Source organism: Rubrivivax benzoatilyticus JA2 = ATCC BAA-35 (genome assembly GCF_000190375.1).
Lineage (GTDB): Bacteria > Pseudomonadota > Gammaproteobacteria > Burkholderiales > Burkholderiaceae_C > Rubrivivax > Rubrivivax benzoatilyticus.
This window is the reverse complement of record NZ_AEWG01000144.1, coordinates 1-42,525: the sequence shown is the minus strand read 5'-3', so window position 1 is coordinate 42,525 and position 42,525 is coordinate 1. Positions and strand designations below refer to the sequence as shown.

Sequence of the window (42,525 nt, the reverse complement as noted above, 5' to 3'; positions counted from 1 at the left end):
GTCGTCGTCGACCACGACGACGGTCCGGTGGCCATCGGCCGCTGCGCCGCCTGGGCCGAACGCTGGGGCGCGCGCTGCGTGCCGGCCCACCAGATCCAAGGAGAACGACGATGAGCGCCACCACCGAACTGCTGGTCTGCCACACCTGCCGCCCGCCGGGCGCGCCGCGTGACGGTGTCGCCGCCGGCCAGCAACTGCTGGATGCCGTGCAGGCGCTGGCCGCCCAGACACCGGATGCGCCGCGTGTGCGCGCCGTCGCCTGCCTGTCGGCCTGCGGCCGCGGCTGCAGTGCCGCGCTGCAGGCGCCGGGCAAGACCAGCTACGTCTTCGGCGACCTGCAGGCCGACGCCGCCAGCGCCGCCGACCTGCTGGCCGCCGCGGCGCGCCACCAGGCGTTGCCCGACGGGCAGATCCCGTGGCGCGAGCGTCCGGAGTCGCTGCGCCGGGGCACGCTGGCGCGGCTGCCGCCGCCGGCCTGAGCTGCAGGCCGCGGGCCGGCGCTGCGTGATCCGGGATCGATGCCGGCCCGGCTCAAGAAGAAAGGGGCACCGAGGTGCCCCTTTGCCTTCTGCTGCGCCGTTCAGCTCTTGCGGCGGCGCGCCGAGAAGCCCGCGGCGCCCAGCGCCGCCAGCGCCAGCGCCAGCGTCGTCGGCTCCGGCACGTCGTTGGGGTCGACGACGTCGAGGTTGGCGTCGAACCAGATGTACTTGTTGTTCAGCGCCCGGAACAGGCCGGCCTGCGTCGAGCCCTGCAGCACCTCGGCGTTGCCCTGGCCGTCGCCGAAGCCCACCGCCGCGACCTGGCTGGTGTCGGTGACTTCCCAGAGCATCTGCTCGTAGAAGAAGCCGATCTTGCCTTCGCCGACGGGGACCGCGAACGCGTCCGAGCGCAGCACGAGCTGGAACGAGTTCAGCAGGTCGTCTCTGCCGGCGAAGCGGCCGACGTTGTCCCAGGTGACCACCAGCTCGTTGGCCGAGAGCTTGTAGTGCACGACGCCGGAGTTCTCGCCGCGCGTGTCGACGTCGCCGAAGTACGGCGAGATCACCGGCGCGTTGGCCCCGGTCGGCCCGCTCGGGACGTAGGCCGAGATGCCGCCGCCGAAGCTGACGTTGCCGTTGTTGTTGATGTACAGGCTGTTGTACGTCGTGCCGAAGAAGCTGAAGTCGAAGCCCAGGTTCAGCTGCATGAAGCCGTCGTCGTTGCGGCCGTCGGCCTGGCCGACGTTGGCCGCGCTGCCGCCGCCGGTGGTGACGATGTTGGCGCCGAGGGCATCGGTGTAGTAGCCGCCCGGGGTGTAGACGCCCGGCGAGGCGTTCAGCGCCGACTGCGGGATCGTGACGGTCGCGGCACCGGCGGACGCCATCGCCAGACCTGCCGCTGCCGCGAGCGCCAGGGTTCGGAGACTCGTGTTCATCTTGACCTTTCTCAGGTGTGGTGTGGTCCAGATCCGGCTCGTGCCGGGCAATCCGGGCGTCTGCAAAGTGCGGGCCAGTGTCACAACCCTTTGTCAGTCAATGAGTTATGAGCGGGCGTGTGGCCAACGCGGAACTTCTGTAAGGCCGGCCGACAGCCCGCGTGGGCGCTCCGATCGCGGGCGGAATGCCAGCGAATTCACTCTTTTCCCCGCGGTCGGCGCCGGGCGGCCTCAAGAAGATCGGGGGCGATGCCGAACTTGAACGCAGTTTCCGTCGCGCGCTGGCGCGGCTCGACCCGCATTGCAGGAGCCCGCGTTGAATCCCTTCTCGTCATTCCGCTCGAAGATCGTCGGCCTGATCGTGCTCGCCGTCGCCGGCATGGGCCTGCTGTCGGCGCTGTCGTTCTGGCAGCTGCGCAACCAGTTGATCGAGGGGCGGCGGGGCGAGCTGGTGGCGGCGGTGCAGTCGGCCTACACCATCGTCGACGCCTACCGGGCCAAGGCCGAGGCCGGCAAGATGAGCGTCGACGAAGCCCAGAAGGCGGCCGTCGACGCGCTGCGCGACTCGCGTTTCGGCCCCGACGGCAAGGACTACTTCTACATCTGGACGCTGGACTCGGTGAACGTGCTCGTGCCGAGCAAGCCGGAATGGGCCGGCCAGCGCATGGTCGGCAAGGTGCTCGACGCCAACGGCGTCGACGTCATCGGCGCGATGATCGCCAGCCTCAAGGCCAGCCCCGGCGGCAGGACCTTCGTCGAGGTGATGTTCCCCAAGCCAGGCGAGACCGTGCCGCAGGCCAAGCTGCAGTACGTGCAGCGTGTGCCGGGCTGGGACTGGATGGTCGGCTCGGGGCTGTACATGGACGGCATCGCGGCGCAGGTGCGTGCCGCGGCGCTGAAGGCGCTGGCGCTGGCCGGCTCGCTGATCCTGCTGCTCGGTGCTGCGGGCTTCTGGATCGCGCGTGTCGTGCTGCGCCAGATCGGCGGCGAGCCCGAACAGGCGATGGCGGCGATGAAGGCCGTCGCCGCCGGCGACCTGACGGTGGCCGTGCACGCCGCCCATCCGGACAGCCTGCTGGCCGAGCTCGACGCCACCGTCAAGTCGCTGCGCTCGACGATCGCCAGCGTGCGCGGTTCGATCGACAGCATCTCCACGGCCTCCTCGCAGATCGCCGTCGGCAGCGCCGACCTGTCGGCGCGCACCGAGCAGACCGCGTCCAACCTGCAGCAGACGGCCTCGGCGATGGAGGAGCTGACCGGCACGGTGCAGAGCACCGCCCAGTCGGCGCGTCAGGCGCACGACCTGTCCGAGCAGGCGGCGTCGTCGGCGGTCAGCGGCAGCCAGGCCGTCGGCAAGGTCGTCGAGACGATGGGCGCGATCAACGACAGCTCGCGCCGCATCACCGAGATCATCAATGTCATCGACGGCATCGCCTTCCAGACCAACATCCTGGCGCTGAACGCCGCCGTCGAGGCGGCGCGCGCCGGCGAGCAGGGGCGCGGTTTCGCGGTCGTGGCCGGCGAGGTGCGCACGCTGGCGCAGCGCAGCGCCCAGGCGGCCAAGGAGATCAAGTCGCTGATCCAGGAGTCGGTCGAACGGGTCGACGCCGGCAGCGCGCTGGTGACCAGCGCCGGCGACGCGATGGCCGCGCTGGAGCAGAGCGTGGCGCGCGTGTCGACGACGATCTCCGAGATCACCGGCGCCGCGCACGAGCAGTCCACCGGCATCGGCGAGGTCAACAAGGCGGTCGCCGAACTCGACCGCGCGACGCAGCAGAATGCCGCGCTCGTCGAGGAGTCCGGCGCCGCCGCCGAGAGCCTGAAGGAACAGGCGCGCCGCCTGCGCGAGGCGGTCGAGGTCTTCCGGATCTGAGCGGGCGCCCGGCCGTCAGCGCTTGACGGCCAGCGCCTGACCGGCGACGACCAGGGTCACACGCGCACAGCTCGCGGCCACCGCCTGGTGCAACTGGCCCAAGGCGTCGAGCCAGCGCCGTGTCGCGGCGTCGGCCGGCACCGGGCCCAGGCCGGTCTCGTTGCTGACCAGCACCACCGGGCCGGGCGCGGCGCGCAGCGCCGTGCACAGCTCGCGGCAGGCGGCGTCGAAACCGGCGTCGTCCAGCGCCGGCGCGTCCAGGCCGACGATCGCCGGCCACAGCGCATTCGTCAGCCACAGCGTCAGGCAGTCGACGACCAGCAGCCGCTGCGGCGCCGACTGCGCGGCGATCACCGCCGCGATGGCCAGCGGCTCCTCGATGCAGCCGGCGCGCGCCAGCGTCGCGGCGCGGTCGGCGCGGTGGCGCTCGATGCGCCTGCGCATCTCGTCGTCGCTGACGGTGGCGGTGGCGACGATGACGGCCTCGTGGCCCGGCGTGGCCAGCCAGTCTGCGGCCAGTTGCTCGGCGCGGCGCGTCTTGCCGCTGCGCTGGCCGCCGAGGATCAGTTCGTGTCCGGGATGCAAGGTTCTGGCGTCGGGCAAGGGCCGGCGATCATACGAGCCCCTTGTCAGGCAAGGCGGCGCGGCGCTGGTTAGCATGACGTTCCACGACGGAGCCCGCGCGATGCAGCCCAAGGACACGACGACCAACGAAGCCTACAAGGGCTTCACGAACAGCGACTGCCCGTTCTACCCCTGCCACCCGGGTGTCAAGCGCGAGTTCAACTGCCTGTTCTGCTACTGCCCGCTGAGCGCGCTGGAGTGCCCCGGCAACTACCAGGTCTTCGTCAGCGCCAATGGCGTCAAGCGCAAGGACTGCTCGGCCTGCACGCTGCCGCACGACGGCTACCGCCAGTCCTGGAACTTCATCCAGAAGTGGCTGGAGCGCCCGGTGCACTGGCGCGGCCTGCCGCAGACGCGGCGCTACCCGCAGCAGCCCGAAGACGCGCTGCCCGACGAGACGACCGGCGCCTGATTCAGCGCGCCAGCGCCAGCAGCGTGTCCAGATCGAGGTCGGCTTCGAGCTGGGCCGCGTAGGCGTCGAGCAGGGCCTCGACACGGGCGTCGTAGTCGACGCCGCCGGTGACGCCCAAGGCCGCCAGCCAGCGCCGGCGCCAGCCGTCGGCGGCGAACAGGCCGTGCAGATAGCTGCCGGCGACCCGGCCGTCGGCTGACATCGCGCCTTCGGCGCGGCCGTCCAGCCGCAGCCAGGGGCGTGACAGCGCCGCGCCCTCGCTGCGGCCCATGTGCATCTCGTAGCCGCGCACGCGCTCGCCGCTGGCGGTGTCCAGCGCGTCGACGTCGAGCAGGCGCTTGGCCGGCGTGATCGTCGTCTCCAGGTCCAGCAGCCCCAGCCCGGGCGTCGAGCCGGGTTCGCCTTCCAGGCCCTCGGGGTCGTGCACCACGTGGCCCAGCATCTGCAAGCCGGCGCACAGGCCGACGACGTGGCCGCCGTGGCGCACGTGGGCGTGCAGGTCGTGCGTCCAGCCCTGGGCGTGCACGAAGGCGAGGTCGGCGCGTGTCGACTTGGAGCCGGCGATGACGACGACCTGCGCCTCGCGCGGGATCGGCTCGCCCGGCTGCACCCAGCGCAGCGTGACGCCGGGCTCGGCGGCCAGCGGGTCCAGGTCGTCGGCGTTGGCCAGGCGCGGCGTGCGCAGCACGGCGACGACGAGGCCGCCGCCGCCGCGGCGGCGGGCCGCGGCGTCCAGCGCCAGCGAATCTTCCTGCGGCAGCCGCGCGGCACCGTCGAACCAGCGCACCAGGCCACGCACCGGCCAGCCGGTGGCAGCCTCGATCTGTGCCGCGGCCGGCGCGAACACCGCCGGGTCGCCGCGGAACTTGTTGACCAGCACGCCGGCCACGCGCGCCCGTTCGCTCGCCGACCACAGCGTGTGGTGCCCGATCGCTGCAGCCGTGACGCCGCCGCGCGACTCGTCACCGAGCAGCAGCACCGGCAGGTCGGCGGCTTCGGCGAGACCCATGTTGCTGATGTCCTGCGGGCGCAGATAAGCCTCGGCGCCGCAACCGGCGCCTTCGATCAGCACCAGGTCGGCCCGCTGCGACAGCCGCTCCAGGCTGTCGAGCACCGCCGGCAGCAGCCGCGGTTTCAGCGCCTGATAGCCCGCCGCCGGCCAGCGCCCGAGCACGCGCCCGCGCAGCACGACCTGGGCGTCGACGTCGCTGTCGGGTTTGAGCAGCACCGGGTTCTGGTGCACCGACCGCGGCACGCCGGCGGCACGCGCCTGCAGCGCCTGGGCGCGGCCGATCTCGCCGCTGCCGCCGCCTTCGGCCTCGCCGGCGACGGCGGCGTTGTTGCTCATGTTCTGCGCCTTGAACGGCTGCACCACCAGGCCGCGGCGTGCATAGGCGCGCGCCAGCCCGGCGACCAGCAGGCTCTTGCCGACGTCCGAGCCGGTGCCCTGCACCATCAGCCGGCGCGCGCGCCGCGGCACGGCCGGCGCCGGGTCGAACGGCAGCGGCGCGGTCATCGCGCCAGCGCCAGCAGCGCGTCGAGGTCCAGCGCGCGTTCGACGTGATCGGCCAGCGCGTTGAGCGTCGCTTCGACCTGGGCCTCGTAGTCCAGCGCCGAACGCTGCGCGCCGATGCGTTCGAGGAAGTGGCGGCGGAAAGCGTCGGCGGCGAACAGGCCGTGCACGTAGCTGCCCATCACGCGGCCGTCGGCCGACACCGCGCCTTCGGGCGTCGCGCTGCCGGCGCCGTCGTCCAGCTGCAGCCAGGGCCGCGCCAGGCCGTCGCCGGCGGTGCGGCCCATGTGCATCTCGTAGCCGCGCACGCGGCAGCCGCTGGCGCGGTCCAGGCGGTCGACCTCGACGAGGCGCTTGTCGGGCGTGATGACGGTCTCGACGTCGAGCAGGCCCAGGCCGGGCGTCTCGCCGGGCGCGCCTTCGAGGCCGTCGGGGTCGCGCACGACGCGGCCCAGCATCTGGAAGCCGGCGCACAGGCCGACGACCCGCCCGCCGCGGCGCACGTGGGCCAGGATGTCGGTGGCCCAGCCTTCGCGGTGCAGCGTCTCGAGGTCGGCCCGCGTGGTCTTCGAGCCGGGCAGCAGCACGAGGTCGGTGTCGGCCGGCAGCGCTTCGCCGGGGCGCAGCCAGTGCAAGGCGACGCCGGACTCGGCGGCCAGCGGGTCGAGGTCGTCGAAGTTGGCCGTGCGGCCGAGCTGCGGCACGACGATCTTCACGCCGGCGCTGCCGCCGGGCAGCGCACGCTCCAGCGCCAGCGCGTCCTCGGCCGGCAGGCGCGTCGCGGCGTCGAACCACTCGACTACGCCCAGCAGCGGCCAGCCGGTGTGTTCGCTCATCACGCGGCAGGCCGGTTCGTAGAGCGAGAAGTGGCCGCGGAACTTGTTGACGACGTAGCCGACGATGCGCGCGCGCTCTTCAGGCGTGTGCAGCACGTGGGTGCCGACGACGGCGGCGATGGCGCCGCCGCGGTCGTTGTCGGTGACCAGCACCACCGGCAGGTCGGCGTCCTCGGCCAGGCGCATGTTGGTGATGTCGCAGTGGCGCAGGTAGACCTCGGTGCCGGCGCCGGCGCCTTCGACGATCACGAGATCCGCCTCGGCGGCGACGCGGCGGTAGCTGTCCATCACCGCCGGCATCAGCATCGGCTTGAGGTTGTGATAGTGGCGCGCCGGCCAGTTGCCCAGCGCGCGCCCGCGCAGCACGACCTGAGAGCCGACGCCGAACTGGGGCTTGAGCAGCACCGGGTTGTGGTGGATCGACGGCGGCACGCCGCAGGCGCGCGCCTGCAGCGCCTGGGCGCGGCCGATCTCGCCGCGCGGCAGGCTGCCGTCGGCGTTGGGCGGCAGGTCGGAGTCGGCGCTGACCGCCGCGTTGTTGCTCATGTTCTGCGCCTTGAACGGGCGCACGGCGAGGCCGCGGCGCGCGTAGGCGCGGCACAGGCCGGCGACGAGCAGGCTCTTGCCGACGTCGGACGCGGTGCCCTGCAGCATCAGCGCGCGGCCGCGCCGCGGCACGGCGGCGTCGAGCATCGGAACCTGGAGATCGGGCAGCGGCGGCGGGAGGTCGGGGACGGGCGTCACTTCGGCGGTCGGCGGGGCGCCACGGCGGCGCCGGGCGATTATCCCGGCGACCCGCCGACGTGCGGCGCGGTCGCCCGACCTGCTAGATTCGACCGTTTCCCCGCCCGCCGGGGACCGACTCCCCTCTGTCGCCGCATGTTCAAGAACGCCCTCGTCTACCGCATCGAACACTGGGACGCGCCCGATCTCGCCGAGATCGAGGACCGTCTGGCCGGCGCCCGCTTCCTGCCCTGCGGCGCCACCGACCCCGAGTCCTCGGGCTTCGTCGAGCCGCGCGGCGAGAACCACGGCGCGCTGGCCGAGAGCGTCGGCGGCCAGATCATCCTGAAGCTGCGTGCCGAGACCAAGGCCGTGCCGGGCGGCGTCGTCAAGGACGAACTCGAACGCCGGCTCGACGCCATCGAGCAGGAGACCGGCCGCCGCCCCAAGGGCAAACGCGCCAAGGAGCTGAAGGAGGAGATCGTGCGCGAGCTGCTGCCGCGCGCCTTCCCCAAGCGCTCGGCGACCATGGTCTGGATCGCGCCGAAGGCCGGGCTCGTCGTGCTCGGCGTCACCGGCGCGAAGAAGGCCGACGCCATCGTCACCCGCCTCGTCGAGCTGATGGGCGGGGGCTTTCGCCTCGGGCTGGCGCAGACCCAGCTCGCGCCGGCCACCGCGATGGCCGCCTGGCTTGCCGACAAGGAAGCGCCGGCCGGCTTCACGATCGACCGCGACTGTGAACTGAAGCAGCCCGACAGCGAGAAGGCCGCGGTGCGCTACGCGCGCCACACGCTGGAACTCGACGAGATCGGCGAGCACATCCGCGCCGGCAAGCTGCCGACGCAGCTGGCGCTGACCTGGCAGGGCCGGGTGTCCTTCGTGCTCGCGGAATCGATGGCCATCAAGCGCATCAAGCTGCTCGACGGCGTGCTCGAGCAGGCCGAGGCCCAGGCGCAACGTGAAGGCCGCGACTTCGACGGCGACGTCGCGCTGGTCACCGGCGAGCTGTCGCAACTGATCGCCGACCTGGCCGAGGCGCTGGGCGGCTGGCAGGAGCGCGGCGACGCCGCGCCGGCGCCGCTGCCGGTGCCCGCGGTGGCGCCCGGTGCCCCGGCCGCCGCGACGGCCAGCACGGACGCGCCCTGGGATTGAGCGCCGGCACGATGTTCGGCGCCCCGGTCGCGACGCTGCTGCTGCTCGTCATCGTCGTCGCCAGCGCGGTGGCGCTGAAGTGGCGCGAGGACTGGCTCGAACGCGGGCTGTTCCGCCCGTTCTGGGTGACACGCCGCGGCCAGTGGGGCACGGTCGTCAGCTCGGCCTTCCTGCACGCCGACTGGCCGCACCTGCTGTTCAACACGTTCACCTTCTGGGCGTTCGCGTTCATGCTGGAGCGGCGCATCGGCAGCGGCGCGTTCGCCACGCTGTACGCGGTGGGCATCGTCGCCAGCGCCTTCGGCACCTGGCTGCAGCACCGGCGCGAGCCGGCCTACCGCACGCTCGGCGCCTCGGGCGCCGTGCTGGCGGTGCTGTTCGCCTCGATCCTGTACTTCCCGAGCGGCTCGCTCTACGTCTTCCCGCTGCCGGTGCCGCTGCCCGCGCCGCTGTTCGCGCTGGGCTATCTGGCGTACACGATCTGGGCTTCGCGCCAGGACTTCGGCCGCGTCAACCACGACGCGCACCTGGGCGGCGCGGTCGCCGGGCTGGCCTTCGTCGCGATCACCGACCCGGCGGCACTCGCCGCGGCGGTGTCGACCTGGCTGTCCTGATCAGCGCTCGTACAGCCCCAGCGTGATCGCCTGGGCCGGCACGTTGCGGCCGCGGTCCTCGATCTCGTGCAGGCGGCGCTCGAGGTCGGCGTCGTCTTCGGCCGCCTCCAGGTAGTGTTCGTCGCGTTCGTGCTGCGATTCCAGGTCGGGCAGCAGGGCTTTCAGGATCTCGACAACGCTCATGGCTCCACAGGCCCGCTTTTGGCCGGCCCGCTCCGATGGTCTGGCGGCCAGTTTGACCTCGCTCAGGCCATGCCGGATTGTGATAAATCAGAGCCTCTTCCCGGGCGCAGCGCCGGGACCGTGAGCGTGTCACGCAGCGTGGCATTCTTCGTTCAAGTCCGGCTGGCGGCTGCCGAAATGGTGTCGATACCGCCCGTCGTGCCCGCCACGGCACGGCGCAACCGGCTTTGTCACCCACCGATGTCGCAAACGATCGCCGTCCATGACCTGCGGGTCGGCATGTACGTCCACCTCGATCTGGGGTGGATGTCGCATCCGTTCCCGCTGTCGAGCTTCCGCATCAGCTCGCCCGAGCAGATCGCGACGATCCGCTCGCTCGGCCTGCAGCGGCTGCGCTGGGTGCCCGAGCGCAGCGTGCTGGAGGGCGAGGAGGCGCCGGCCCCCGTGGCCGCCGAGGAGCGTGCCGAGGCGCCGTTCGAGACGCCCGAGCAGCGCGAGGCGCGCCGCCGCCGCGAGGCGCTGGCCGCGCAGCGCGCCGCCGCCCAGCAGTGCGAGCGCCAGTACCTCGAGGCCGGCCGCGCCTGGCGCGACGCGATGGACGCGGTGCCGCAGCGCCCGGAGCAGGCACGCACCGCGACCGAGTCGCTGACCGGCGCGCTGCTCGACAAGATGCTGATCGACGGCGAGATGTGCATCCGCCTGCTGAGCACCGGCGCGGGTGACCGCGCGACGGCGCATGCGCTCAACGTCGCGGTGATCTCGCTGCTGCTCGGCCGCTGCTTCGGCCTGCAGCGCGACGAGATGCTGGATCTGGGCGTCGGCGCGCTGATGCACGACGTCGGCAAGATCGACATCCCCGACCGCCTGCACCACCTCGACGACGGCTTCACCAGCGTCGAGCTCAACGCCTACCGCGACCACGTCGCGCGCGGCGTCGCCCAGGGCCGGCGCATGGCGCTGACCCCGGCGGCGCTGCTGGTGCTGGCCCAGCACCACGAGAACGCCGACGGCTCGGGTTTCCCGATGCGCCTGAGCGTCGAGCGCATGGCCACCGGCGCGCGCATCGTGTCGCTGGTCAACCGCTACGACAACCTGTGCAACCCGGCGCTGCTGGCGCGCGCGCTGACGCCGCACGAGGCCTTGTCGATCCTGTTCGCCCAGTCGCGCACCAAGTACGACCCGGCGATCCTCAACGCCTTCATCAAGATGATGGGCGTGTATCCGGCCGGCTCGGTGGTGCAGCTGACCGACGAGCGCTACGCGATGGTCGTCAGCGTCAACTCCTCGCGCCCGCTGCGGCCGCGGCTGCTGGTGCACGACGCGCGCATCGCCCGCGACGAGGCGCTGTTCCTGGACCTGGAGACCGAGCCCGAGATCGGCATCCGCCGCAGCCTGAGCCCGGCCAAGCTGCCCCGCGAGGCGCTGGAGTACCTCGCGCCGCGTCACCGCCTGACCTACTTCTTCGAGCCCGCGCCGACCGTCTCCGAGGTCGAGGCGCTCGACGCGGAGATCGGGGCGTGAACCTGATCGCTGCCTGGACGCCGCTTCTCGACAGCCTGCCGCTGGCCGGCTGCATCGTCGAGCTCGCCGGGCAGACCGTCGTCGCCGCCAACCCCGAGGCCGGACGGCTGCTGCAGGCCGGGCGCGGCGAACTCGTCGGCCGCCGCGTGACGCACTGGCTGGCGACGCCGGAAGACCTCGCGTACTGGGCCGACATCGCCACCGGGCGCTTCGCGTCGCTGCGCTCCGACAGCCTGCTGTGCACGGCCGGCGGCGGCATGCTGCACGTCGAGCGCCACGTGCAGCCGCTGCCCGGCGGTGCCGCCGGCGTGCCGACGCACGCGCTGGTCACGCTGCGCGACCGCAGCGGCGAGCAGCGCGCCGAAGACGAACGCGAAGCCGTCGTCGCCGAGCTGCAGGCCACGCTGGAGTCCACTGGCGACGGCATCCTGGTCACTGACCTGGACGGCCGCGTGCGTGCCTTCAACCGCCGCTTCGCGCAGATCTGGGGCGTGCCCGACGAGATGCTGGAAGCGCGCGACAGCGCCGGCATCCACGACTGGATGCGCCGCCGCGCGCTCGACGCCGACGGCTACGAGCGCCGGCTGGCCGCGCTGCTGGCCGCACCGCTGCTGTCGTCGACCGAGCGGCTCGAGCTCGTCGAGGGCCAGACCGTGCAGCGCGTGACGCGCCCGCTGTGGGGCCGCGCCGGGCCGCAGGGGCGTGTCTACTCGTTCTCCGACCTCACCGAGCTGGTCAAGGTGCGTGCGCTGTCGGAGGCGCTGTCCTCGCACGACGCGCTGACCCGGCTGCCCAACCGCGCGCTGCTGGCCGAGAAGGTGAGCGACGCGGCCGCGCGCTGGCGCCGCGAGCAGCAGTCGTTCGCGCTGCTGGTCGTCGACCTGGACCATTTCCGCCGCGTCAACGACAGCTTCGGCCAGCAGGTGGCCAACCGCGTGCTCTGCGAGGTCGGCGAGCGCATCGGCGCGGTGCTGCGTTCGCAGGACGTGCTGGCGCGCATCGGCGGCGACAACTTCGCCGTGCTGCTGCAGGACGCCGACCGCGCCAGCGCCCAGAAGGCGGTGCTGCGTGTGCTCAACATCGTCAACGGCCAGCCCTTCGAGGCCGAGGGCACGCCGTTCTCGCTGACCTGCAGCATCGGCATCGCGCTGTGCCCGCAGGACGGCCACGCGCTGGACGACCTGGTGCGCCAGGCCGAGGCCGCGGTGCGCAGCGCCAAGGCGGCCGGCCGTGCCGGCTACCGGTTCGCCGAGCCGGTGCCCGGCGGCGAGGCCCATTCGCACGTGCGCCTGGTGCACGCGATGCGCGAGGCGTTGAAGGAAGGCCACTTCCGCCTGCACTACCAGCCGCAGATCCGCTTCCGCGACGGCGCCGTCTGCGGCGCCGAGGCGCTGCTGCGCTGGCGCGACCCGCAGCTGGGCGAGATCGCGCCGGCGGCCTTCATCCCGGTGGCCGAGGACAGCGGCTTCATCGTCACGCTGGGCAACTGGGTGCTGTCGCAGGCGGTGCGCCAGGCGGCGCTGTGGCACGAGGCCGGGCGTTCGCTGACGGTGGCGATCAACGTCTCGGCGCTGCAGTTCCGCCAGCCGGACTTCGTCTCGCAGGTGGCCGACGTGCTGGCCGTCAGCGGCCTGCCGGCGCACCTGCTGGAGCTGGAGCTGACCGAGTCCATCCTCGTCGACAAGGCCGACGAGGCGCTGGAGCGGCTGCAGGCGCTGGAGCGCCTGGGCGTGCAGCTGTCGCTGGACGACTTCGGCACCGGCTACTCCTGCCTGGGCTCGCTCAAGCGCGTGCCGATCGGGCGGCTGAAGATCGACCGCAGCTTCGTCGCCGGCCTGCCCGACGACGACACCGACGTCGGCCTGGTGCGGGCGATCACGCAGCTGGCCCAGGCGCTGGGCAAGCGTGTCATCGCCGAGGGCGTGGAGAACGAGGCCCAGCGCCGTTTCCTCGCCGAGCTCGGCTGCGACGCCTTCCAGGGCTTTCTCTACGCCCCGGCGATGGACGCCACGGCTTTCGATCGCCACCTTCCGCCGCCGCGCCCGCGGCCGATGCCGACGGCTGGCGGCCGCCACATCCGTCTCGTGCGCTGAGCGGCCGTCCGGCCCTCCGTTCGGCCCGGCGCGGAGCACAATCGGTGCCTCCGTTCAACCGCCAGCCTCGGTACCGCGTCGGATGATCTACAAGTTCAAGAGCCAGGCCACCGGCGACCTGATCATGCTCGGGCCGCACGGTGACCGCGTGCTGCGCCTGCTCGGCCGCGAGCCGGCGGCCCAGGGCATCATCGAGCCGGCGGCAATGCCGGCCGCGATCGCCGCGCTCGAGGCCGCCGCCGCCGAGGACGACGAGGCCCGGCGTGAAGCCGGCGCCGGCGACGAGCTGGAGGCCGCGCGCATCGCGCGCCAGGTCTCGCTGCGCAGCCGCGTCTGGCCGATGATCCAGATGCTGCGGCGCGCGCACGAGGCCGACGAGCCGGTCGTCTGGGGCGTCTGAACCGGCTGGCGTGGTGCGGTGCACCGCAACCAAGAGGAAAGAGCAATGAAACTGTGGAGCGACAGTTGGACCAACGGTGACCGCATTCCGGCGCGTTACGCCGCCGGACGCCTGGACGAGGCGGGCCAGGTCGGCTTCGGCGAGAACCTCAACCCGCACCTGGCCTGGAGCGACCTGCCCGCGCAGGCGCGTTCGCTGGTGCTGATCTGCCACGACTTCGACGTGCCCAGCCGCGGCGACGACGTCAACCAGCCCGACCGCGAGATCCCCGCCGACCTCGATCGTGTGGACTTCTTCCACTGGGTGCTCGTCGACCTGCCGCCGCGGCCGGCGGTGATCGCCGAAGGCGAGTACAGCCGCGGTTTCACCGCCCGCGGCAAACCCGGGCCCGGCCTGCCCAACGGCGCGCGCCAGGGGCTCAACGACTACACCGGCTGGTTCGCCGGCGACGCCCGGTTCGACGGCCGCTACTACGGCTACGACGGCCCGTTCCCCCCGTTCAACGACTCGCTGGTGCACCACTACGTCTTCACGCTGTACGCCGTGACGCTCGAGCGCCTGCCGGTCGACGGCGACTTCACCGGCCCCCAGGTGCGCCGCGCGCTGGCCGGCCACACCTGCGGCGAGGCCACGTTCTCGGGCACCTACACGCTGAACCGGCGCCTGCTGCCGTGACGGCGGGCGGCACCGCCGCCGGGCCCGGCGCATGAACGAGGCGACCCGCCTCGTCGTGCTGCGCCACGGCGAGACCGACTGGAACGTCGGCCAGCGCATCCAGGGCCAGCTCGACATCGGCCTGAACGGTGTCGGCCGCTGGCAGGCCGGCCGCGCTGCCGCGGCGCTGCTCGACGAGGGCCTGCAGGCGATCTACAGCAGCGATCTGGCGCGTGCGGCCGACACCGCGGCGGCGATCAGCCGCGCCACCGGCCTGCCGGTGCACCCGGAGCCCGGCCTGCGCGAGCGCGGCTTCGGCCGCTTCGAGGGCCTCACCTTCGCCGAGATCCAGCAGCGCTGGCCCGAGGATGCGCTGCGCTGGCGCCGGCGCGACCCGGACTGGGGCGCCGAAGGCGGCGAGCGCCTGGCCGATTTCTACGGCCGGGCCGTCGCGGCGGCGCTGGCGATCGCCGCCCGCCATCCGGGCCAGACCGTGGCCCTGGTGGCACACGGCGGCGTGCTCGACTGCCTGTACCGCGCCGCCACGCGCATCGCGCTGGACGCGCCGCGCACCTGGATGCTGGGCAATGCCAGCATCAACCGGCTGCTGCACGCCGACGGCGCGCTGGCGCTGGTGGGCTGGAACGACGCCGGCCACCTCGAGGGTGGCCGGGACGACGTCAGCGCCTGAGCGCAGGCCCTGGCGGGCTCACTGGCGGCGGATCTCCCGCCACGAGTTCTTGGCCGCCGGGATCGGCGGGTTGGAGCCGATCAGCTTGTTCTGCGACTGGCCATCACCGGTCTGGATCAGGCCGCGCATGTCGCCGGTGTCGGTGAGCACCGCACGCACGCCCGACGACGTCGCTACCGACGAGATCTGCGTCGAGACGAAGGCCGCGTGTTCGTAGACCTTGCCGGTCTTGAAGTCCAGCACGTACATCCACGACGAGGCGCTGCAGTCGGTGGCGCCGATGACGTTGGTCGTGAACGCGATCGCGCCGTAGGCGATCGCCGGCTCGGTGTTGGCCTGCTCGCCGGCCGGCAGGTCGAGGTACCAGCCGCGCTGGGTGGTCCAGTCGAGGTCGTTGCCGGAGATGGTGCCGTTGGTGCCGTCGCGCGTGTAGGTGCGCTGGACCAGCGTGCTGCGCGGCGCGGTGATCGTCGCGCCGTCGGCGATCGCGTAGAAGGTCTGGACCGCGGGGCGGCCGAAGTCGTCGACGTCCAGCAGGCGCCCGGTGCCGACGAGCACCACGCGCTGGGTGCCGATGCGCGCGAGCTCGGGCGCTGCCGTCACCGGCTGCGCGTCGCCGTTCGAGCGCAGCAGCGTGGCGACCTTGTGCACCGCGCCGTCGGCGTTCGGCTCCAGCGACAGGTCGAAGCGCCAGACGTTGCCCAGCAGGTCGCCGCTGTAGACGTAGCGCACGGTGTTGTCCTGCTCGAGATAGCCCGACACGTGGGCCAGGCCGGCCTCGGCGTCCGCGCTCCCGGCGGTCGTGACGTACTCCTTGAGCACGCTGCCGTCGGCAGGGTCGAGCACGAACAGGCGGCCGTAGCCGTCGGCGGTGGCGTTGTAGCCCGAGGTCACCAGCACGCGGTAGGTGTCGTCGGCGACCTTGACGATCACCGGCTTGCCCAGTGTCTGGCCGACCTTGCTCGCGTAGCTGGAGGTGCTGGCGCCGGGGAAGCGCCACTTCACCCAGCTCGCGGCGTTGCTCTCGGTGTTGGTGCGCGGCGTGCTGACGTCCAGCGCGTAGTAGGCGCGGCCGGCGGCGCCCATGCCGGCGACGAGCAGCTTCGACGCGCTGCCGGTCTTGCCGATCACCGGCGTGCCGTCCAGGTGGGTGCCGAAGTTGTAGCCGCGCTGCGAGGCCGCGCCGATCGTCGACAGCGCCGCATGCGGCACGAAGGCCCACAGCTCCTGGCCGCGGTCGGTGCCGCTGGCGATGTCGATGGCGTGCAGCATGCCTTCGCTGGAGGCCAGGTAGGCGACGCTGTCGGGGTTGCTGATCACCGGCTCGGCGTTGATCACGGCGCCGATCAGGCTGGTGCGCCGGCGGTAGGTCGTGCCTTCGAGCGAGCGGTCCCCGCGCAGGTAGTTGAACAGCGCCGCGCCGTCGCCGTAGCTGCTGTCCGGGTCGACGAGGCTGCCGACATTGGTGCTGGTGAAGGCGACGCCGCCGCTGCCGCCGTCGGTCGCGATCTGGCGCGTCGTGTAGTTGCGCGCCGCCAGCAGCGTGGCGGCCGACCAGGTCGGCGTGGCGCTGATGTCGCCGGTGGAACGGTCGATCGCGTTGGCCGTCAGGTCGCCGGACCAGCCCGAGGGGTTGTAGGTGCCGAGGTAGGCGAAACCGTCGCCGCGCGTCAGGTTGACGGTGCTGACCGCGACCGCGCTCTGCGCGCCGACCTGGCTGATGATGTCGTCCAGGATGGCCTTGATGCTGGTGGCGGTCTCGGTCGGGCTCGTCGCCAGGAACATCTTGCCGCGGCCGTTGATCGTCGCGTGCCACTGGTCGTCGATCATCGACGGGTTGTCGGCCGTCGGCGTCGTCCAGGTCGGGGCGGTCACGAAGGGGTCTTCGGTGTTCGGCCACAGCGAGCCGCGCACGCCCAGCGAGATCGCGTAGGTGTTGATGTGCAGGTCGGGGTTGCGGTCGGCGTTGGCCTCGGTCGAGGTGCTGGCCGGCACGCGGCCGGCGGTGAGGTCGGTGCGCAGCCGCTTGGTGTACTGGTACAGCGCCAGGTCGGCCAGCGAGCCGGTGGGGATCGTCGTGTACGGCGCCGAGCCGCCGTAGGTGCTCGAGTCGTAGGTCGGCACCGAGATGCTGGTCGTGTTCGAGAAGCCGTCGGTGACGACGAAGGTGTTGTTGCGCTGGCAGGCGTACTGGATGATGCTGGTGTTGGTGTTGTACTCACCGCCGATGTACTTCACCGTCGCGTGCGTCGGCGTGCCCTCGGCCGACATCGCGTTGCCGTAGAACTGGCCCATCACGCGCATCGCGTTGCTGCTGGCCGAGGTGCCGTCGGTGTCGTACATCGTCACCGTGTTGTTGGCGTTGAACGGCACGACGCCCAGCCGCAGCCCGGTCAGGTTCTCGAGCACCTGGCCCATCGAGCCGCCGAGCATCAGCTTGCGCTTGCGGTAGTAGCTGAACCAGTTGGCGAAGTTCTGCATCTCCGCGTCATAGGTCCGCCCGGACGGGAAGGTGTTGCCGCTCTTGATCTCGTACCGCTTCAGCTTGGTCGTGCCGTCGGGACCGGTGATGCAACTCGTGCCGTCGACGGTGCAGTCCTCCGCGTGCCAGAAGGTCGCCGGGTAGTACGGGATCGCCGCCCAGCAGGTCGACCCCGACGGCACCGTCAGCTCGGCGGTCAGCGTGCGCCAGGTCGAGCCGCTGCAGACGTCGCGGTTGCTTCGCTCGGCCGGGACGTACGCGCCCACCGGGACCTTCATGCCGGCCTGCATGTAGAACATGTAGCCGTTGTTGCTGAACTTCGAGTTGCCGCTGTCCCACTGCGTGTTCAGCGCCAGCTTCGGTCCCGTCGAGTACAGCGGATGCGACAGCGCCGCCGACGCGCTGGCGTTCGAGAAGCTCTTCGTCGCCCCCGAGACGTAGGCCGGCGCCCAGGGCTTGTAGGTCGTGTTGCTGTCGTAGTAGATCGGGTTGAAGTGCTTGGAGCGCAGCCAGGCGAACTGCAGCGTCGGCGGCAAGGCCTGGCCGTAGCTGCTGTTGGTGCCGTAGATCTGCCCGCCGCTGGCCGTGCCGACCGGCATCAGGTAGGCGTACGGCACGTAGGAGTTGTTGGTGCTCACCGGCTTGCCGGTGCTCGAGTTCCAGCCGGTGCTGCCGTTCCACCAGAACAGGCCCGAGCTGGTGTCGAGCAGCACCTCCCAGTCCATCGAGCCCGAGTCGTCCATCGCGAAGATGACGTTGGGCTTGGCCAGCACCGAGGTCTTCAGCGGCAGGTCGGCGATGTTCGTCGCCGACGAGGCGGGCCCGGTGAGCAACGCGGCCAGTGCGAACGAGCACGCGCCGATCTGGAATGCGGTCTTCATGGCTCAGCTGCCTTCCCTGGTGACAAGGGCCTGGACGAAGGTCTCGGTGCCCTTCTGGTTCGTCACGCGCACGGTGATGCGGAACTGCTTGGAATGCGGCGGGTCCGGCGGTTCGGGGCCGGCCTTCTGGCTCTTGGGCTGCGGGATCTGCTTGACCAGGCACTGGCGCAACGGATACGTCACGTTGGCCACCGTGCAGGCGCGCTCGGCGACGTACTGCACCGTCATCGTGCCCACCGTGATCGCCGGGATCGCGTTGTTGGACCAGTTGACCGTGCTGGGCAGGCCGTTGTTGTCCTTGGCCAGCTCGACCGGCGAGTACCAAGAGCCCGCCGCGCTGTTCTCGTTGGTCAGCGCGTTGACGGCGGCAAAGGCGGTGTTGACGCCGACCTCGCTGGCCTGCAGCGCCGCTTCGCGGTAGGCGACGTTGCCGCCGGACAGCGTGCCCACCTCGACCATGCGCGCCAGCGCCAGGCCGCCGAGCAGCATCACGGTCAGCAGGATCAGCACCAGCAGCATCGTCACCCCGCGTTCGGCCCGCCGCTTCAGGGTTCGCAGCCTCATCGTCGTCACCACACCAGGTTGCGCAGCGGCACGACCACCAGCTCGCTGCGGTAGCGGTAGCAGCGCCAGTCGTCGGGCGCGGCGACGTCGGGCTCGACCTCGACGGCCGCGTCCAGCGGGTCGCGAGGCTTCTCGGTGCTGGCCTGGCAGGTGCCGGAGGCGTCGGGGCGTTCGCGCTGCAGCGAGCGTGTCACCAGGCCGATGCGCAGCGCCCGGATGCGGTTGACGTCGTCGCCGGAGACGTTGCCCCAGGGGGTGCCGGTGGCGTCCTGCCAGCTCAGGTCGTTGAGCACGTCATTGGTCGAGACGCCGTACTGGACGCGGAAGGACAGCACGTTGCGCAGCAGCGTCGCCGAGGTGCCGGTCAGCGGCTCGGTGCGCACCAGCGTCGTGCCGTTCACGGCAAAGCGGCTCCAGCGCAGCGTGCCGAGCAGCACGACGCGGTCCTTGTCCTCCTCGTCGAAGCTCGGCGTGTTGGAGAACGTGCCCTGGTTGTAGACGCCGGTGGCGCCGAAGTTGATCGTCTGCGGCGTGTCGTCGGTGGCGGCGACGGAGCTCGTCACGGTGCGCACCAGGCAGGGCTGCGACGAGCCGGATGCGGTGCCCGGCACCAGCATCACCAGCTGGCCGTTGGCCACCGGCAGGCGCGACATCGTCTGCGCGCTGGAGGCGTCGGCACTGCCCGACAGCAGCACGTCGGCGCCGCCGTCGATGCTCGTCGCGTAGACGACGTCGAGGCTGTTGTTGGCCCCAGAGGTGCCGATGCGCACCGGCACGAACGACGCGGCGTCGGAGCGCACCGTGCCGCCCAGCGTCAGGTTCATGCGGTGGCAGGAGAACAGCGAGCGGTTCTGGTCGTCGCGCGTGCCGAAGAAGCCCAGGCCGGCCGACGAGGCCTCGTTCTTGATCGCCGAGATCGCCGTCGCCGCGCCGACGCTCACGCCGCCGACGCTGATGCCCTGGCGCTGCGCGGCGCCGAACATCTTGGCGCTGCCGGCGGCGGCCAGGCTGATGATCAGCGCGATGACCATGCCGACCAGCACCTCGATGATCGACAAGCCGCGCTGGGCACGGCGGGCGTGCTCAGACATAGGTGCTGGCCTCCATCCGGCGGGTGCTCTCGTCGTCGTCCTCGGTCTGGGCGCCGTCTTCGCGCTGGCCCTTGGCGGTCCAGGTGATGACGAGCGTCATCCGGCGCGTGCCGGCGTTGTAGCTGACCGAGACCGTGCCGTCGGGCAGCGCCTGGCCGACGCGGGTCTCGAAATCCTCGGCGTAGTCGCTGGCCGAATCGCTGCCGCAGGTGCCGCTGGCCGGCAGCGTGTAGCAGGCGGCGTTGGCCGCGTCGATCATCGCCGTGCCCAGCAGCTCGCTGCCGAGCTGCACCGCGCGCACGCGCTGGTCGGCCTCGGTGCCATAGCTCAGCGAGCGCGCCTGCAGCCGCGTCAGCCCGAGCAGGCCGACCGACAGGATGACCAGCGCGATCAGCGCGTCGAACAGGCCGAAGCCGGCCAGCCGCCGGCGTGCGCGTGTGCGGGGGGCCGTCAGCAGGTTCCGGTGCGGTCGCCGCATAGTCTTATCGCTCCACCGCCTTCGACCCGCAGCCCGGGGCAGCGCAGGTCCGACGAACAGGTCTGGCCCGGCATCGACAGGTTGACCGAGGCATCGGCGCCGAGCATGCCGCTGCTGCCGAAGTCGAGGGTCGCCGCCGCGCTGGCCGTGACGCCGCCGCCCAGCTCGATGGTGCGCAGCGTCGTCTCGGCGCCGCTGCTGCGGTCGATGACCTCGATCGTGCCGCCGTCGATGGACAGCCGTACCGTGCCGTTGCGCTTGAGCGCCTCGCTCTGCGCGAACAGCGCCTGGGTGTAGAGCACGTTGCCGGCCTCGCGCAGGCGCGAGTTGGCCACCATGTCGCCGAACTGCGGTGCCGCCGCGAACAGCAGCAGCACCCCGATGGCCAGTGCGACCATCAGCTCGATCAGCGTCAGGCCGCGCTGCCTCAGGTGTCGCATACCGTGCCCTTGGTGCTCCAGCAGTTCAGGGAGTTGCTCTTGTAGGTCGTCGTGCGCGCGCCGCTTTCGTCGATCGTGAAGACGTAGTCCGACACCGGGCCGCTGCCGGTGGCCGTGGCGGTGAAGCCCTGGCCGCCGTCGGTCAGCTCGCAGCTGACGGCGAAGTTCGCGATGTTGGTCGGGTTCGCGATGGCGCAGTCGTCGGTGCCGTAGTTGCCGACGTCCTGGTAGCGCTGCTCCATGCGCGTGGCGAAGGCCGACAGCGCGTCGAGCCCGGCGGGCACCTTGGCGCGCCGGATGTAGCTGTTGTAGGACGGCAGCGCGACCGCCGTCAGGATGGCGAGCACCGCCAGCGCGATCATCAGTTCGATCAGCGTGAAGCCGGCAGGCGCGGGGCGGAAACGTGGCGTCATCGGGGTCTCGGGCGGGTCGACTGCGTCGGGCGGGAGGCACGGACCGGCCCGTGCCCTGGCCATCCGCTCCGACGGGTCTTCGGCCACGTCGGACGCGGGTTGAGAAAGTATGCCGGGGAGGTGGTGACCGGCTGTAAGACCGAGCGGTGCGGTGTGACAGCCTTCACGCAGCCGGCCCGGCCGGCCTGTTCAGCCGGTGCCGAACAGGTCGCCGCCGGCCCGCTGGGGCGGCGACAGGCCCAGGTGGCGGTAGGCCGCGAGCGTGGCGACACGGCCGCGCGGCGTGCGCTGCAGGTAGCCCTGCTGGATCAGGTAGGGCTCGATGACGTCCTCGATCGTGCCCGACTCCTCGCCGATCGCGGCGGCGACGTTGTCCAGGCCGACCGGGCCGCCGTCGAAGCGGTGGATCACGGCTTCCAGCAGCTTGCGGTCCATGACGTCGAAGCCCAGCGGGTCGACGTCCAGCAGCGCCAGCGCCTTGTCGGCGATCGGCGCGTCGATGCGGCCGTCGCCCTTGACCTGGGCGTAGTCGCGCACCCGGCGCAGCAGCCGGTTGGCGATGCGCGGCGTGCCGCGCGAGCGCCGCGCGACTTCCAGCGCGCCGGCCGGGTCGACCTCGACACCCAGCAGCCCGGCCGAGCGCGTGACGATGCGCGTCAGCTCGTCGGCGTTGTAGAACTCCAGCCGCGCGACGATGCCGAAACGGTCGCGCAGCGGGTTGGTCAGCATGCCGGCGCGGGTCGTCGCGCCGACCAGCGTGAACGGCTGCAGGTCGAGCTTGATCGAACGTGCCGCCGGGCCGTCGCCGATCATGATGTCGATCTGATAGTCCTCCAGCGCCGGGTAGAGGATCTCCTCGACGACCGGCGACAGGCGGTGGATCTCGTCGATGAACAGCACGTCGTTCTTCTCGAGATTGGTCAGGATCGCCGCCAGGTCGCGCGGCTTCTCCAGCACCGGGCCCGAGGTCTGGCGCAGGTTGACGCCCAGTTCCGCGGCGACGATGTGCGCCAGCGTCGTCTTGCCCAGCCCCGGCGGGCCGAACAGCAGCACGTGGTCCAGCGCCTCGGCGCGGCCGCGGGCGGCGTGGATGAAGATCTCCAGCTGCTCGCGCGCACGCGCCTGGCCGACGTACTCGTCCAGCACCTTGGGCCGCAGCGCACGCTCGATCGCCTCCTCGTTGGGCGACGCGGGGGCGGCGCTGACCACGCGCGGGGCCGGGAGTGAGCCGAAGTCGTCGGTCTTGATCGCCATGGGGCCGGATTATGGCGAGCTAGACTGCCTGCCCCGGCGCCCGTGTCGGCCGCCGGCGACGACCCAAGGAGTGTTTCGCGATGAACCGTAGCACCGCTGCCGTGATCGGCGCGCTGTTGAGCCTGGCCGCCGCGGCCGCCTCGGCCCAGACCACCGTCAAGGACGCCTGGATCCGCGGCACCGTGGCCCAGCAGAAGGCGACCGGCCTGTTCGCCCAGATCAGCTCGGCCCAGGGCGGCCGCCTGGTCGGCGCCTCGTCGCCGGTGGCCGGCGTCGTCGAGGTGCACGAGATGGCGATGGACGGCAACGTGATGAAGATGCGCGCGCTGGCCAACGGCCTGGCGCTGCCGGCCGGCCAGACCGTCGAGCTCAAGCCCGGTGGCTACCACGTGATGCTGATGGACCTGAAGCAGGCGCTGGACGTGGGTTCCACGGTGCCGGTGACGCTGATCTTCGAAGGCGCCGACCAGAAGCGCGAGAGCGTCGAGCTGCAGGTGCCCGTGAAGGCGATGAACGCCGCGATGCCGGCGATGAAGCACAGCGGTCACTGAGTCCGGCGAGCGAGGTCCGCTGATCCCCGCGCGACCCAGCTTCCCGCCACGGGCCGGCTCCGCCGGTCCGTTGGCGGACGGCCCCCTCGGGGGGTAGCGAGCGAAAGCGAGCTCGGGGGCTAACGGTTCAGTGCCTTGAGCGCCACCTTGATGCCTTCGCTGACGCCGACGTCCTTCGGCAGCGCCTTGGCCGCGGCCTGGGCCTCGCGCTCGTTGTAGCCCAGCGCCATCAGCGCCTGCACGATGTCGGCGTGGGCATCGCCGGCGCCGCCGGCGGCCGACGGCAGCCCCAGATCGGGCGCGAGCTTGCCCTTCAGCTCCAGCAGCACGCGCTCGGCGGTCTTCTTGCCGATGCCGGGCACCTTGACGAGGCGGGCGCCGTCCTGCGCCGCGACGGCCTGCGACAGCTCGGCCACCGACAGCCCCGACAGCAGCGCCAGCGCCATGCGCGGGCCGACGCCGCTGATCTTGACCAGCAGCCGGAAGGTCGCGCGTTCGCTCGCGGTGAGGAAGCCGAAGAGCTGCTGCGCGTCCTCGCGCACGACGAACTCGGTCAGCAGCACGACACGCTCGCCGAGCGCGGGCAGGTGATAGAACGTGCTCATCGGCACGTCGACTTCGTAGCCGACGCCGCCGACGTCGACGAGCAGCTGCGGGGGGGTCTTTTCGGCCAGCGTGCCGGAGAGTCGTCCGATCATGGCCGCGATTGTCGCCGCGCCGGGCCGCGAGCCCGGCGGGGGATCAGCGGAACAGGCCCAGGCGCTGCGCTTCCAGCGCCGCCTCGGCGCGCGAGCTCACGTTGAGCTTGCGGTAGATCTGCTTGACGTAGTCGGCGATCGTGTGGCGCGACAGGCCCAGCTGCACGCCGATCTCGGGCAGCGTGTAGCCCTTGGCCACGCGCAGCAGCACCTCGCTCTCGCGGTCGGTCAGCTGCACGTGCGGCAGCAGCGAGGTCTGCGGCTTCGCCTTCTGCGTGAAGTGGGCCATCATGCGCCGCGCGATCGACGGCGACAGCGGCGGTTCGCCCTGGCTGATGCGCTGCAGCTGCTCGACGATCAGCTCGCGCGGCTGCTCCTTCAGGATGTAGCCGAAGGCGCCGGCCTGCAGCGCCGGGAACAGGTGCTCGTCGTCGTCGTGGATCGTGACGACGACCGACTGCGCGTCGGGCTGCACGTCGCGCAGCTTGGTGACGACGTCGACGCCGCTGCCGTCGGGCAGGCCGAGGTCGATCAGCGCCAGCTCGAACTTGACGGCCGCGGCCAGCGAGATCGCGTCCTGGACGCGGGCACTCTCCGAGATCTGCGCGGACGGAAACACCTGGAGCACCAGCTTGCGCATCCAGGCGCGGATTTCGGGGAGGTCTTCGAGCAGCAGGACGTTCTTCATGGGGCTGGGGCTCGTGGGGGCCGAAAACTGATCCTAACAGCAGCCGGTGCCGCGGCGCCGCACTAGGCGGCGCCCTCCAGCGCCCGGTCCAGCGGGATCGTGAGCCGTATCACGGTCCCGCGGCCGGGAGCGGATTCCACCAGGCACTGCCCCTGCAGCTGCTTGGCGCGGTTCTTCATCGTCGCCATGCCGTGGCCGCGGTCCAGCCGGCCGTCGTTCTCGATCTTGATGCCGTCGCCGTCGTCCTGGACAACGACCTTGAAGTCGCCGTCGGCCACGGTGCAGGTCACCGAGGCGTGCGAGCCGCCGCTGTGCTTGATGATGTTGCTCGTCGCCTCGCGCAGGATGCGCGTGGTCTGCACGAAGGCGCGTGCCGACAGCATCTGCGTCAGGTCCTCGGGGGCGTCCCACTCGGCCTGGATGCCGGCCTGCGCGAGCCGGTTGACGACCTCGGCGCGCCAGTCGCCGAGCGCGTCGGCCAGGCGCACCGCACGGCCGGTGAGGCCGCGCACCGACAGCCGCATCTCCTCCAGCGCCTCGCGCGCCAGCGTCGAGATGCGCTGGTCGTCGCTGGTGTGCACGATGGTCAGCAGCTTGGCGCCCAGGTCGTCGTGCAGGTCGGCGGCGATGCGCTTGCGTTCGCGCTCGGTGATCTGCTCGACGCGCAGCTCGGCGAGCTGGCGGAAGTTGCGCTCGATCTCGGCAGTGGCCTCGCGCACGCGCTCCTCCAGGTGGGCGCGGCCGAGTTCGGCCTCCTGCAGCGCACGCCCGTGCTGCTGCACCAGGCGCAGGCCGACGACGACGAACATCAGCGGCGCCACCAGCCGCGCGGCCTGCGCCGGCAGCGGGCTGCCGCCGATCTGCTGCGAGACGAACTCCACCAGCGCGGCCAGCGCCAGCGTGCCCAGCGTCGCCGCCATCACCCACGACGAGCGCGAGTGCGCGCGCCATTGCGCGCGCAGGTAGAGCAGGGCCGCGGCGCCCACCTGCAGGCCGAGCAGCAGCGACCACAGCATCGTCAGCGTGTGCAGATGCGCCGCGCCGGCGAGCACCAGCGAGGCCGGCATCGCCACGCACTGCAGCGGCAGCAGGCGGTCGGCGAGGCGGCTGCGGTGCCGGGCGTAGCGCAGCAGGAACTGCACCGCCGCCAGCGTGATGAAGGCCAGCAGCGAGGACAGCAGGAACTCCGCCACCGCCGGGTCCACCGGCACCGTGCGCAGCCACAGCCGGGCCTCCAGCGCCGACCACAGCACCGACAGTGCGCCGAAGTAGGCCAGGTGCGACTCGCGCCGGTTGATCGTGCCGAGCACGAACATGAAGCTGCCCATCAGCAGCAGCGTCGCCGACAGCGCCTGCGGCAGCGCCACGGCGAAGGTGTGCTGGCGCGCCTGGCGGTGCAGCAGCAGCGACTGCGGCCCCAGCTCCAGCGCCGACAGCCCGCCGGCGCGCCAGCGTGAGCCCACGCGCGCCAGCGGCTGGCCGGTGACCTTGATGTCCAGCGTGTTCAGCTCCGGCGCGATCAGCGCCGAGGGCAGCGTCACCAGCTGCGGCTGGCCGCAGTTGTTGGTCGCCGGCTCGCGCATGCGCCCGCCGCTGAAGACGAGCTGGCCGTTGAGGTGGACCTCGAGGTTGGTGCAGGCGCGTTCGATGTACAGCGCGCTCAGCTCGTCGTCGCCGGGCCGCTGCAGCGCGCGGAAGCCGACGCGGTACCAGACCGGCCCGGCCTCGTTGGGGCGCGTGCGCGACCAGTCGTCGGGCAGCGTGACCGGGCGCGCGTCGGCGTCGCCGGGGAATCCTGGCGTGTCGCCGGGGGCCACCAGCGCCGAGGTGATGCGCAGCGTCTGCGCCGCCGCCGGCAGCGCCGCCAGCGCGAACATCAGCAGGAGCAGCAGCGACGACAGGCGGCGGAGCAGGGCGGCGGGCGACGACATGTCGACCGATTCTGAGGCATGCCGCCGGCCCGGCGGCGCTGCGACAATGGCGCTTCCTGCCGTCCCCCCGCATCCTCGCCGCTTGATCCGCCGCCACACGCTCGCCCCGGCCGACCACCGTCGGCTCGCCCATCTCTGCGGCCCGCTCGACGCGCATCTGCGCGCCATCGAGGCCGGCCTCGGCGTGACGCTCGCGCGCCGCGACGACAGCTTCCGCATCGACGGCGCACGCGCCGCGGTCGAACGCGCCGTCGCGCTGCTCGACCGGCTGTACGCGCTGGCCGAAGCGCCGATCGGCGAACGCCGGCTGCAGCTCGCGCTGGCCGAAGCCGGCGCGATGCCGCCGCCCGCGCCCGGCACGCCGGCTGACGGCGGCGCCGAGCGCATCGTGCTGCACACGCGCCATGCCGACCTCGTCGGCCGCACGCCCAACCAGGTGCAGTACCTGCGCCAGATCCTGTCGCACGACATCACCTTCGGCATCGGCCCGGCCGGCACCGGCAAGACCTTTCTCGCCGTGGCCTGCGCCGTCGACGCGCTCGAGCGCCACGGCGTGCAGCGCATCGTGCTGACGCGCCCGGCCGTCGAGGCCGGCGAGCGCCTGGGTTTCCTGCCCGGCGACCTGGCGCAGAAGGTCGACCCCTACCTGCGCCCGCTGTACGACGCGCTCTACGACCTGATGGGTTTCGACCGCGTCACCAAGGCCTTCGAGCGCGGCCAGATCGAGATCGCGCCGCTGGCCTTCATGCGCGGGCGCACGCTCAACCACGCGTTCGTGATCCTCGACGAGGCCCAGAACACGACGCGCGAGCAGATGAAGATGTTCCTCACGCGCATCGGCTTCGGCAGCAAGTGCGTCGTCACCGGCGACGTCAGCCAGGTCGACCTGCCCAAGGGCATGGCCAGCGGCCTGGTCGAGGCGCGGCACATCCTCAAGCGCGTGCCGGGCATCGCGTTCACCGATTTCACCGCCGCCGACGTCGTGCGCCACCCGCTGGTGGCGCGCATCGTCGAGGCCTACGACGCCGCCCGGGAGCCGCGTGAAGCCTGAACTCCAACTGTCGCTGCAGTTCGCCGACGCCCGCCACCGCGGCGCGCTGGCGCGCCACCGCGTCGCGCGCTTCGTGCGCACGGCGCTCGAATCCAACGGCCGCATCGCGGTGCGCATCGTCGACGAGGACGAGGGCCGCACGCTCAACCGCGATTACCGCGGCAAGGACTACGCGACCAACGTGCTGACCTTCGACTACGAGCACGAGCCCGAGGTCGTCGCCGACCTGGTCCTCTGTGCGCCGGTCGTCGAGCGCGAAGCCGCCGAGCAGGGCGTCACGCTGGAGGCGCACTACGCCCACCTGCTGGTGCACGGCACGCTGCACGCCCAGGGCTGGGACCACGAGGACGACGGCGAGGCCGAGGCGATGGAAGCGCGCGAGACCGAGCTGCTCGCGGCGCTGGGTTTCGCCGACCCCTACGCGCGCGGCTGATCAGCCGGCCTTCGGCCGCATCAGCACCGAGGCGATCGCCGCGACGATCAGCAGCATCGCCGCGAAGTCCTGCCAGTGCAGCGTCTCGCCGAGCACCAGCGCGCCGGAGAAGGTGCCCAGCACCGGGATCATCATCACGCTGATCGAGCTGGCCACCGGCGGCAGCGTGCGCGCCAGGTAGAACCAGGCCGCCTGCGCGAAGCAGAACACGCCGACGGCGTTGTAGGCGATGGCCCAGGCCACCGGCGCCGACGGCAGGGTCCAGCTGTGCGACTCGAAGGCCAGTGCCAGCACGCTCATCACGGCGGTCGTCACGACCGTCATCCAGAACGCCACCGCGAGCAGCGGCACCGGGATCGTGCTGCGCCGCAGGCGATGCGTGCCGTAGGCCCAGGTCGCCGCGGCCAGCAGCATCGCCGCGGCCGCCCAGGGCGCGCCGGCCAGGCGGCCGGCCTCGTGCGCCAGCAGCAGCACGACACCCAGCCCGGCGGCGGCGACGCCGGCGAGCTGGCGCCAGCCCAGCCGGTCGCCGAACAGCCAGCGGCCCCACAGCGCCGCGAACACCGGCATCGAGTAGCCGAGGATCGCCGCGCGCCCCGAGCTCAGCGACGGGATCGCGAGGATCACGACGACGTGCCAGACCAGCATGTTGGACACCGTCAGCCGCAGCAGCTCGCCCCAGTGCTCGCGCGGCAGCGCCAGCGGCACGCGCAGCGCCAGCAGCGCCAGGCCGAACAGCGGCAGCCCGGCGAGCATCGACACGGCGCGGAAGGACAACGGCGGGAAGCCGCTGACGCCGAGTTTCATCACCGGCCAGTTCAGGCCCCAGATCAGGGTCAGCAGCAGCAGGACCGCCAGCTGGCGGCGTGTCGGGCGGCTCATCGGAGAACGGGATTCAGCGGCGCTGTTCGCCGAGGTAGCGCTTGCGCCAGAAGAACACCGCCAGCCCGACGCCGACGGCCAGCATCAGCCAGATCGCGACCCAGATGCCGTTGCTCGAGTGCACCAGCGGCAGCATGTCGAAGTTCATGCCGAAGAAGCCGGTGATCAGGTTCAGCGGCAGGAAGACGGCGGTCAGCACCGTCAGCGTGCGCATGATGTCGTTGGTGCGGTGCGCCACCGCCGAGAAGTGCATCTGCACCGCGGTCTCGGCCGAGTGCTCGAGCCGGCGCACGTGCGAGAGCACACGTTCGACGTGTTCGAGCACGTCGCGCGAGCGCACGCGCAGCAGCTCGCGCTCGCGCTGGGCCGCGGCTTCGGCGGGTTCGGGCCATTCGTCGAGCGCGTCGACCCACTCCTGCACCGCGCTGCGCTGGTCCTCGCAGGTGTCCTCCAGCGTGTGCAGCGCGGTGCGCGACTGCAGCAGCACGCTCCAGTCGCCGAAGCGGCTCTTCGGGTCGAGCAGGCGCTGCTGCAGGTAGCCGAGCTGGCGCGTCAGCAGCCGGCGCAGGTCGAGGTAGCTGTCGACCATGTGGTTGACCATGCGCAGCATCAGGTCCGCCGGGCTGGCCGGCAGGCGCGTGCCGGCGCCGGCCAGGCGCGTGGCGAAGTGCTCGCGCACGGCGCAGTCGGTCGGGTGCACGGTGATCAGCACGCGGTCGAAGACGGCGAAGCCGACCGGGCTGGTGTCGATCGCACGCAGCGCGCGTTCGGCGCTGGCCATCGTGCCGTGTTCGTCGTCGACGAACAGGTCCTCGCTGCCGGCGGCGGCGGCCAGCCGCCGGAAGACCAGCAGGTCGTACCAGGAGGTGTAGTCGTAGTGGCTCGGCAGCTGGTGGTTCAGCAGGTCCGAGACGTGCAGGTCGACCAGCGCCCCGAGGCCCCAGCGCTGCAGCGCCGCCTGGAGATCGGCCTGGCCGAGCTCGAAGACGCGGCGTGCGCTGCCGATCCAGAGGAAGCCCTCGGCCGGCAGCGCCTGCGGCAGCGCGTCGAGTTCGCGGAAGCCCGGCGCGCCGACGTGGAAGACCCGCATGCGGGCGGGATCAGCGCTGGCGCAGCAGCCGCGCGGCGTCGAGCGCGAAGTAGGTCAGGATGCCGTCGGCGCCGGCACGCTTGAAGGCGAGCAGCGCTTCCATCATCACGGCGTCGTGGTCCAGCCAGCCGTTGGCGGCGGCGGCCTTGATCATCGCGTACTCGCCGCTGACCTGATAGGCGAAGGTCGGCATGCCGAACTCGTCCTTCACGCGGCGCACGATGTCCAGATACGGCAGGCCGGGCTTGACCATCACCATGTCGGCGCCTTCGGCGATGTCCAGCGCCACTTCGCGCAGGGCCTCGTCGGAGTTGCCCGGGTCCATCTGGTAGACCTTCTTGTCGCTCTTGCCCAGCGTGCCGCGCGTGCCGACGGCGTCGCGGAACGGGCCGTAGAAGGCGCTCGCGTACTTGGCGCTGTAGGCCATGATGCGCGTGTGGATGTGGCCGCCGGCTTCCAGCGCGTTGCGGATCGCGCCGATGCGCCCGTCCATCATGTCGCTGGGCGCGACGATGTCGACGCCGGCCGCGGCGTGCGTCAGCGCCTGGGCGGTCAGCACCTCGACGGTGGCGTCGTTGATGATGTAGCCGGTCTCGTCGAGCAGGCCGTCCTGGCCGTGGCTGGTGTACGGGTCCAGCGCGACGTCGGTCATCACGCCGAGCTCGGGGAAGCGCTCCTTCAGCGCGCGCACGGTGCGCGGGATCAGGCCGTCGGGATTGGTCGCTTCGCGGCCGTCGGGCGTCTTCAGCGACGCGTCGATGTTCGGGAACAGCGCCAGCACCGGGATGCCGAGTTCGACGCACTGCTCGGCGACGCCGAACAGCATGTCCTGGCTCATGCGCTGCACGCCGGGCATGCTCGGCACGTCCTGGACCTGACCCGTGCCCTCGAGCACGAACACCGGGTAGATGAAGTCTTCCGGCGCCAGCCGGTTTTCGCGCACGAGGGCGCGGGTGAAGGCATCGCGGCGCAGCCGGCGCGGCCGGCTCGCGGGGAACGGGGGAAGGGTACGCACGAGCTGTCCTGGGGGTTCTGGAGCGTGTCACACGCCTGCGAAGGCCCGACGGATTTCGGTTGGCTCTTCGCCGGTCACTCTGCTAAAGTGACCGATGAATGATAGCCGCACGCGCGGTGGTCATTCCCTGCTTTTCCTCCCTGAGCAGGTGCCTTACCGTGATGACAGCGATAAGGCTTGCTGGCCCCGGCTCCGCGCCGGGGCCTCCTTTTTTCAGCCTCGTGGCGCCCGCCATAATGGCCCGATGAGCTACCTCTGGGTCAAGGCCTTCCACATCATCTTCGTGGCGAGCTGGTTCGCCGGGCTGTTCTACCTGCCGCGTCTGTTCGTCAACCTGGCGATGGTGCCGCCGGACAGCCACGCCGAGCGCGAGCGCCTGCTGCTGATGGCGCGCAAGCTGTACCGCTTCATGATGATCCTGATGGTCCCGGCCTTCGTGCTGGGGCTGCTGCTGTGGCTGCACTTCGGCATCGGCGCCGGCGCCGGCTGGCTGCACGCCAAGCTGACGCTGGTGGCGGGCATCCTCGTCTACCAGGAGTTCTGCCGCCGCGTGCTGAAGGACTTCGAGAACTCGGCCAACAAGCGTTCGCACAAGTGGTTCCGCGTCTTCAACGAAGTCACGGTGATCCTGTTCGTGGCGATCGTCGTGCTGGTCGTCGTCAAGCCCTTCTAGCGGGCGCTTCGCACGCGTGACGAGCGACCGTCACCGCAGCTCGGCCACGCCGCTGGCGGCGGCGTTCGCGGCGCTGATCGTCTACGCCAGCCTGTTCCCGTTCGAGGGCTGGCGTTGGCCGCCGGGGCAGGAGCTGACGGCGCTTCTGGCGCTGCCCTGGCCGCGCTGGGTGACGCCGTTCGACGACTGGTCCAACTTCGTCGGCTACGTGCCGCTGGGCGCGCTGCTGCTGATCGCCGCACGGCGCAGCGGTTGGGCGCCGCTGCCGTCGCTGGCGCTGGGCCTGGTGCTGCCTGCGGCGCTGTCCTACGGCGCGGAGGTCACGCAGCAGTTCCTGCCGACGCGCCACCCGTCGCTGAAGGACTTCGCGCTCAATTCGGCCGGCGGCGCCGTCGGCGCGCTGGCCGGTGCGGCGCTGCATGCCGCCGGGCTGATCGACCGCTGGCACGGGCTGCGCCAGCGCTGGTTCGTGCCGCGCAGCGCGGGGGCGCTGGCGTTGCTGGCGCTGTGGCCGCTGGGGCTGCTGTTCCCGGCGCCGGTGCCGCTGGGCCTGGGCCAGTTCGGCGAACGCCTGCGCGGCTATGCGCTCGACTGGCTCGACGAAGTGCCCTGGGCCGACCCGGTCTACGAGATGCTGGCCGCGGTGCCGACGCCCGGCGAGCGCCTGTGGCCGCCGGCCGAAGGCGCGGTCACGGCGCTGGGCCTGCTGGCGCCCTGTCTGGTGGCCTACTCGGTCGTCGCGCCGGGCTGGCGGCGCGTGGTGCTGGCCGCCGGCGCGCTGGCGCTGGCTGCGGCGACGATGACGCTGTCGACGTTGCTGAACTTCGGCCCGCAACATGCACTGGCCTGGCTGACGCCGATGGTGGGCCCGGCCTTGCTGGCCGCGGCCGGCGGCGCGCTGCTGCTCGCGCCGGTGGGGCGCCGCGTCGCCTGCGGCCTGGGGCTGGTGGTGCTCACGGTGCTGGTGACGCTGGTCGCGCAGGCGCCTGCCGACCCGTATTTCGCCGACAGCCTGCAGAGCTGGGAGCAGGGGCGTTTCGTGCGTTTCCACGGGCTGGCGCAGTGGATCGGCTGGCTCTGGCCGTATGCCGCGGGCGGCTGGCTGCTGGGTCGTCTGGCCAGCCGCGACTGAGGCCCCGCGCGCCGGCCGTGCCGGGGGCGGTGCCTACAATCCCGCCATGAGCTATTTCCGGCATCACATCTTCTTCTGCCTCAACGAGCGGCCCGCCGGAGAGTCGAGCTGCGCCCGCCATGGCGCGCAGGAGGCGTTCGATCACTGCAAGGCGCGTGTCAAGGCCGAAGGCCTGGCCGGCGCCGGCGGCGTGCGCGTCAACAAGGCCGGCTGCCTGGACCGCTGCGCCGGCGGCCCGGTGGCCGTGGTCTACCCCGAAGGCACCTGGTACACCTACGTCGACCGCGAGGACATCGACGAGATCGTCGAGTCGCACCTGAAAAACGGGCGGCCCGTCGAGCGCCTGATGCTGCCCCCCGACGTCGGCCGATGAACTCGGCCACCGAGCGCCGGGCGATCCCCGGCCCGGCCGGCGCGCTGGACGTCGCGATCGACGCTCCCGCAGCCGGCCTGCGCGGCGTGGCCGTGCTCTGCCACCCGCATCCGCTGCACGGCGGCACGATGGACAACAAGGTCGTGCAGACGCTGGCGCGGGCGTTCGTCCAGCTGGGCTATCGCGCGGTGCGCTTCAACTTCCGAGGCGTCGGCGGCTCCGGCGGTGAATGGGATGCCGGCGTCGGCGAGCTCGACGACGCGCTGGCCGTCGCCACCGCCTTCCGTGACCCGTCGCTGCCGCTGGCCGTCGGCGGCTTCTCCTTCGGCGGCGCGATCGCCACGCAGCTGGCTGCGCGCCTGGCCGACGCCGGCACGCCGGTCGAGCGCCAGGTGCTGGTCGCGCCGGCGGTGCGGAACTTTCGCGCCGCGCCGGTGCCTCAGGACAGCGTCGTGATCCACGGCGAGGCCGACGAGGTCGTGCCGCTGGCGGCGGTGCTCGACTGGGCGCGTCCCCAGTCGTTGCCGCTGACGGTGGTGCCTGGCGCCGGCCACTTCTTCCACGGGCAGCTCACGCTGCTCAAGCAGATCGTCGTCGGTGCCTGGCACCGCTGACCCACCCCATTCCTTCCCGATGAAACGACTCCTGTCCCTGGCGCTGGCCTTCTTCGTGGCTGGCGCCCACGCCCAGGCCCCGGTGCCGCCCGAGGTCGCCGCGCGCCAGTACATCCTGATCGACGTCAGCGCCAACCAGGTGCTCGCCGAACGCGACGCCGACACGCCGGCCGACCCGGCCTCGCTGACCAAGCTGATGAGCGCCTACCTGGTGTTCAACGCCGTGCGCGACGGCAAGCTGGCGCTGGACCAGCGCGTGCCGGTGTCCACCCGCGCCTGGGACGAGCGCAAGTACGGCGGCTCGCTGATGTTCATCGACACCCGGATGCAGCCGCGCGTCGACGAACTGCTGCGCGGCATGATCGTGCAGAGCGGCAACGACGCGACGGTCGCGCTGGCCGAGGCGGTCGGCGGCACGGTCGAGAACTTCGTCGCGATGATGAACAAGCAGGCCCAGGCCTGGGGGCTGAAGAACACCCAGTTCCGCAACCCCTCGGGGCTGACCGAGGCCGGCCACAAGACGACGCCGCGTGAGATCGCCTACATCGCCACGCGCATCATCCAGGACCACCCGCAGTTCTATCCGATCTACTCGGAGCGGGCCTTCGCGTTCAACAACATCCGCCAGGACAACCGCAACCTGCTGCTGGGCCGCGACCCGAGCGTCGACGGCATGAAGACCGGCTACACCGAAGCCGCCGGCTACTGCCTCGTGGCCAGCGCCCAGCGCGACATGCCCAACGGCAAGCGCCGGCTGCTGTCGGTGGTGATGGGCACGGCCTCGATGCAGGCCCGCGCCAACGAGAGCCAGAAGCTGCTGAACTGGGGCTACGCCGCCTGGGACGCGATCCGGCTGTTCGACGCCGGCAAGGCGGTGGCCACGGTGCCGGTCTGGAAGGGCAACAAGTCCGAAGCCCGCCTGGGCGCGCCGGGCGCGATCTTCGTCGCCGTGCCGCGCGGCGAAGGCGACAAGCTGAAGACCTCGATCCAGCGCACCGACCCGCTGGTCGCGCCGCTGCAGCAGGGCCAGCGCGTCGGCACGCTGAAGGTGACGACCGCCGGCGGCACGCCGGTGGCCGAGATCCCGCTGCAGGTGCTCGAGCCGGTGGGCCTGGCCGGCATCTTCGGCCGCGCCTGGGATGCCGTGCGGCTCTGGATCAAGTAATCTGGGGCCTTCACGCGGCGTCCACACCGAGACCGTCATGGCGATCGCCCTGCCCGACACGCTCTGCTACCTGAACGGCCACTACACCCCGCTCGCCGAGGCGAAGATCCCGGTCCTGGACCGCGGCTTCATCTTCGGCGACGGGATCTACGAGGTCGTGCCGGTCTACGGCCGGCGGCTGTTCCGCTTCGACGAGCACCTGGCGCGGCTGGAGCGCAGCCTGGCGAAGATCCGCATCCCGAACCCGCACACGCGCGACGAGTGGCTGGAGCGCTGCCGCTGCCTGGTGCAGACGCTGGCCGAGACGCGCGGCGTCGATGACCAGGTGGTCTACATCCAGGTCACGCGCGGCGTCGCCCCGCGTGACCACGTGATGCCCGACGGCCTGGAGCCGACGGTCTTCATGATGGTCAACCCGCTGAAGCACGCGACGGCCGAGCAGCGCCACCACGGCGTGGCCTGCATCACCGCGCGCGACTTCCGCTGGGAGCGCGGCGACATCAAGAGCACCAGCCTGCTGGGCAACGTGCTCGCGCGCCAGATGTCGGCCGACCACGGCGCCGTCGAGACCATCATGCTGCGCGACGGTTTCCTCACCGAGGCCTCGGCGAGCAACGTCTGGATCGTCCAGGAAGGCGCGCTGATCGGCGCGCCCAAGAGCGAGTACGTGCTCGAGGGCATCCGCTTCGAGCTGCTGCGCGAGCTGTGCGAGGACTGCGACATCCCCTACAGCCTGCGACCGGTGTCCGAGGCCGAGCTGCTGTCGGCCGACGAGGTGCTGCTGAGCTCGGCCACCAAGGAAGTGCTGCCGGTCACGCGCCTGGACGGCGTGCCGGTCGGCCACGGCGCGCTGCGCGGCAAGCCGGGCCCGGTCTACGCCCGCCTGTACGAGGCTTACCAGCAGGCCAAGCGCCTGCAGTCGATCTGAAGTCAAGATGGCCGACATCCCGCCCGAACAAAGCCTCATCGAGTACCCGAGCGCCTTCCCGATCAAGGTGATGGGCGCGCACGTCGAGGGCTTCGAGGAAGCCATCGTCGCGGTGGCGCTGCGTTTCGACCCCGAGTTCGACCGCCAGCGCGTCGAGCGCCGCCCGAGCAAGGGCGGCAACTACATGGGGCTGACGATCACCGTCACGGCGACGAGCCGCGAGCAGCTCGACGAGCTCTACCGCACGCTGAGCACGCACCCGATGGTCAAGGTCGTGCTCTGACGGCGATGCGGCTGCTGCTGCAGGGCCGGCGCGACTACGCCGAGACCGAGGCCGCGATGCGCGGCTTCACCGAGGTGCGCACGGCCGGCACCGAAGACGAGATCTGGCTCGTCGAGCACCCTCCGGTCTTCACGCAGGGCATCGCCGGGCGCGAGGCCCACGTGCTGGCGGCCGGCGAGATCCCGGTCGTGCGCACCAACCGTGGCGGCCAGGTGACGTACCACGGCCCCGGCCAGGTCGTCGCCTACCCGCTCGTCGACCTGCGGCGTGCCGGCTACTTCGTCAAGGAATACGTCTTCCGCCTCGAGGAGGCGGTGCTCGACGTGCTCGGTGCCGTCGGCGTCACCGGCCACCGCGTGCGCGGCGCGCCGGGCATCTACGTGCGCCTGGACGACCCCTTCGGTCACGCCCGCCTGGTGCCTCGCGACGACGATCCGTTCGCCGGCCTGGGCAAGATCGCCGCGCTCGGCATCAAGGTCAGCGGCCACTGCACGTACCACGGCGCGGCGCTGAACGTCGCGATGGACCTGCAGCCCTTCGAGCGCATCGACCCCTGCGGCTACAAGGGGCTGAAGACGGTGGACCTGCGCTCGCTGGGCATCGAGGTCGGCTGGGAGGACGCGGCGCGCGCCTTCGGCCAGGCGCTGGCGCGGCGGCTCGCGCCGGCCTGAGCCCGGCGCCGACCCTGACGGCCGGGCGGCGAAAGGCCGCGGCGGATAATCTTCGGGCTCCCACGCCCGCCCGCTCCGCGCCATGACCGATCCCCAGACCCCGGCCTACGACCCGACCGCCAAGCAGAAGTCGCAGGCCAAGACCTCGCGCATCCCGATCAAGGTGGTGCCGGCCGAGGTGCTGAAGAAGCCGGAGTGGATCCGCGTGAAGGCCGGCTCGGCGTCCTCGCGCTTCTACGAGATCAAGAACGTGCTGCGCGAGCAGAAGCTGCACACGGTCTGCGAGGAAGCCTCGTGCCCGAACATCGGCGAGTGCTTCGGCAAGGGCACGGCGACCTTCATGATCATGGGCGACAAGTGCACGCGGCGCTGCCCGTTCTGCGACGTCGGCCACGGCCGCCCGGACCCGCTGGACGCCGAGGAGCCGAAGAAGCTGGCCCAGACCGTCGCCGCGCTGAAGCTGAAGTACGTCGTCGTCACCAGCGTCGACCGCGACGACCTGCGCGACGGCGGCGCCCAGCACTTCGTCGACTGCATCACCGCGATCCGCGAGGCGTCGCCGGCGACGCGCATCGAGGTCCTGGTGCCCGACTTCCGCGGCCGCCTGGACAAGGCGCTGGCGATCCTGAAGACCGCGCCGCCGGACGTCATGAACCACAACCTGGAGACCGTGCCGCGTCTGTACAAGGAAGCGCGGCCGGGCGCCGACTACGCCTTCAGCCTGAACCTGCTCAAGCGCTTCAAGGAAGAAGTGCCGGCCGTGCCGACGAAGAGCGGGCTGATGGTCGGCCTGGGCGAGACCGACGAGGAGATCCTCGAGGTGATGCGCGACATGCGCGCCCACGGCATCGAGATGCTGACCATCGGCCAGTACCTCGCGCCCAGCGGCCACCACCTGCCGGTGCGTCGCTACGTGCACCCGGACACCTTCAAGATGTTCGAGCGCGAGGCCGCGGCGATGGGCTTCAGCCACGCCGCCGTCGGCGCGATGGTGCGCTCGAGCTACCACGCCGACCAGCAGGCGCACGCGGCGGGCGTCACCGAAGGCTGATCGGTTGCCAGCGTGCGCGCCCGCGCGCACGATCGCGTCTCCCGTCTTGATGGAGTTGCGATGGATCGCAGGCAATTCGCGTGGACCTTGGCCGCCGCGTCGAGCGTCTGGCCGCTCGCCGGCCGCGCCGCCGCGCTGACCGAGACCGATGCCGCCGCCGGCGTGCGTGCGGCGCTGGAACGTGGCGCCGTCGCCGCCGTCGGCTTGCTGGGGCGCACCGACGGCTTTCTCGGCAACCCGAAGGTGCGCATTCCGCTGCCGGGCGCACTGGAGGATGCCGCCGGGCTGCTGCGCGCCACCGGCCAGGGCAAACGCGTCGACGAGCTGGTGACGGCGATGAACCGTGCCGCCGAGGCGGCGGTGCCCGAGGCGCGCACGCTGCTCGTCAGCGCCGCCAAGTCGATCAGCGTCGAGGACGCGCTGGACATCGTGCGCGGCGGCGACACCTCGGTGACCGACTTCTTCGCACGCAAGACGCGCGAGCCGCTGGGCGTGAAGTTCCTGCCCATCGTCACCAAGGCGACCGAGAAGGTGAAGCTGGCGAACCGCTACAACGCGGTCGCCGGCAAGGCCTCGCGTTTCGGCCTGATCCGGCAGGAGGACGCCAACGTCCAGCAGTACGTCACCGCCAAGGCGCTAGACGGCCTGTACCTGATGATCGGCGAGGAGGAGAAGAAGATCCGCGCCGACCCGGTCGGTACCGGCAGCGCGATCCTGCGCAAGGTCTTCTCGCTCTAGCCGGCCGCGTCAGACCACGCCGCGGGCGTGCAGGTCGGCGATCTCGGCCTCGGTCAGGCCGATCTCGCGCAGCACCTCGTCGGTGTGTTCGCCGAGCAGCGGCGGCGCGCGGCGCAGCGTCGGCGGTGTCGCCGACAGCTTCATCGGGCTGGCGACGAGATCGATCGTGCCGAGCAGCGGGTGCTCCGCCTGCGTCACCATGCCGCGCGCACGCACCTGCTCGTCGGCGAAGACCTCGCCGAGGTCGTTGATCGGGCCGCAGGGCACGCCGGCGGCGTCGAGGGCGGCCAGCCAGTCGGCACGCGGGCGGGCGTGCAGCAGTGGCTCCAGCAGCGGGATCAAGGTCTGGCGGTTGCGCACGCGCGCGGCGTTCGTCGCGAAGCGTTCGTCGGTGGCCAGCTCGGCGCAGCCGGCGATCTCGCAGAAGCGCCTGAACTGGCTGTCGTTGCCCACCGCCAGGATCAGGTGCCCGTCGGCGACCTCGAACACCTGGTAGGGCACGATGTTGGCGTGGGCGTTGCCGACGCGCCGCGGCGGCGTCTTCGTCGCCAGGTAGTTGGCGCCCAGGTTGGCGAGCATCGCGACCTGCGTGTCCAGCAGCGCCATGTCGATCGCCTGGCCTTCGCCGGTGGCGTCGCGGTGACGCAGCGCGGCGAGGATGGCGACCGTCGCGTACATGCCGGTGAACAGATCGGCGACCGCCACGCCGACCTTCTGCGGCCCGGCGCCGGGCAGGCCGTCGCGCTCGCCGGTCACGCTCATCAGCCCGCCCAGGCCCTGGATCGCGTAGTCGTAGCCGGCGCGATCCTGGTACGGCCCGCTCTGGCCGTAGCCGGTGATCGAGCAGTAGACGAGGCGCGGGCGCGTCGCGCGCATCGCCTGGGCGTCCAGGCCGTAACGCGCCATGTCGCCGACCTTGAAGTTCTCGATCATCACGTCGGCGGTGTCGGCCAGCCGGCGCACCAGTGCCTGACCGTCGGGGTGCGCGATGTCGATCGTCACCGAACGTTTGTTGCGGTTGGTGCCGACGAAGTACGCGGCCTCGGCGCTGTCGTGGCCGGCGGCGTCCTTCAGGAACGGCGGGCCCCAGCCGCGTGTGTCGTCGCCGCCGGGGTGGCGTGCCGAGCGCGGGCGTTCCACCTTGACGACGTCGGCACCGAGGTCGGCCAGTGTCTGCGTGCACCAGGGGCCGGCGAGCACGCGCGAGAGATCGAGCACGCGCAGCCCCGCGAGCGCACCCGGTTTCAGCTGATCCATGGCGCCGATTCTGGGCCCGCGCCGTGCGCCCAGGCCCTGATGCGAGTACGGTGCGCAAGACGGAGCGAAAGCTGCCGATAATCCGCGCTCCTGCTGCCATGGCCGCCCTGCTCGTCATCGCCCACGCCCCGCTCGCGTCTTCGCTGCGCGCGGTGGCCGCGCATGTCTACCCGGACTGCGGCCGCGGCCTGGCGGCGCTGGACGTCGAGCCCGGCATGCAACCCGAGCAGGTGGTCGAGCGCGCGCGTGCGCTGCTGGCCGAACTCGGCGCCCAGGAGGCGCTGATCCTGGTCGACGTCTTCGGCGCGACGCCCTGCAACGCGGCGCTCGAACTGGCCGACGGCGTGTCCGCACGAGTCGTCGCCGGGGTCAACGTGCCGATGCTGTGGCGCACCCTGTGCTACGCCCACCTTCCGCTGGATGAACTGGTCGCGCGCGCCGTGGCCGGTGGTACGCAAGGTGTCATGCAGATCGGCGGCGCGCGCCGGCAGAATCAGGCAGTCTCCCCGGGCCCTCATGATCAAGACCCGCATCACCATCAGCAATAAGCTCGGCCTTCACGCCCGCGCCTCGGCCAAGCTGACCAAGCTGGCGGGCACCTTCCGCAGCGAAGTCTTCATGAGCCGCAACGGCCGGCGGGTCAACGCCAAGAGCATCATGGGAGTGATGATGCTGGCCGCCGGAATGGGCACCGAGGTCGAGATCGAGACCGACGGCGAGGACGAGCAGGCCGCGATGGAAGCGCTGCGCGGCCTGATCGACGCCAAGTTCGGCGAAGGCCAGTGACGCGCCGACGGGAGCCGAACGCATGAGCATCCAGGTCTTCGGCACTCCCGTCTCGCGCGGCGTCGCGATCGGCCGCGCGGTGCTGGTGGCTTCCAGCCGCGTCGACGTCGCGCACTATTTCGTCGCGGCCGAACGAGTCGAGCAGGAGATCGGCCGGCTGCGCCAGGCGCGCGACATCGTGTCCGCGGAGCTGACGGCGCTCAAGCGCGACCTGCCGCAGGATGCGCCGGCCGAGCTGTCGGCGCTGCTCGACGTGCACCAGATGCTGCTGCACGACGAGACCATGACCTCGGCGACCCGGCAGTGGATCGTCGAGCGCCACTACAACGCCGAGTGGGCGCTGTCGGCGCAGCTTGAGGTGCTCGCTCGCCAGTTCGACGAGATGGACGACGAGTACCTGCGTGAACGCAAGGCCGACGTCGAGCAGCTGGCCGAGAGGCTGTTGCGCTGCCTTGCCCGCAGCAAGCCGGGCCACAGTCCCTCTGCGGAGCCGGACGTGATGCGCATGCGCGACTTCGGCGGCGAGGACCCGCTGGTGCTGGTCGCCAACGACGTCGCACCGGCCGACATGATCCAGTTCAAGCGCAGCGTCTTCACCGGCTTCGTCACCGACGTCGGCGGGCGCACCTCGCACACGGCCATCGTCGCGCGCAGCCTGGACATCCCGGCCGTCGTCGGTGCGCGCGAAGCGAGCCGCCTGATCCGGCAGGACGACTGGCTGGTCATCGACGGCGACGCCGGTGTCGTCATCGTCAACCCGTCGCCGATCGTGCTGGAGGAGTACCGCTTCCGCCAGCGCCAGAGCGAACTCGAGCGCGCTCGCCTGAACCGCCTGCGCCACACGCCGGCGGTGACGCTGGACGGGCAGCCGGTCGAACTGCTGGCCAATATCGAGATGCCGGGCGATTCGGCCGGGGCGCTGGAGGCCGGTGCGGTCGGCGTCGGCCTGTTCCGCAGCGAGTTTCTGTTCATGAACCGCGGTGGCGACCTGCCCGGCGAAGACGAGCAGTTCCAGGCCTACCGCGACGCGGTGGTGTCGATGCAGGGGCTGCCGGTGACGATCCGCACCGTCGACATCGGCGCCGACAAGCCGCTGGATCGCATGAGCCTGCAGGAGCTGCGACACGAGCATGCGCTGAACCCGGCGCTGGGCCTGCGCGCGATCCGCTGGAGTCTGGCCGAGCCGGACATGTTCCGCCAGCAGCTGCGCGCCATCCTGCGCGCGAGTGCCTTCGGCAAGGTGCGCATCCTGGTGCCGATGGTCGCGCATGTCGGCGAGATCCGGATGACGCTGGAGGCGCTCGAGCGTGCCCGGCAGCAACTCGACGACGCAGGCTGTGCTCACGGCGAAGTCGAGATCGGCGCGATGATCGAGGTGCCTGCTGCGGCGCTGATGATCGGCCGCTTCCTCGATCACTTCGACTTCGTCTCGATCGGCACCAACGACCTGATCCAGTACACGCTGGCGATCGACCGGTCCGATGATGCCGTCTCCCATCTCTTCGATCCCTGGCATCCTGCGGTGTTGCGCCTGATCGCGGACACCATTGCCAAGGCCAACGCTCGAGGCAAGGGTGTCAGTGTCTGCGGCGAGATGGCCGGCGACGCGGCGTTCACCGACTTGCTGCTGGCCATGGGGCTGCGCAGCTTCTCCATGCACCCGGCGCGCATCGCGTCGATCAAGCAGCGAGTGCTGCGTGCCGACACCCGCCGCCTGGCCGCGGCGGTCGAGGCGGTGCTGAGCGCCGAGGATCCGGCGCTGGAGGCGGCGCGCCTGTTCTCGGGCGGGCTCGCCCACTGACAAGGCCGGCAGCGGGCGGAGCTTCCGGCACTCGTCCGGATCGGCCGGTCCCTGGGTGCGCGGGCTGAGGTGTGCCGGTGTGCGGGCAGGCAGCAGCGAGGTGGTCGACGGTGTCCTGCAAACTTTTTTCGTTGAACCGCTTGCAATCGGTTTTGGAGCCGTGCTACAGTCACAGGCTCCGCTGATCGACGGTGGTGCTTCGAAAGAAGCGGTGCCGGAGAAACTCTGAAAAGAGTTTCAGCGAAAAGCGGAAAAGCCGAGTGCTTGACAGGGTTTAAAAAGAATGTCAGAATCTCGGTCTTCGCTGAACAAACAGCGACGCTGCGAAAGCAGCGAAGTTCTTTAACAACATACAGCCGATAAGCGTGGGCGTTTGAAGGCGAGTGCCAAGAAGTCGCAAGACTTCAA

At 71.4% G+C, this 42,525-nt stretch carries 45 protein-coding genes; 26 read left to right on the top strand and 19 right to left on the bottom strand.

Features of this window, described 5'->3' with window-relative positions:
* Positions 1-110: 110 nt before the first annotated feature.
* Positions 111-479: a DUF1636 family protein gene (locus RBXJA2T_RS16170; protein WP_009858490.1), complete on the top strand. Its 369-nt coding sequence runs from the start codon at positions 111-113 to the stop codon at positions 477-479.
* A 101-nt stretch (positions 480-580) separates the two neighbouring features.
* Here RBXJA2T_RS16170 and RBXJA2T_RS16165 read toward each other — a convergent pair whose 3' ends face one another.
* Positions 581-1,414, bottom strand: a complete 834-nt coding sequence (locus RBXJA2T_RS16165) for a nidogen-like domain-containing protein (RefSeq protein WP_029718859.1) — start codon at positions 1,412-1,414, stop codon at positions 581-583.
* Between the two features lie 316 nt (positions 1,415-1,730).
* Between RBXJA2T_RS16165 and RBXJA2T_RS16160 the strand changes: the two genes are divergently transcribed.
* Positions 1,731-3,287: a methyl-accepting chemotaxis protein gene (locus tag RBXJA2T_RS16160; protein WP_009858488.1), complete on the top strand. Its 1,557-nt coding sequence runs from the start codon at positions 1,731-1,733 to the stop codon at positions 3,285-3,287.
* A gap of 15 nt (positions 3,288-3,302) precedes the next feature.
* On the opposite strand, the gene RBXJA2T_RS16155 is transcribed toward RBXJA2T_RS16160, so the two are convergent.
* Positions 3,303-3,890: a bifunctional adenosylcobinamide kinase/adenosylcobinamide-phosphate guanylyltransferase gene (locus tag RBXJA2T_RS16155; protein WP_009858487.1), complete on the bottom strand. Its 588-nt coding sequence runs from the start codon at positions 3,888-3,890 to the stop codon at positions 3,303-3,305.
* A gap of 55 nt (positions 3,891-3,945) precedes the next feature.
* Here RBXJA2T_RS16155 and RBXJA2T_RS16150 point away from each other — a divergent pair, with 55 nt between their 5' ends.
* Positions 3,946-4,323, top strand: a complete 378-nt coding sequence (locus tag RBXJA2T_RS16150; RefSeq protein WP_237704896.1) for a cysteine-rich small domain-containing protein — start codon at positions 3,946-3,948, stop codon at positions 4,321-4,323.
* A gap of 1 nt (position 4,324) precedes the next feature.
* Here RBXJA2T_RS16150 and RBXJA2T_RS16145 read toward each other — a convergent pair whose 3' ends face one another.
* Both RBXJA2T_RS16145 and RBXJA2T_RS16140 read right to left on the bottom strand, forming a co-directional pair.
* The gene (locus tag RBXJA2T_RS16145; protein WP_009858485.1) at positions 4,325-5,839 is read right to left on the bottom strand and encodes a cobyric acid synthase; all 1,515 of its coding nucleotides are present in this window, start codon (positions 5,837-5,839) and stop codon (positions 4,325-4,327) included.
* Positions 5,836-7,365 (bottom strand): cobyric acid synthase, encoded by a 1,530-nt coding sequence (locus RBXJA2T_RS16140; RefSeq protein ID WP_009858484.1) that lies wholly within the window; start codon positions 7,363-7,365, stop codon positions 5,836-5,838. Before RBXJA2T_RS16140 ends, RBXJA2T_RS16145 begins: the two co-directional genes overlap by 4 nt.
* 186 nt (positions 7,366-7,551) lie before the next feature.
* Here RBXJA2T_RS16140 and RBXJA2T_RS16135 point away from each other — a divergent pair, with 186 nt between their 5' ends.
* Both RBXJA2T_RS16135 and RBXJA2T_RS16130 read left to right on the top strand, forming a co-directional pair.
* Positions 7,552-8,547, top strand: coding sequence for a recombination-associated protein RdgC (locus tag RBXJA2T_RS16135; protein ID WP_009858483.1), 996 nt, complete (start codon positions 7,552-7,554; stop codon positions 8,545-8,547).
* 11 nt (positions 8,548-8,558) lie between these two features.
* Positions 8,559-9,161 (top strand): rhomboid family intramembrane serine protease, encoded by a 603-nt coding sequence (locus tag RBXJA2T_RS16130; protein ID WP_009858482.1) that lies wholly within the window; start codon positions 8,559-8,561, stop codon positions 9,159-9,161.
* Here RBXJA2T_RS16130 and RBXJA2T_RS16125 read toward each other — a convergent pair whose 3' ends face one another.
* Positions 9,162-9,344, bottom strand: coding sequence for a DUF3563 family protein (locus RBXJA2T_RS16125; RefSeq protein WP_009858481.1), 183 nt, complete (start codon positions 9,342-9,344; stop codon positions 9,162-9,164).
* 240 nt (positions 9,345-9,584) lie between these two features.
* On the opposite strand from RBXJA2T_RS16125, the gene RBXJA2T_RS16120 reads away from it, so the two are divergent.
* The 5 genes from RBXJA2T_RS16120 (at position 9,585) to RBXJA2T_RS16100 (ending at position 14,703) form a co-directional block, all read left to right on the top strand.
* Positions 9,585-10,865 carry a cyclic di-GMP phosphodiesterase gene (locus tag RBXJA2T_RS16120; protein ID WP_009858480.1) on the top strand — a complete coding sequence of 427 codons (1,281 nt, stop codon included), beginning with the start codon at positions 9,585-9,587 and terminating at the stop codon, positions 10,863-10,865.
* Positions 10,862-12,958, top strand: a complete 2,097-nt coding sequence (locus RBXJA2T_RS16115; protein WP_009858479.1) for a putative bifunctional diguanylate cyclase/phosphodiesterase — start codon at positions 10,862-10,864, stop codon at positions 12,956-12,958. Before RBXJA2T_RS16120 ends, RBXJA2T_RS16115 begins: the two co-directional genes overlap by 4 nt.
* A gap of 82 nt (positions 12,959-13,040) precedes the next feature.
* Positions 13,041-13,358, top strand: coding sequence for a DUF1840 domain-containing protein (locus RBXJA2T_RS16110; RefSeq protein WP_009858478.1), 318 nt, complete (start codon positions 13,041-13,043; stop codon positions 13,356-13,358).
* Positions 13,359-13,403: 45 nt separating this feature from the next.
* Positions 13,404-14,033: a YbhB/YbcL family Raf kinase inhibitor-like protein gene (locus RBXJA2T_RS16105; protein WP_009858477.1), complete on the top strand. Its 630-nt coding sequence runs from the start codon at positions 13,404-13,406 to the stop codon at positions 14,031-14,033.
* A gap of 31 nt (positions 14,034-14,064) precedes the next feature.
* A complete protein-coding gene (locus RBXJA2T_RS16100; RefSeq protein ID WP_009858476.1) occupies positions 14,065-14,703 on the top strand; it encodes a histidine phosphatase family protein in 639 nt (212 codons plus the stop codon).
* 18 nt (positions 14,704-14,721) lie between these two features.
* Here RBXJA2T_RS16100 and RBXJA2T_RS16095 read toward each other — a convergent pair whose 3' ends face one another.
* The 7 genes from RBXJA2T_RS16095 to ruvB all read right to left on the bottom strand — a co-directional run bounded on the left by RBXJA2T_RS16095 (position 14,722) and on the right by ruvB (position 22,306).
* Positions 14,722-18,066: a pilus assembly protein gene (locus RBXJA2T_RS16095; protein ID WP_009858475.1), complete on the bottom strand. Its 3,345-nt coding sequence runs from the start codon at positions 18,064-18,066 to the stop codon at positions 14,722-14,724.
* 3 nt (positions 18,067-18,069) lie between these two features.
* Complete coding sequence (locus RBXJA2T_RS16090) at positions 18,070-18,630, bottom strand: pilus assembly PilX family protein (protein WP_081467643.1); 561 nt, start codon at positions 18,628-18,630, stop codon at positions 18,070-18,072.
* A gap of 5 nt (positions 18,631-18,635) precedes the next feature.
* On the bottom strand, positions 18,636-19,721 hold the full coding sequence (locus tag RBXJA2T_RS16085; RefSeq protein WP_009858473.1) for a PilW family protein: 1,086 nt from the start codon (positions 19,719-19,721) through the stop codon (positions 18,636-18,638).
* Complete coding sequence (locus tag RBXJA2T_RS16080) at positions 19,714-20,199, bottom strand: type IV pilus modification PilV family protein (RefSeq protein WP_009858472.1); 486 nt, start codon at positions 20,197-20,199, stop codon at positions 19,714-19,716. The genes RBXJA2T_RS16085 and RBXJA2T_RS16080 overlap by 8 nt, the downstream gene beginning before the upstream one ends.
* Positions 20,172-20,639 (bottom strand): GspH/FimT family pseudopilin, encoded by a 468-nt coding sequence (locus RBXJA2T_RS16075; RefSeq protein WP_009858471.1) that lies wholly within the window; start codon positions 20,637-20,639, stop codon positions 20,172-20,174. The genes RBXJA2T_RS16080 and RBXJA2T_RS16075 overlap by 28 nt, the downstream gene beginning before the upstream one ends.
* The gene (locus tag RBXJA2T_RS16070) at positions 20,627-21,052 is read right to left on the bottom strand and encodes a type IV pilin protein (protein WP_009858470.1); all 426 of its coding nucleotides are present in this window, start codon (positions 21,050-21,052) and stop codon (positions 20,627-20,629) included. Before RBXJA2T_RS16070 ends, RBXJA2T_RS16075 begins: the two co-directional genes overlap by 13 nt.
* Before the next feature lie 189 nt (positions 21,053-21,241).
* Complete coding sequence (gene ruvB / locus RBXJA2T_RS16065; protein WP_009858469.1) at positions 21,242-22,306, bottom strand: Holliday junction branch migration DNA helicase RuvB; 1,065 nt, start codon at positions 22,304-22,306, stop codon at positions 21,242-21,244.
* Positions 22,307-22,386: 80 nt separating this feature from the next.
* Here ruvB and RBXJA2T_RS16060 point away from each other — a divergent pair, with 80 nt between their 5' ends.
* Complete coding sequence (locus RBXJA2T_RS16060; protein ID WP_009858468.1) at positions 22,387-22,857, top strand: copper chaperone PCu(A)C; 471 nt, start codon at positions 22,387-22,389, stop codon at positions 22,855-22,857.
* 119 nt (positions 22,858-22,976) lie between these two features.
* Here the strand turns inward: RBXJA2T_RS16060 and ruvA are convergent, their stop codons facing one another.
* From ruvA to embS, 3 genes are all read right to left on the bottom strand, one after another.
* Entirely contained in the window at positions 22,977-23,555 is a 579-nt protein-coding gene (gene ruvA, locus RBXJA2T_RS16055) for a Holliday junction branch migration protein RuvA (protein WP_009858467.1), read from the bottom strand.
* Between the two features lie 43 nt (positions 23,556-23,598).
* Positions 23,599-24,243 (bottom strand): response regulator transcription factor EmbR, encoded by a 645-nt coding sequence (gene embR, locus RBXJA2T_RS16050; protein WP_009858466.1) that lies wholly within the window; start codon positions 24,241-24,243, stop codon positions 23,599-23,601.
* Between the two features lie 62 nt (positions 24,244-24,305).
* Positions 24,306-26,174, bottom strand: coding sequence for a sensor histidine kinase EmbS (gene embS / locus RBXJA2T_RS16045; protein WP_009858465.1), 1,869 nt, complete (start codon positions 26,172-26,174; stop codon positions 24,306-24,308).
* An 82-nt stretch (positions 26,175-26,256) separates the two neighbouring features.
* Here embS and RBXJA2T_RS16040 point away from each other — a divergent pair, with 82 nt between their 5' ends.
* Positions 26,257-27,225: a PhoH family protein gene (locus RBXJA2T_RS16040; RefSeq protein WP_009858464.1), complete on the top strand. Its 969-nt coding sequence runs from the start codon at positions 26,257-26,259 to the stop codon at positions 27,223-27,225.
* Positions 27,215-27,658, top strand: a complete 444-nt coding sequence (ybeY, locus tag RBXJA2T_RS16035) for an rRNA maturation RNase YbeY (RefSeq protein WP_009858463.1) — start codon at positions 27,215-27,217, stop codon at positions 27,656-27,658. The genes RBXJA2T_RS16040 and ybeY overlap by 11 nt, the downstream gene beginning before the upstream one ends.
* Here the strand turns inward: ybeY and RBXJA2T_RS16030 are convergent, their stop codons facing one another.
* The 3 genes from RBXJA2T_RS16030 to hemB are packed head-to-tail and all read right to left on the bottom strand — an operon-like array spanning position 27,659 to position 30,645.
* Entirely contained in the window at positions 27,659-28,540 is an 882-nt protein-coding gene (locus RBXJA2T_RS16030) for a DMT family transporter (protein WP_009858462.1), read from the bottom strand. It lies immediately after the preceding gene.
* A gap of 13 nt (positions 28,541-28,553) precedes the next feature.
* On the bottom strand, positions 28,554-29,630 hold the full coding sequence (locus RBXJA2T_RS16025; RefSeq protein ID WP_009858461.1) for a magnesium transporter CorA family protein: 1,077 nt from the start codon (positions 29,628-29,630) through the stop codon (positions 28,554-28,556).
* 10 nt (positions 29,631-29,640) lie between these two features.
* Positions 29,641-30,645, bottom strand: coding sequence for a porphobilinogen synthase (hemB, locus tag RBXJA2T_RS16020; protein ID WP_029718861.1), 1,005 nt, complete (start codon positions 30,643-30,645; stop codon positions 29,641-29,643).
* A 244-nt stretch (positions 30,646-30,889) separates the two neighbouring features.
* On the opposite strand from hemB, the gene RBXJA2T_RS16015 reads away from it, so the two are divergent.
* The 10 genes from RBXJA2T_RS16015 to RBXJA2T_RS15970 all read left to right on the top strand — a co-directional run bounded on the left by RBXJA2T_RS16015 (position 30,890) and on the right by RBXJA2T_RS15970 (position 38,273).
* Positions 30,890-31,318, top strand: a complete 429-nt coding sequence (locus RBXJA2T_RS16015) for a CopD family protein (RefSeq protein ID WP_009858459.1) — start codon at positions 30,890-30,892, stop codon at positions 31,316-31,318.
* A gap of 16 nt (positions 31,319-31,334) precedes the next feature.
* On the top strand, positions 31,335-32,450 hold the full coding sequence (locus RBXJA2T_RS16010) for a VanZ family protein (protein WP_009858458.1): 1,116 nt from the start codon (positions 31,335-31,337) through the stop codon (positions 32,448-32,450).
* Between the two features lie 46 nt (positions 32,451-32,496).
* Positions 32,497-32,823, top strand: coding sequence for a (2Fe-2S) ferredoxin domain-containing protein (locus RBXJA2T_RS16005; RefSeq protein WP_009858457.1), 327 nt, complete (start codon positions 32,497-32,499; stop codon positions 32,821-32,823).
* The gene (locus RBXJA2T_RS16000; protein WP_009858456.1) at positions 32,820-33,437 is read left to right on the top strand and encodes an alpha/beta hydrolase; all 618 of its coding nucleotides are present in this window, start codon (positions 32,820-32,822) and stop codon (positions 33,435-33,437) included. Before RBXJA2T_RS16005 ends, RBXJA2T_RS16000 begins: the two co-directional genes overlap by 4 nt.
* Before the next feature lie 19 nt (positions 33,438-33,456).
* Positions 33,457-34,602: a D-alanyl-D-alanine carboxypeptidase family protein gene (locus RBXJA2T_RS15995; protein WP_009858455.1), complete on the top strand. Its 1,146-nt coding sequence runs from the start codon at positions 33,457-33,459 to the stop codon at positions 34,600-34,602.
* Between the two features lie 37 nt (positions 34,603-34,639).
* Positions 34,640-35,530 (top strand): D-amino acid aminotransferase, encoded by an 891-nt coding sequence (locus tag RBXJA2T_RS15990; protein ID WP_009858454.1) that lies wholly within the window; start codon positions 34,640-34,642, stop codon positions 35,528-35,530.
* 7 nt (positions 35,531-35,537) lie between these two features.
* Positions 35,538-35,813, top strand: a complete 276-nt coding sequence (locus RBXJA2T_RS15985) for a DUF493 family protein (protein ID WP_009858453.1) — start codon at positions 35,538-35,540, stop codon at positions 35,811-35,813.
* Positions 35,814-35,818: 5 nt separating this feature from the next.
* Positions 35,819-36,484 (top strand): lipoyl(octanoyl) transferase LipB, encoded by a 666-nt coding sequence (gene lipB / locus RBXJA2T_RS15980; protein ID WP_009858452.1) that lies wholly within the window; start codon positions 35,819-35,821, stop codon positions 36,482-36,484.
* Between the two features lie 82 nt (positions 36,485-36,566).
* The gene (lipA, locus tag RBXJA2T_RS15975; RefSeq protein WP_009858451.1) at positions 36,567-37,535 is read left to right on the top strand and encodes a lipoyl synthase; all 969 of its coding nucleotides are present in this window, start codon (positions 36,567-36,569) and stop codon (positions 37,533-37,535) included.
* Positions 37,536-37,595: 60 nt separating this feature from the next.
* On the top strand, positions 37,596-38,273 hold the full coding sequence (locus tag RBXJA2T_RS15970; RefSeq protein ID WP_029718862.1) for a DUF4197 domain-containing protein: 678 nt from the start codon (positions 37,596-37,598) through the stop codon (positions 38,271-38,273).
* A 9-nt stretch (positions 38,274-38,282) separates the two neighbouring features.
* Here the strand turns inward: RBXJA2T_RS15970 and RBXJA2T_RS15965 are convergent, their stop codons facing one another.
* A complete protein-coding gene (locus tag RBXJA2T_RS15965; RefSeq protein ID WP_009858449.1) occupies positions 38,283-39,530 on the bottom strand; it encodes a CaiB/BaiF CoA transferase family protein in 1,248 nt (415 codons plus the stop codon).
* 98 nt (positions 39,531-39,628) lie between these two features.
* Here RBXJA2T_RS15965 and RBXJA2T_RS15960 point away from each other — a divergent pair, with 98 nt between their 5' ends.
* Genes RBXJA2T_RS15960 through ptsP form a run of 3 tightly spaced genes read left to right on the top strand, consistent with a single transcriptional unit; the run spans position 39,629 to position 42,117 of the window.
* Positions 39,629-40,078: a PTS sugar transporter subunit IIA gene (locus RBXJA2T_RS15960; RefSeq protein WP_009858448.1), complete on the top strand. Its 450-nt coding sequence runs from the start codon at positions 39,629-39,631 to the stop codon at positions 40,076-40,078.
* Positions 40,047-40,316, top strand: a complete 270-nt coding sequence (locus RBXJA2T_RS15955; protein WP_009858447.1) for an HPr family phosphocarrier protein — start codon at positions 40,047-40,049, stop codon at positions 40,314-40,316. The genes RBXJA2T_RS15960 and RBXJA2T_RS15955 overlap by 32 nt, the downstream gene beginning before the upstream one ends.
* A gap of 22 nt (positions 40,317-40,338) precedes the next feature.
* Entirely contained in the window at positions 40,339-42,117 is a 1,779-nt protein-coding gene (ptsP, locus tag RBXJA2T_RS15950) for a phosphoenolpyruvate--protein phosphotransferase (RefSeq protein WP_009858446.1), read from the top strand.
* Positions 42,118-42,525: the final 408 nt, after the last annotated feature.

Bases quoted from the DNA above. Each gene is read 5' to 3' on its own strand.
- RBXJA2T_RS16170 (WP_009858490.1), top strand. From the start codon at position 111: ATGAGCGCCACCACCGAACTGCTGGTCTGCCACACCTGCCGCCCGCCG.
- RBXJA2T_RS16165 (WP_029718859.1), bottom strand. From the start codon at position 1,414: ATGAACACGAGTCTCCGAACCCTGGCGCTCGCGGCAGCGGCAGGTCTG.
- RBXJA2T_RS16150 (WP_237704896.1), top strand. From the start codon at position 3,946: ATGACGTTCCACGACGGAGCCCGCGCGATGCAGCCCAAGGACACGACG.
- RBXJA2T_RS16145 (WP_009858485.1), bottom strand. From the start codon at position 5,839: ATGACCGCGCCGCTGCCGTTCGACCCGGCGCCGGCCGTGCCGCGGCGC.
- RBXJA2T_RS16140 (WP_009858484.1), bottom strand. From the start codon at position 7,365: ATGCTCGACGCCGCCGTGCCGCGGCGCGGCCGCGCGCTGATGCTGCAG.
- RBXJA2T_RS16135 (WP_009858483.1), top strand. From the start codon at position 7,552: ATGTTCAAGAACGCCCTCGTCTACCGCATCGAACACTGGGACGCGCCC.
- RBXJA2T_RS16130 (WP_009858482.1), top strand. From the start codon at position 8,559: ATGTTCGGCGCCCCGGTCGCGACGCTGCTGCTGCTCGTCATCGTCGTC.
- RBXJA2T_RS16125 (WP_009858481.1), bottom strand. From the start codon at position 9,344: ATGAGCGTTGTCGAGATCCTGAAAGCCCTGCTGCCCGACCTGGAATCG.
- RBXJA2T_RS16120 (WP_009858480.1), top strand. From the start codon at position 9,585: ATGTCGCAAACGATCGCCGTCCATGACCTGCGGGTCGGCATGTACGTC.
- RBXJA2T_RS16110 (WP_009858478.1), top strand. From the start codon at position 13,041: ATGATCTACAAGTTCAAGAGCCAGGCCACCGGCGACCTGATCATGCTC.
- RBXJA2T_RS16105 (WP_009858477.1), top strand. From the start codon at position 13,404: ATGAAACTGTGGAGCGACAGTTGGACCAACGGTGACCGCATTCCGGCG.
- RBXJA2T_RS16100 (WP_009858476.1), top strand. From the start codon at position 14,065: ATGAACGAGGCGACCCGCCTCGTCGTGCTGCGCCACGGCGAGACCGAC.
- RBXJA2T_RS16095 (WP_009858475.1), bottom strand. From the start codon at position 18,066: ATGAAGACCGCATTCCAGATCGGCGCGTGCTCGTTCGCACTGGCCGCG.
- RBXJA2T_RS16090 (WP_081467643.1), bottom strand. From the start codon at position 18,630: ATGAGGCTGCGAACCCTGAAGCGGCGGGCCGAACGCGGGGTGACGATG.
- RBXJA2T_RS16085 (WP_009858473.1), bottom strand. From the start codon at position 19,721: ATGTCTGAGCACGCCCGCCGTGCCCAGCGCGGCTTGTCGATCATCGAG.
- RBXJA2T_RS16080 (WP_009858472.1), bottom strand. From the start codon at position 20,199: ATGCGGCGACCGCACCGGAACCTGCTGACGGCCCCCCGCACACGCGCA.
- RBXJA2T_RS16075 (WP_009858471.1), bottom strand. From the start codon at position 20,639: ATGCGACACCTGAGGCAGCGCGGCCTGACGCTGATCGAGCTGATGGTC.
- RBXJA2T_RS16070 (WP_009858470.1), bottom strand. From the start codon at position 21,052: ATGACGCCACGTTTCCGCCCCGCGCCTGCCGGCTTCACGCTGATCGAA.
- ruvB (WP_009858469.1), bottom strand. From the start codon at position 22,306: ATGGCGATCAAGACCGACGACTTCGGCTCACTCCCGGCCCCGCGCGTG.
- RBXJA2T_RS16060 (WP_009858468.1), top strand. From the start codon at position 22,387: ATGAACCGTAGCACCGCTGCCGTGATCGGCGCGCTGTTGAGCCTGGCC.
- ruvA (WP_009858467.1), bottom strand. From the start codon at position 23,555: ATGATCGGACGACTCTCCGGCACGCTGGCCGAAAAGACCCCCCCGCAG.
- embR (WP_009858466.1), bottom strand. From the start codon at position 24,243: ATGAAGAACGTCCTGCTGCTCGAAGACCTCCCCGAAATCCGCGCCTGG.
- embS (WP_009858465.1), bottom strand. From the start codon at position 26,174: ATGTCGTCGCCCGCCGCCCTGCTCCGCCGCCTGTCGTCGCTGCTGCTC.
- RBXJA2T_RS16030 (WP_009858462.1), bottom strand. From the start codon at position 28,540: ATGAGCCGCCCGACACGCCGCCAGCTGGCGGTCCTGCTGCTGCTGACC.
- RBXJA2T_RS16025 (WP_009858461.1), bottom strand. From the start codon at position 29,630: ATGCGGGTCTTCCACGTCGGCGCGCCGGGCTTCCGCGAACTCGACGCG.
- RBXJA2T_RS16015 (WP_009858459.1), top strand. From the start codon at position 30,890: ATGAGCTACCTCTGGGTCAAGGCCTTCCACATCATCTTCGTGGCGAGC.
- RBXJA2T_RS16005 (WP_009858457.1), top strand. From the start codon at position 32,497: ATGAGCTATTTCCGGCATCACATCTTCTTCTGCCTCAACGAGCGGCCC.
- RBXJA2T_RS16000 (WP_009858456.1), top strand. From the start codon at position 32,820: ATGAACTCGGCCACCGAGCGCCGGGCGATCCCCGGCCCGGCCGGCGCG.
- RBXJA2T_RS15995 (WP_009858455.1), top strand. From the start codon at position 33,457: ATGAAACGACTCCTGTCCCTGGCGCTGGCCTTCTTCGTGGCTGGCGCC.
- RBXJA2T_RS15990 (WP_009858454.1), top strand. From the start codon at position 34,640: ATGGCGATCGCCCTGCCCGACACGCTCTGCTACCTGAACGGCCACTAC.
- RBXJA2T_RS15985 (WP_009858453.1), top strand. From the start codon at position 35,538: ATGGCCGACATCCCGCCCGAACAAAGCCTCATCGAGTACCCGAGCGCC.
- lipB (WP_009858452.1), top strand. From the start codon at position 35,819: ATGCGGCTGCTGCTGCAGGGCCGGCGCGACTACGCCGAGACCGAGGCC.
- lipA (WP_009858451.1), top strand. From the start codon at position 36,567: ATGACCGATCCCCAGACCCCGGCCTACGACCCGACCGCCAAGCAGAAG.
- RBXJA2T_RS15970 (WP_029718862.1), top strand. From the start codon at position 37,596: ATGGATCGCAGGCAATTCGCGTGGACCTTGGCCGCCGCGTCGAGCGTC.
- RBXJA2T_RS15965 (WP_009858449.1), bottom strand. From the start codon at position 39,530: ATGGATCAGCTGAAACCGGGTGCGCTCGCGGGGCTGCGCGTGCTCGAT.
- RBXJA2T_RS15960 (WP_009858448.1), top strand. From the start codon at position 39,629: ATGGCCGCCCTGCTCGTCATCGCCCACGCCCCGCTCGCGTCTTCGCTG.
- RBXJA2T_RS15955 (WP_009858447.1), top strand. From the start codon at position 40,047: ATGATCAAGACCCGCATCACCATCAGCAATAAGCTCGGCCTTCACGCC.
- ptsP (WP_009858446.1), top strand. From the start codon at position 40,339: ATGAGCATCCAGGTCTTCGGCACTCCCGTCTCGCGCGGCGTCGCGATC.